Raw genomic sequence first — 57,671 nt, 5'->3', positions numbered from 1 at the left:
CCTGGAGCTGGAAGGCGTCGGGCTCCAGGTCGAGCGCCAGCACCACGAGGTCGGCACCGCCGGCCAGGCCGAGATCAACTACAAGTTCAACACGCTGCTCGCCGCGGCCGACGACCTGATGCTCTTCAAGTACATCGTGAAGAACGTCGCCTGGCGCAACAACAAGACCGCGACCTTCATGCCCAAGCCGATCTTCGGTGACAACGGCTCCGGCATGCACGTCCACCAGTCCCTGTGGGCCGGCGGCGACCCGCTCTTCTACGACGAGCAGGGTTACGCGGGTCTGTCGGACACCGCCCGCTACTACATCGGCGGCATCCTCAGGCACGCGCCGTCGCTGCTGGCGTTCACGAACCCGACGGTGAACTCGTACCACCGCCTGGTCCCCGGCTTCGAGGCCCCGGTCAACCTGGTCTACTCGCAGCGCAACCGCTCGGCCGCGATGCGCATCCCGATCACGGGCTCCAACCCGAAGGCCAAGCGCGTCGAGTTCCGCGCCCCGGACCCGTCGTCCAACCCGTACCTGGCCTTCTCTGCGCTGCTCCTCGCGGGCCTCGACGGCATCAAGAACAAGATCGAGCCTGCGGAGCCGATCGACAAGGACCTCTACGAACTCGCCCCGGAGGAGCACGCGGGCGTGGCCCAGGTCCCGACCTCGCTCCCGGCGGTGCTGGAGGCCCTGGAGGCCGACAACGAGTACCTCCAGGCGGGCGGCGTGTTCACGTCGGACCTGATCGAGACGTGGATCGACTACAAGCGCACGAACGAGATCGCCCCGATCCAACTGCGCCCGCACCCGCACGAGTTCGAGCTCTACTTCGACATCTAGACCGCGAGGTCCGGCCACTTGGGCGCAGAGCCCACGCACCCGCCGGACCGATTCGCTGACGTGACGTCAGAAGTGCTGCGAGGGCCGCCACCCCGATGGTCGGGGTGGCGGTCCTCGTCGTTGCGCCCCGCCCCCGACCGGGCACTCGTCGGGGGCTGGTCGTCTCAGGCCGGGCAGGGGTGGTCGGCGGCGGTGAGCATGTCGATCAGGTGGACGCGGGCGCGGGAGACCCGGGAGCGGATCGTGCCCACCGGGCAGCCGATCGTGCGGGCCGCTTCCTCGTAGGGGAGGCCGAGCAGTTGGGTGAGTACGAAGGCGTCGTGCCGTTCCGCCGGGATGGAGGCCAGCAACTCCGCGAGCGCGATGCCCTCCTCGAATCCGGGGACGCCCCGCGGTCCGGCGTTCTCGGCCGCGACGCACCAGTCCACCTCGTCGGAGACGACCGGCCGGACGGCCGCGTGACGGAGGCTGTCGATGAATGAGCGTCGGGCGATCGACCGCAGCCACGTGCGGGCGGAGGAACGGCCCTCGAACCGGGGGAGACTGCCGAGCGCCCTCAGGAACGTCTCCTGGGTGAGGTCGTCGGCGGATTGCGGGTCGCCGCTCAGGTACGCCAAGTACCGCCAGATGTCGCGGTGCAGGGCGCCGACGAACCGTTCCACGGCGTCCGTGTCGCCTTCGCCCGCGGCGAGGGCCCAGAGTGTGATGGTCTCCTCGTCCGTGTGCGGGAGGCTCGGTGTTCGTATGCGGCTGGTTCTCTGCGCGGGTCGCGTCAGGGCATGCGTCATCGCCTGGTGTCCTTCGTGGAATCCGGGTCGGTCCGGACGCCGCTGCGAGGCGGCTCCGGCCCACTGGTACGGCCCCGTTCTGGCAGGGCCGGGCACCGTGGCCGCGCCGGTACGAACCGTCGTGGTCACGGGAGTCGGGCTGTCAGACGACAGCCGTTCCCGTGGGCGGGCCCCGTGAGGTGACGGCGTCGGCGTGCGGCGGTCGCCGCGGTCCGCCGATGGTGTGCGGGGAAGCGGCCCGTACGCGCGGCAAAGCGGCGGGTACCGGCCGGGCGCGCGGCCGACGCAGGGGTGCGACCACCCAGCCGGCGCAGGCCCGCAGGCACTGGAAGGCGGCCCGCTCCCCGTATGCCAGCCAGAGGCCGCACAGCAGCGCGGCCAGCAGATGCGCGGAGAGCATGCCGGACGATGTCATGCCGCTCTGTCCGGCGCCCAGGGCCATGGTGTCGGGCACGGCCGGCATCCCGGCCGTCATGTGATGGGTGTGGTCGGCCGACGTCCTGGCGGGTACCTGGCAGAGCATGTGCCGGATCCACTGTTCCGTGATCGGCGCGTCACTCGTATCGGCGGGGCGCGTTGCCACTTGGGCCAGGGCGAACCAGGAGTGCAGCAGAGCCTGGACGGCGACCACCACGGACAGGACCACGGGGAATCCGCGCTCCTCGCCGGTCAGTGACCATCCCACCGCGCCGGTGACCCCGCCCGCGACGAGCACCGTCCACCAGGGAACGGCCGTCCCCGACATGAGGACGTGGCCCAAGGCAGCGAGGATCACGCTGACGACCGCGAACAGCGCGGCCCTCGTTCCTCGGAAGCACGGACCCAGGGGCATGGCGGACTCATCGTCGCACCGCGATCACGCCTGGAAAAGGCGGTTCCGCAATGTCCGGCCATGGAGAAACGGATATCTGTCGCGGGAGGGAAGTCTTGGAAAAGCGGGGAACCGAATGGCTCCGCCCACCGACTGATAAAGGGGCACCCGCTGAACACAATTGCGCCGCGGCCGTTGTCGGGCGACCGGCTTTCGGAGTTCCCGCGCCTCGGCGGGAGAATCCTCACATGTGAACGAGCCGTGCGACCGGGCCCTGTGAGCCCGCCCCGTGTCAGCATGGATCTTCGGGCAGCAAGGACCACGGCCGCGAATTCCCTTCGGCCGTCCGGCAGTCGGCGGAGAATCTCTTTCCTGGAGCGGTGATGGCGGAGCGGCGTGGGCTTTTCCTCCGGCGGGTGGTGGCACTGCTGAAGCGATGTGTGCCGCCGCCGGCGCCGACCTCGTTCCTGGTTCTGCTGGTGGTGGTCTTCGGGGTGTCGTACGCGGTCGGCTCGGCGGTCGGCCCGGTCGCTCCCGGCATGCGCTCCACGGACACCGGGCCCCAGGACCCGCCCGGCGGTCCACCCGGTGACGACACGGGTGACAGCGGCGGCATGGGCGACATGGGCGGTATGCACTCGGGCGGCGGGGAGTGAGCACGGAGACCAGGAGTTCCGCGCCGGTCACCACGGACATCCTGGTCGGCGGGATGACCTGCGCGGCGTGCGTGGGCCGGGTCGAGAAGCGGCTGGCGAGGCTCGGAGGAGTCATCGCCTCGGTCAATCTGGCCACCGGCAACGCGCGCGTCAGCCATCCCGCGGACATCACTCCCGAGGTCCTTGTGGCCACCGTCGAACGGGCCGGCTACACCGCCCGACTGCCGTTGCCGCCCGGACCCCTGGAGGGTGCGGAGCCGGCCGGGGAGCCCGATGCGGGGGAGGCGGCCGAGGCGCGCCGGAGGCTGGTGGTGACGGCGCTGCTCTCCGTACCGGTCCTGGTGCTGTCCATGGTTCCGGACCTGCAGTTCCGTAACTGGCAGTGGCTCTGTTTCGCGCTCGCCGCCCCGGTCGCGACGTGGGGCTCCTGGCCCTTCCACCGTCGCGCGCTCGCGGGAGTGCGGCACTCGTCGGCCACGATGGACACGCTGGTGTCGCTGGGCGTGGTGGCCTCCTTCGCCTGGTCCTCCTACGCCCTCTTCCTCGGCGGCGCGGGCGATCCGGACATGCGTATGCCGTTCACGTTCCTGCCGTCGGCGGGCGACGGGGTGCCTCATATCTATCTCGAAGCGGCGGTCGGTGTACCGCTGTTCGTCCTGACCGGACGTTTCCTGGAGGCGAGGGCACGGCGCGCCACCGGGCAGGCGATGCGCGCGCTCGCCGGACTGGGTGTCAGAGACGTGACGGTGCTGGTCGACGGCGAAGAACGCAACGTCCCCGTCGAACAGCTGCGCGTGGGGCAGGAGTTCGTCGTCCGGCCGGGCGAACGGGTCGCCACCGACGGCGTCGTGGTCTCCGGCAGCTCCGCGCTCGACCTGTCCCTGGTCACCGGGGAGAGCGACCCTGTCGAAGTCGCCCCCGGCGACGCGGTGGTCGGGGCGGCGGTCAATGCCGGAGGGCTGCTCACCGTTCGTACCACGGCGGTCGGGACGGACACCCGACTGGCCCGCATCACCCGCCTCGTCACCGAGGCCCAGGCCGGAAAGGCCCGCGCCCAGCGACTCGCCGATTCGGTGGCGGGCGGCTTCGTCCCGGTCGTCCTGACCCTGGCGGTCACCGTGCTCGGTTTCTGGCTCGGTGCCGGGGCCGACCCGCAGTCCGCCGTCACCGCGTGCGTGGCGATCCTGGTCGTCGCCTGCCCCTGCGCCCTGGGCCTGGCGACCCCCACCGCGCTGCTGGCGGCCACGGGCCGCGGCGCTCAACTCGGCGTACTGGTCAGCGGTCCCCGGGCGCTGGAGACCCTGCGGCACATCGACACGGTGATCCTCGACAAGACGGGGACCCTGACCACGGGGCACCTGAGCGTCACCGAGGTCACGGTGGTCGCCGACGGCCTCGGTGAGCGGACCGTGGTCCGGCTGGCCGGTGCGGTGGAACGAGGTTCGGAGCACCCTCTCGGCCGGGCGCTCACCGCGTACGCCCGACGTGCCCGCCCCGACGACCCGTTGCCCGAGGTGACGGAGTTCGCCGCGACCGCCGGAATCGGTGTCACCGGTCTCGTCGACGGCCACCGGGTCGAGGTCTGTTCCCCCGGGGACGACATGCCGCAGTCCCTGACGCGAGCGCTGGCGGACGCGGAGGCCAAGGCGCGCACAGCGGTACGCGTGCGCGTCGACGGGGTGGACGAGGCGCTCGTCGCCCTGGGCGATGTTCTGCGCCCCGGGAGTTACCGCGCGGTCGACCGGCTCAGGCGACTGGGCGTGGAACCCGTACTGGCGACGGGCGACCGCGAGGCCGCCGCCGAAGCGGTCGCCGCCGAACTCGGCATCGGCGAGGTGCACGCCCGGTGCACCCCCGAGGGCAAGGCCGGCCTCGTCCGCCGTCTGCGCGCCGAGGACCGTCGTGTCGCGGTGATCGGGGACGGGGTGAACGACGCCGCCGCCCTCGCGGGCGCCGACCTGGGCATCGCGATGGGAAGCGGCACGGACGTCGCCATCACGGCGGCGGACGTGACGCTGGTGAGCGGCGGCATCGAGTCGGTCGCCGACGCGATCGGTCTCGCCCGGCGGACCCTCGGCACCATCCGTACCAACCTGATCTGGGCCTTCGGCTACAACGCCGTCACCGTGCCGCTCGCGGCCGTGGGGTGGCTCAACCCGATGGTCGCCGCCGCGGCGATGTCCGTGAGCTCCCTGCTCGTGGTGGGCAACAGCCTCCGGCTGCGCGCCTGGCGGCCCTCGCGCGCCCCTGGGAGCGGAGCGCGCCAGAAGCAAGGAGTACTTCGGCGATGACCGACCGCCCCTCCCCCGGGAGTTCGACGGGATGGCACCTCACACGCGAGCGGCTGCGCGACGGTCTTTACGCCGGGCTCATCCCGTGGACCGCCTGTGTGCTGACACTTGCGGGTCTGACGCAGTGGGTCGGGGCGGGGCAGGCGGGCAGGCCGCCGGCCCTTGAGGTCGGCGATCCGCACATCTTCCTTCCGTACAGCGACAACACGGAGACGGCCGCGTTCTTCACCGTGACGAACACGGGCGGTGCCGACGACGAGCTCGTGTCCGTGACGTCGCCCGCCATTTCGAAGGCCATGCTCAGCCGCCACCGGAGCAACGGAGGAGGCGGCGACTCCATGGGAATGGCGGACTCGGCGGCGGTTCCCGCAGGGGCGGCGCTGACCATGTCTCCGTTCGGCCTGGACGTGATGGTCACGCTCAGGAAAGGGACTCGCTGGAGTGAAGGCGACGCCGTTCCGTTCGTCCTTCACTTCCGTCACAGTGACAGCGTCCGAGCGGTGGCGACCGTGGTGCGCCCGGGCAGCTGACCGGGCGCGTCCAAGGTGTCGGTGGGTGTCCGCGTCCGGTGCCCGGACCGGACCGAGTTCCCGGACCCGGACCGAGTTCCCGACCGGACCGATTTCCGGGAGTGACCGGCGAACTCCCGTCGTTCAACTCCCCCGATAAGTTCCCGGAGATGGTGATGTTTTTTTCGAATAGCCGGGAAATGCGGAGGCCGGATCACTCTCTTCCATGGTGGGGAAATCGTCGTTACGCTCCACCGCAGAGAAGTGGTACAGACCAACGTTGCCCCGGGTTGTTCACCATCGGTGTCCCGCGGCGCGTCATAAGGGAAACCGGAGTTGAGTGATGGCGAAGTCCTCGGGATCGATGACGCCTGCTCCGCGTGAGGGGAGAGTGCGCACTCGCTTCGACTGGGCGGCGCTGCGGGCCGATCTGCGAGGCGCGGTGCCGGACGCCTCACTGGCCCTGGTGGTCACCCTGTTGATCTACTGGCTGCTCTACGTCCGTGCGGAGAACGGGACTTCGGCGACCGTCAAGCTCATGCCGGACATGGCGGACGCGGGCGAGTTCTGGATGTACTGGATGTGCCAGGCGTTCGGCTGGTCGGCGATGCTGTGGGCCTACGTGACCGTGATATTCGGTCTGCTGCGTTCGGGGCCGAGACCCCGCTGGCGCCTGCTGCCCGGGACGCGGCTGGAGAAGTGGCACCGCACGACGAGCCTGACCACCATCGGTCTGATGTTCATGCACGCGTTCTTCTTCTTCACCGACCAGATCCGGACCAACCAGGATCAGTGGTCGCTCGGACGCAGTGTCTGGACCGCGTTCGTCGACGTCTTCGTACCCGGCGGCTACGCCACGGGCACCGGCCGTGTCGCCATCCTGATCGGCCTGCTCGCGATGTACCTGGCCCTCCCGCTGGGTCTCGCGTTCTATCTGCGGCACCGCACCGGATCGCGCATGTGGCTGGCACTGCACCGGTTCGTCATCGTCGTCTACGTCCTCAGCGCCTGGCACACCCTGCTGTACAGCAGCCAGGCGTGGTTCGACGGCCCCTTCCGCACCATGGTGTGGGCCCTGCAGATCCCGATCGCCGTGCTGCTCCTGGTCCGTCTGATGGCACCGGCCCGCCCGGGCGAGCGCCTGCGACTGCGCGGCGACCGGCGTCGCGACGCCGCGTTGCCGATCAGTGCGCGGCTGTTCGGCAGGATCGTGGTGGGAGCCACCGTCGTGGGGCTGGTGGCGGTCGTCGTCACCGGTGTGGACGGCGGGCGCTCGCCCGATGCCGGCTCTCTCGTGCCGTGGCCGCACAAATGGGTGATCTGGGCGGGCCTGGCGCTGTTCACGCTGGCCGTGGTCGCCGTCGTCGTCAGACTCCGGCCCCGGGCGACCGGCACGGCGAAGCCCCCGGCCCGCGCGGCTGCGGGGACGGACACGGCTGAGGCGAACGATGCGACCGACCCGGCTGCGGGGACGGGCGCGGCTGAGGTGACCGACGCGACCGACCGGGTCTGACGCCGCGTCGGCCGCGCGCCGCCGGGCACCCGGCGGATTCGGGGAAATCAGGGAGGCGGCAATGCGTGGACGCGAACGCGCCCGGCCCGGGGCCGGCCGGCGATGACCACGTCGACACCGCCCTCCGCGAGCACCCGCCGGGCGCGCTTCCCGGCCCTCCGGGCGTGGCGCGTCCTGTCCGGCGCCCAACTCGCGCTGCTGGTAGGCGGGTTGCTCGTCAACATCGGTACGTTCGCCGTATACCCGTACCTCGCCGTTCTGCTGCGTGAGCGACTGGGCATCGGGATCGCGCAGGTCGGCGTCATTCTCGGCGCGGCCACGCTCGTACAGTTCGCGAGCGCGCCGTTCACCGCCGCGCTCGCCGAGCGGATCGGGCTGAAGCGCTCCCTGCTGGTCGCCACCTGTCTGTACACCCTGGGCGCGCTGACCTACCTGGGCGGGATGGGCGAACCCGCGCTGATGGTGGTGGCCCTCTTCCTCAGCTGCGGCGCGGGGGCGCTCTACTCCCCCGCGTACCGCGCGTACCTGGTGCAGTCGGCGACGGCCGAACAGCGCCCGCAGGTGGTGTCCGCGGGCAACGCCGCCGGCAACCTCGGCATCGCGCTGGGGCCGGTGGCCGGGGCGCTGTTCCTCCACGAGCCCGCCCTGCTGTTCACGCTCAGTACGGTCCTCTACTCGGTGCTCATGGCCGGCCACGCCCTCCTGCGCCCCGAGCGTCCGGCCGAGGGCGGGCAGCCGGCCGTGGAGCCCTTCCGGCGGGTGCTGCGCGGTCTGGCCCGCGTGCCCTTCGCGGTGACGGCACTCACCCACTACCTGTACATGCAGTTCTACCAATACCTGTCCGTGTACGCGGACGGGCGGCTGGCCACGGCCCTCTACGGCGCGATCATGATGGGCTACTCGCTCGGCCTGGCGGTGGTCCAGCCGCTGGCGGCCCGGTGGGTGGGCCGCACGCGCCACTCGGTCGCGATGGCGTTCGGCTTCTCCTTCATGGCGCTCGGCATGGCCGCGTTCGCCACCGGCCGTCCCGCCGGTGTGGCGGCCGGCGCGGCGGCGATGAGCGTCGGCACCGGGGTGCTGTTCCTCAAGAACGAACTGGAGGCGCTGGAGTTGTCGGAACGTTCGGCGGCGGTGACGTTCGGCCAGCAGCGACTGGCGGTCGGTGTGGGCGCGTTGCTGAGCGGTGTGATCGGCGGCGCCGTGTACGGGCTGTTCGAGCGGGCGGGGCTGCTTCCGGGGTTCTGGCTGGTCGTCGCCGCGCAGTGCGTCCTGCTGCCGCCGCTGGTCTTCCTCGTGGCCACGCGCCGGCCGAGCGGGAAGAGGTCGGGGGTGGGCGCACCGGTGTGAGACCGGGGCACCGCGGAACTCCGCGAAGCCCCTGTCCCCCCGGACGGTCAGGAAGCCGGCGTCGCGGGCTTCTCGTAGACGGTCACGTAGTTGCCCTCGCCGGTGAACGGCTCACCGCGCCAGCCGCCCCACCGGCCGACGGATTCCAGGCCCGCCAGACGGGCCATCAGGTCGAGTTCGCTGGGCCACGCGTAGCGCATGAACGCGGGCGCCAGCCGGATTCCGTCGTTCGTGATCAGTACGTGCTGGCCCAGGAAGCGCTGCCCGACGGGGTCGTGACGGACCGTGGTGAGACGTACGTGGTCAACACCCACCTGGTGCGCCTCCACGCGCTGGTCGCGGTCGTAACGCGCCACGTCCGGCGTCGGGCACTCCAGGACGAACCGGCCGCCGGGCAGCAGCCGGCGCGCCGCGTTGGCGAAGCAGCGCACCTGCTCCTCCTGGGTCATCAGGAAGAAGAACGTGGAGAACACGACGAACACCATCGCGAACCGGTCGTCGGTACCCGGGTCGACGTCCGCCATGTCGCCGATGGTCACCGGGATCCGGTCACCGCCCGGCTTGGCACGCATGCGTGCCACCATCGCCTCCGAGGCGTCGACCCCGCGCAGGTCGATCCCCTCCGCCGCCAGCGGGATCGTCACCCGGCCGGTGCCCACAGCCAGTTCGAGGACCGGTCCCGCGGGCCCCTCCCCGACCAGCTGGGCGAGGAACGCGACCGCGTCCGTGGGGTCGATGTCGTGCCACTCGTCGTACACGTCGGCGTTCAGTTCGCCGTATGTCTCCGGCCCGTGCTTCTCCATGAACGGTCCTCCTGGAAGGTCGAGTCGCCGTCGGGCACGGCGGGGAGCCCGTGCCGTACGACGGGAGCCCGTGCCGTACGACGGGGGTCCACCCAACACGTCGGGCGGGCGGCCCGGAGAGTTCCCCCGGCCCGGCCGATTCGGGAACGTCGTGTTTCCGGGCGCCGCGGGAACTCGGCCCCGGTTCCGAACGACTTGCACCGTGACAGTTGGTTCCGCACCGAGCGGAGTGACAGAACAGGGTGCACCGTGCCGGACAGTGCCACGGGTGTCGGGGACACGACCGAGAATGCGGAGGACACGACCGGGCGAGACGTCGTGCCCCCGCCACCGCGACCGCCGCGACCGCCGGGCAGGTCGGGACGGCGCCGACGCGCCGGATACGTGGGAGGACTGTTCCTTCTGCTTGTCCTCCTGCTTCTCGGCGCCGTCGTCGTCCTGATCGCGCAGGGCTCGGTCGCCATACCGATCGGGGAGGTGATAGGGATCCTCACCGGCCGGGGGGCCGGGTCCGAGATCAACCGCACCATCGTCATGGACGCCCGGCTGCCGAAGGTCGTCGCCGGACTGCTCGCCGGCTCCGCACTCGCGGTCGGCGGGGTCCAGATGCAGACCCTGTTCCGCAATCCGCTGGCCGACCCGTTCGTCCTCGGGGTCAGCTCCGGCGCCATCCTGGGGGCCTCCGTCGTCATCCTGGGCACCGGCGGCGTGGGATGGCTGGCCGGGCTGGGCGTGCTCAGCCAACTCGGCGTCACCGGCGCCGCCGTCGCCGGTGCGGCCGGGGTGCTCGTCGTCGCCCTGGGTGTCGCCCGGCGCGTCGGTGACCCGGTCGTCGTCCTCGTCGTCGGCGTCATGCTCGGCTATCTGGCCGGGGCCGCCGTCGACATGCTGATCTACTACACCGATCCGGACCGGTTGCAGGCGCTGACCACCTTCACTCGCGGCTCGGTGCGCAACGTCACCTGGGACGAGTTGGGGATGATCGCCGCGGTGTGTGGCGCCGTCCTCGGGCTCTCGGTCTTCCTCGCCCAGCCCCTGAACGCCCTGCTGCTGGGCGAGCGGTACGCGGGCAGTCTCGGCATCAGCGTCCGGCGGGTCCACCTCCTCTCCCTCGGCAGCGTCGCCGTGCTCTCCGGAGTCACCACCGCCTACTGCGGCGCCATCGGATTCGTCGGGCTCGCCGCGCCGCATCTGGCCCGCGGCCTTCTGCGCACCGCCGACCACCGCCTGGTGCTGCCGGCCAGCGCCCTCATCGGGGCCGTGATCGTCCTCGTCGCCGAATACATCGCCGGCGGCAACGGCCTCACCACCACGACCCTGCCGCTCAACTCGGTCACCGCGTTCGTCGGAGCGCCGGTGATCCTCTGGGTCCTGCTCTCCGGACGGGCCCGAAGGGAAGGACGATGACCGGTACAGCCCGTCCCGCACTGGAAGCCGTCGCGGTCGGCGCCGGCTACCGCGGCCGCCGTCGCGCCCCCGCCGTCACCGTGCTCCGCGACGTGAACCTCGTTGCCCGGCCCGGCGAACTGATCACCCTGATCGGCCCCAACGGCGCGGGCAAGTCGACCCTGCTGCGCACCCTCGTGGGCGCCCAGCCCCCGCTGGCGGGCCGCGTACTGCTCGACGGCTCGGACCTCGCGGCGCTCTCCCCCCGGCAGCGCGCGCGGCGGCTCGCGGTCACGCTCACCGAACCGGTCGACGTGGGACTGATGAACGTCGAGGCCGTGGTGGCGCTGGGCCGGCTGCCGTACCGCTCATGGCTCGGCCGCGAGACCCGGGAGGACCGCACAGCCGTCGACCGGGCCCTGAGCGACGCCGGGGTCGAGGCACTGCGCCACCGGCCGCTGAGCGATCTGTCCGACGGGGAGCGGCAGCGTGTGATGGTGGCCCGGGCTCTCGCGCAGGAGCCGGCGGTGCTGGTGCTCGACGAGCCGACGGCGTTCCTCGACGTCGCGCGCCGCATCGAACTGGCGGCGATGCTGACCGGGCTCACCGCGACCACCGGCGCGGCGATCGTCCTGTCCACCCACGACCTGGGCTTCGCTCTGCGCCGCGCCGACCAGGTGTGGCTCGTGGGCCCCGGCTCGACGGTGACGGCGAGCGCACCGGAGGACCTCGCCTACGGCGGCCTCATCGGCCGGACCTTCGCCGGAGACAACATGTCCTTCGACGACGCCGCCGCCACGATCGTCGTCGCCGACCACGGTGTGCCGGGCGCCCGCGTCCACGTCGCCGCCGAAGGGCGTCTGCGGCAGTGGGCCGAGCACGCCGTGAGACGGGCGGGCTGGGCGGCCACCTACGACACCTCCGGCCCCGTCGTACGGGTCGATCCCGGCACGCCGTGCCGCTGGAAGTTCGAGGATCCGCGCCCACCGGCCACGGCGCACGCGGAGGGGAGCGGCTTCGGCTCCCTCGTCGTACACCTGCGTCAAAAGGCCACGCCCCACCGGCCGACGCCCGATTCCTGACCGCACCACACCCCGCCCGGCGCACCGACCGCCCCGTACCTGGACCCACAGGAGTGCACCACTGTGAAGAAGATGATCCGTATCGCCGCCGTACTGCTTGGCCTGTCGATCGCCCTCACCGGCTGCGGAGGCTCCGGGCCCGGCGAATCGAAGGCCCAGGACGGTCCGGAGGGCTGTGTCACCGACTACGCCGAAGGCCGGGACTACTTCCCGGACAAGAGCACGGTCGACGAGTCCGAGCTGTGGGACATCAGCTACCACGACTCCTACAAGACCATCACCCTGGCGGACACCGAGAAAGCGGGCGGCGATCCACTCAGATACGTGCTCCACCAGTGCGGCACCCCGAAACCGAAGGCCACGGGAGACCTGTCCAACGCGCTGTTCGTCCAGGTCCCGGTGACGAAGGTGTCGGTCACCTCGTTCAACGCGCTCGCCATGGTGGACCGCCTCGGCAAGAACGACACCGTCACCGGCCTCAGCGGACAACTTCTCGGCAGCGCCGAGACCGACGCGTGGTACGCGGGGGTGGTCGAGGACGCGGGCAACCCGATGTCGATCGGCGAATACACCGATCTCGACCGGGAGGCGGTCCTCGGCCTCCGGACGCAGGCCATCCTGATGTCCGGATTCGGCGAGGGATTCGACGACGTCAGCAACGCCCGCTCCACCGGCCTGCCGGGCATCAGCGTGTCGAACCGGATGGAGGAGCACGCCCTGGCCTCCGCCGAGTGGATCAAGATGGTCGCGGCCTTCTACAACGCCGAAGGCGCCGCGAACGCCGAGTTCGAGGCCATCAAGTCCAGGTTCGACAAGGTCGTCTCCACGGTCTCCGGCAAGGTCGACGGCCGTGAGGCCGGCTATCTCTGCGTCTCGGCGGAGCGTGGCTGCGAGTTCGTCCACGGACACGGCGAGGAGACCCTCACGGGCCGTCTGCTCACGAAACTCGGCGCGGGCAATGTCTTCGCCCGCGACAACGACGGCCCCAACGGAAGGGCGTACGACTACGAGGAGGCCATCGGCAGCGGCGCGGACGCGGACTTCTTCGTCGTCTACGACCCGATGAGGATGACGCTGGCGGCGCTGGACTCCGATCCCCGGATGAAGCGGTTCCAGCCGTTCGACAAGGGGGACTTCATCGCGGGCGTCGACAAGAACTTCGAGGAGTGCCGCGCCAAGACGTATCTGGACGTCGACGTACTCATCCGCGACTTCGCCATCGGTCTGGCGCCTCATCTTTTCCCGGGCGAGAAGGGCACGTGCTTCGTCCGCTCTTCCTCCGCGTGAGTGACCCTTCGGACCCCCCTGGTCAGGGCCCCTCGGCCCCTCCTGTCGTCCGCTCAGCGGCGGCAGACTTGGCGGTGGAGGGATCGTTCCGGTTCGAGGAGGGACCATGCGTCGCGGGCCGTGTGTCGTCGCCGATGTGATGACGGATCCTGTGGTCGCGGTCGGTCCGGATGTCGGGTTCAAGGACGTCGTCAGGACCTTGAGGCAGTGGAAGGTGAGCGCCGTTCCGGTTCTGGAGGGGGACGGGCGGGTCACCGGGGTGGTGTCCGAGGGGGATCTGCTCGGCAAGGAGGAGTTCCGGAACGCGGATCCCAGTCGGCTTGAGCAGATGCGGCGTCTGGACGATCTGCGGAAGGCGGGGGCGGTGACGGCGGGTGAGGTCATGAGTGGGCCCGCCGTCACCGTGCGGGAGGACGCGACACTGGCTCAGGCCGCGCGGACCATGGTGCGGGGGAGGCTGGAGCGGCTGCCGGTGGTCGATGGCTCCGGGATGCTGCGGGGGATCGTCAGCCGCTCCGATCTGCTCGATGTGTTCCTGCGCTCCGACGCCGATCTCGCGGAGGAGGTGGAGGAAGTGGTCGAGGGGCTCTTCCTGGTGTCCGGCGAGCGTGTGCGGGTGACGGTCGCCGACGGGGTCGTCATGCTCGGCGGCACCGTCCGGGACACCGCGCTCGTGCCGCTGGCGGCCCGGCTGGTGCGGGCGGTCGAGGGTGTGGTGGATGTCGAGTGCGACCTGGTGGGACCGCGGGCCGCGTCGTTGGCGTTTGCCCCGGGCGTGCGGCCGCCGCACGCTTGAAGCATGACGTTCACCGCCTCCGCGCGCACGACGCACGGCTGGGCCGTCGAGAGGCCCGGCCCCATCGGCACGCGGCCCCTGGCGCGGGTACGGCGTCGCTCACCCGGGCTCGGGCCCGGTGATCTGCTGCTGCGGGTGGAGGCGTGCGGCGTGTGCCGTACGGATCTGCATCTGGCCGAGGGGGATCTCGCGCCCCGGCGGCCCGCGACCGTCCCCGGCCACGAGATCGTCGGCCGCGTCGTCGCCGCCGGCGAGGCGGTGACGTCGTTCCGGGCCGGCGACCGGGCCGGCGGTGCCTGGCTGCGCGGCACGTGCGGGCAGTGCCGTTACTGCCTGGCCGGGCGGGAGAACCTCTGCCCCCGGTCCGTCTACACGGGGTGGGACGAGGACGGCGGTTTCGCCGATCTGGCGCTGGTCCCGGCGGACTTCGCCTATCCGCTCCCGGAGTCCCACGACGCCGCCTCGCTCGCGCCCCTCCTGTGCGCGGGGATCATCGGCTACCGCGCGCTGCGCCGCGCCGCACTGCCCGAGGGCGGGCGTCTCGGGATCTACGGTTTCGGCGCCTCGGCCCATCTGGCGGCCCAGGTCGCGCTGGCCGAGGGGGCCACCGTCCATGTGCTGACCAGGTCGGCGCGGGCACGTGAACTGGCGCTGAGTCTGGGTGCCGCGTCGGCCGGCGGCGCGTACGGGCGCCCGCCCGAACCACTGGACGCGGCGATCCTGTTCGCCCCCGTGGGCGACCTGGTGCCGGTGGCCCTGGAGGCGCTGGACCGGTCCGGCACGCTCGCCGTCGCGGGCATCCACCTCACCGACATCCCCTCGCTGAACTATCAGCGCCATCTCTTCCAGGAGCGCGACCTGCGCAGCGTCACCTCCAACACCCGTCGGGACGGCCGCGACTTCCTGGCCCTCGCCGAACGCATCGGTATCCGGGTCACGGTCAGTCCGTATCCGATGAGCCGGGCGGACCGGGCGCTCGCCGATCTCGCGGGCGACCGGGTGGACGGCGCCGCCGTACTCGTGCCCGACTGACCCCGTCCCCGGGCAGATCGAGCCAGCGGGCGGTGCCGGGCGGGACGGTCGACTCGCTGTCGCCGATCACGACGCGTACGGGATCCTCCGCGGATTCCGGCACGGCGACCCTTATCCGCTGCGCCCGGATCCGCAGGTCCACGTCCCAGTGGTGCCGGTAGCGGATGCCGACCCGGAACTTCGACAGCTGGGGCAGTGGCGCGGGGTCGAGCCGCAGCCCGTCACCGCGGGCCTCCAGCCCGGTCAGACAGCGCTGTACGAAATCCAGGGTGCCGGCCATGGCGCCCAGATGGATGCCCTCCGCCGTGGTGCCGCCCTGGATGTCCGCCACGTCCCCGACGAGGGCCTCCTCGGCGTAGGCCCATGCCTCGTCCCTGCGCGCCCTGGCCAGCACCCACGCGCTGACCAGGGCGCTGAGCGTCGATCCGTGGCTGGTGCGCGGCAGGTAGTAGTCGATGGTGGCGCGCCACGACTCGTCGTCGAGCCGGTGGCCGAGCTGCCGGAAGAGACCCGCGAGCTCCCGCGGTGGGAAGAGATGGCCGAGCATCAGTACGTCCGCCTGCTTCGACGCCTTGTACCGGTTGACCGAGTCCCCCTCGGCCTCCAGGATCCGGTCCAGCCGGCGGATGTCGCCGTACTGCTTCCGGTACCGGTCCCAGTCGAGTTCGCCGAGGTCCGCGTATCCGTCGAACTGGCTGATCACGCCGTCGTGGTACGGCACATGGAGCCGGTGCGCGATGTCGTCCCAGCGGTCGGGCTCGGCCGGATCCAGCCCCAGCCGCTCGAAGAGTTCCCGCCGGCGCGCGGGCGGCAGGGCGCGGCCGAGTTCCCGGGCCCGGGTCAGCACCCACGCGGCGGTGACGTTCGTGTACGTGTTGTCGTCGAGTCCCGGCACCGAGGAGTCCGGGTAGCCGTCGTGGTACTCGTCGGGACCGACGACACCCCGGACGCGATACCGCTCCAGCGAGGGGTCCCAGACCGCCGAGTCCGCCCAGAAGCGGGCGATCTGGATGAGCGTCTCCGCGCCCTCGCCGTACAGGTACTCCGTGTCACCGCTCGCCTCCGCGTACTGCCACACGTTGTAGGCGACCGCCGATCCGACGTGGTGCTGGAGACGGGAGTGGTCGGGCAGCCAGCGGCCCGAGCGCGGATTGAGATGGAGTTCCTGCGACTCCTCGCGTCCGTCGCTCCCGCTCTGCCAGGGGTACATCGCCCCCGCGCGTCCGGCGTCCCGCGCGGCGCGGCAGGCCGCGGGCAGCCGCCGGTAGCGGTAGCGGAGCAGCGCCCGGGACACCTCCGGGAAGTGCAGGTTCAGATAGGGCAGGACGAACAGTTCGTCCCAGAAGACATGTCCGCGGTAGGCCTCGCCGTGCAGTCCCCTCGCGGGTACCCCGGCGTCCAGGCCGGCGGTGTGCGGGGAGAGCGTCTGGAGTACGTGGAACAGGTGCAGACGCAGAATCGTGCCCGACTCCCCGGGCACGTCGAGGGCCGCCCGCCGCCAGATCCGTTCCCAGGCGCGTTGGTGCGAGGCGAGCAGCCGGGGGAAGTCCGGCGCCCGCCGTACGGCCTCGGTCGCGGCCGTGAGGGGACCGCTGATCGCCGGGTCGTGCGAGGTGTACAGCGCGACCGTCTTGTCGACGCTCACCGTCCCGCCGCTCGCCACGGGGATCGTCAGGGTCTGGACGGCCTGCCGGTCGGTGAGGCGGGTACGGGAGGCGGCGCCGTGACGGGACGCGGTTCCGTGGAGTCCGGCCACCCGGGTCCGCGCGGCCAGCGCGATGCGGATGTGGGAGCTGAGCGTGCGGCAGCTGAGCCACACCGTGTCGCTCCGCGCGGCGGCGCTGCCAGTGGAGGCTCCGCCGCCGGCGGCGGCACCCGCGCCCGTGCGCCAGCGTGTCAGATGCAGGTTCGCGAGGTCCGCGTAGCGCTCGACTCCCGTGTTCCGTACGTCGCCGTCGATGGCCGCCTCGACCTCCACCTCGCCCGCCCAGCCCTCGGCGGTGAACGAGGTGCGCTGCGCGGCCAGATGCGGCTCGCCCATGTGAACCAGCCGGCGCTGTTCCACGCGCAGCCGGCGGCCGCCGCCCTCCCCCACCGCGTACAGCGACCGCCGCGTCAGTGTGCCGTGCCGAAGGTCCAGCGTCTGCCCGTGCTCGACGAGTTCGGGGCCGCCGGGCGACAGCCACGGCCCGGGGCGCTGCCCCTCGGGGCGCACGCGGTAGCGCAGCGGCAGCCAGTTGGGCAGGTTGACCATGTCCTCGTTCTCGACCCGGCGCCCCGCGACACTCGACGTCAGCCGGTTGTAGCAGCCGGCCGCGTAGGTGCCCGGAGAGTGCGAGGGGCCCTCGGACGTCTCGGACGCCGCTCCGCGGGTGGCGAAGTAGCCGTTGCCCAGGGTGCACAGCGCTTCACGGAGGCGTTCGCGCTCCGGGTCGAATCCGTCGTACGTCCAGGTCCAGGCGTGCGCGGTCCGGCCCTCGTCCGTCCGCGCGGGGCTCAACGCGTGGGCCCGTCGCCGCCGTGCGTGACGGGGTGCCACGTCCAGTCGGCCACCTCGGGGAGGTCGGTCCCGTGCTCCCGGATCCAGGTGTGGTGGCGCAGGCGGGCGTCCTCCATGGCCTGTCGCGCCCGCGTGGCCCGGACCGCGAGCCCGGGGACACGGTCGATGACGTCCATGACGAGCTGGTACCGGTCCATCTTGTTGAGCACCACCATGTCGAACGGGGTCGTGGTGGTGCCGGTCTCCTGGTACCCGCGCACATGCAGATTCGGGTGGCCGGTACGGCGGTAGGCGAGTCGGTGGATCAGCCACGGATAGCCGTGGTACGCGAAGATCACCGGCCTGTCGCGGGTGAACAGGGCATCGTACTGGCTGTCGGACAGTCCGTGTGGATGCTCCGTCTCGGGAAGCAGCCTGGCCAGGTCGACCACGTTCACGACGCGCAGCGCGAGTCGGGGCAGATGACGGCGGATCAGCTGGGAGGCGGCGAGCACCTCCTGGGTCGGTACGTCCCCGGCGCAGGCGAGCACCACATCCGGTTCGTCCCCCTCCCGCTCGGTGCCGGCCCACTCCCAGACGCCCGCCCCGCGTGCGCAGTGCGCGCGTGCCTCGTCCAGGGTGAGCCAGTCGAAGGTGGGCTGTTTGCCCGCGACGACGACGTTGACGTAGTCACGGCTGCGCAGCACGTGCTCGGCGACGGAGAGCAGGGTGTTGGTGTCCGGCGGCAGATAGACCCGTACGACCTCGGGGCTCTTGTTGAGTACGTGGTCGACAAAGCCGGGGTCCTGGTGGGAGAAGCCGTTGTGGTCCTGGCGCCAGACGTGCGAGGTGAGCAGGTAGTTGAGGGAGGCGATCGGCCGTCGCCACGGCAGGGCGCGGGACACCTTCAGCCACTTGATGTGCTGGTTGACCATCGAGTCGACGATGTGCACGAACGCCTCGTAGCAGGAGAAGAACCCGTGCCGCCCGGTGAGGAGATAGCCCTCCAGCCAGCCCTGGCAGGTGTGTTCGGAGAGGATCTCCATGACGCGCCCGTGCCGGTCGAGGTGTTCGTCCACGCCGAGGGCCGTGGCCTGCCACGCCTTTCCGGTGGCTCCGTACAGCGCCTGGAGCCGGTTGGACGCGGTCTCGTCGGGACCGACGACGCGGAAGTCGCGGCGCTCGCTCGTGGCTTCCATGACCGATTCCAGCAAGTCGCCCAGGACTTGCGTCGGTTGGTTGAGGCTCGCGCCGGGACGGTCGACCCGCACGGCGTACGGCTCCAGGGCCGGTACGGGCAGATCCCGCAGCAGCAGGCCGCCGTTGGCGTGCGGTGTCGAGCCGAGCCGGAGCGGGCCCTCGGGCACGCAGTCCAGCACCTGCGGGAGCGGACGGCCGTCACGGCCGAACAACTCCTGCGGCCGGTAGGAACGCAGCCATGCCTCCAACTGCCTCAGGTGGTCGGGGTTTTCGCGTACGCCGGGCAGCGGCACCTGATGGGACCGCCAGGTCCCCTCGACCGGCAGTCCGTCGACGGCGGCCGGTCCAGTCCAGCCCTTGGGGGTACGCAGGACGATCACCGGCCAGCGCGGGCGTTCGGTGACACCCTCCTCGCGGGCGGTGCGCTGGATGAGGGCGATCGTGTCGAGCGCGGTGTCCATGGCCTCGGCCATGGCCCGGTGGACGGCGTACGGCTCGTCTCCCGTGACGTGCAGCACCTCGTGACCGTAACCGCGCAGCAGTTCGTCCAGCTCCTGCTCGGGGATCCGGGCGAGCACCGTCGGATTGGCGATCTTGTAGCCGTTGAGATGGAGGATCGGGAGGACCGCGCCGTCGCGGACCGGGTCGAGGAACTTGTTGGAGTGCCACGACGCCGCCAGGGGGCCGGTCTCGGCCTCACCGTCGCCGATGACACAGCCGACGAGGAGGTCCGGGTTGTCGAACGCGGCGCCGTAGGCGTGGGCGAGGGAGTAGCCGAGTTCGCCGCCCTCGTGGATCGACCCGGGGGTCTCGGGTGCCACATGGCTGGGCACCCCGCCCGGGAAGGAGAACTGGCGAAAGAGGCGGGCCATGCCGTCCGCGTCGCGCCCGATGTCCGGATACGTCTCGGAGTAGCTTCCCTCCAGCCAGGCGTTGGCCAGCACCGCCGGGCCGCCGTGGCCCGGCCCCCAGACGCACAGGGCGTCCCGGTTCCGGGCCTTGATGACGCGGTTGAGGTGGGTGTGGACGAGGTTGAGCCCCGGTGAGGTGCCCCAGTGGCCGAGGAGCCTGGGCTTGATGTGCTCCGGGCGCAGCGGTTCTTCAAGGAGCGGATTGCCCATGAGGTAGATCTGGCCGACCGCCAGGTAGTTGGCGGCACGCCAGTGCGCGTCCAGGTTGGCCAGTTCCGTGTCGGTGACGGAGCCGGTGCGCGGGGCCGGGCCCGCGCCGTTGCCTGCGGCCTTGCCCGCGCCGTTGCCTGCGTCGGCGGCAGGGCCGGTCGCCGGGTCGTGCACCGGCGTACTCACGTCTCGCATCGGTTCCTCCGGAGCTTCGTAGAGCCGGGCGCCGTATTCCAGCCTCCCCCCGGCGGGCGCTTCCGGCCAACGCACCACCGGCCCCGCCCACGCGTGGGAGGTCCGACCAGGCGCCTGCCCCGTGAGGAGAGCCGGAGTCCTCCGGCGGGCGCATGGGCCCGTTCGGCCCTGGCCCGGTTCCGGAAGGTGGGCCACGATGGAACGGGGATCAGGTCCACGACCGGCGGAAGGGCCGAAATGAGCGAGGTGCGGGAGTTCTCGCCTTCGAACCCGATCCGGGTTTTCCTGCTCGACGACCACGAGGTCGTACGGCGCGGCGTACAGGACCTCCTCGACGCCGAACCCGACATCGAGGTGGTCGGCGACACGGGCACGGCCGCCCACACGCTCGCGCGTGGCCCGGCCCTGCGCCCGGATGTGGCCGTGCTCGACGTACGCATCCCGGACGGTGACGGAATCACCGTCTGCCGCGAGCTGCGCTCCCTCATGCCCCGCCTCGCCTGCCTGATGCTCACGTCGTTCGACGACGACGACGCCCTCCTCGACGCGATCATGGCCGGGGCCGCCGGATACGTACTGAAGGAGATCAAGGGATCGGACCTGGTCGCGGCCGTACGGACCGTCGCCTCCGGCCAGTCCATGCTCGACCCGGCGACCACGACCCGGCTGATGAAGAGCCTTCGCGGGGAGGAGGACGGGGCGGCGTCGGAGCAGGACGCCCTGTCGCAGCTCTCCCCCCGTGAGCGGGAGATCCTCGTACTGATCGGGGAAGGACTCACCAACCGTGAGATCGGCGGACGTCTCTATCTCTCCGAGAAGACGGTCAAGAACCACATCTCGCGGCTGCTGGCCAAGCTCGGTGTCGAACGGCGCATCCAGGCCGCCGTTCTCGCCACGCAGGCGGCCTCGCGGGCGGACGGCCACGTGGTCCGGCCGGACGGCCACGAGGGCGAAAGCCGCTGATCAGCGGCTTACTGTCCGGGCGCACCAGAACGCGGAAGCACTCGGCCCCGTCACTCGACGGCCAAGGTGCTGTCGCTGCCGTGGGGGGCGTACACGCCCAGCAGACGGACCCGTGTCGCCTGCAGACGGTCCGCCACGACCTCCAGCACCCGGCGGGTCAGTTCCAGTCCGAGTACGGGGTCCTCGTCGCACAGAGCGCGTACGGCGCGGGCGTCGAACTCGTCCGCCCGGACCATGCTGAAGGCCTCGGCGCCCAGACGCCACGTGTACGGCGGTACCAGCCAGGACCATCCCAGCAGGTCGCCGTGGCCCAGCATCTCCAGCGTGCCCGCGTTCTGCCCGGGCCCGTGCAGATCGAGATTGACCGCGCCCGTGCGGATGACCCAGAACCGGTCCGCCGGACCGCGGTCCTCGAAGATCCGGGTGCCGGCCGCGAAGGACACCGGACGGGAGCAGTTCATCAGACGCTCCCGCCCCTGACCGGGCAGAGCGTTCAGCAGGGTCATGGTCATGGCCGTACCTCCCGGGTCCGCTCCGGCGACGGTCCCACCATCGCGCCGGACGGGTCTTGGTATCCAAGACTGCCTGCCGTGGCCGGGCACGGGCAGGGGCCGTCCGGCATCGGGGGTGGCCCGAACGGCCCGTTCGGCGTTCTCCCGACCGCGTACCGCGAGGGGGATCAGCCCGGGACGACCGGCACCGTCCATACGAGCCGCGTACCCCCGTCGCCCGGCGCTTCGAGCGTCATGGTGCCGCCGAGTCCCTGCGCCCGCTTGGCGAGGTTCGTCAGCCCGCTCCTGCGGCCCTCCGACCCGATGCCCACCCCGTCGTCCGCGACCGACAGCGTCAGGACGCCGCCGCGCACCACCAGCGACACCGACGCGGAGCCGGCCCGCGCGTGCCGCGCGACGTTGCTGAGCGCCTCCGCCAGTACGGCGACGACATGCTCGGCGGCCTCGGCAGGGACATCCGTGTCGAGCAGGCCTTCCATCCGCAGGGACGGGGTGAAGCCGAGGGAGCGCACCGCCTGCTGGACCGTGTCGGTGACGCGCCCCCGCAGCCCCCGGTGGGAGCGTCCCGCTTCACGGACACGCAGCCCGAAGATCGTCGAGCGAATGATCTTGATGGTCTCGTCCAGGTCGTCCACGGCCCGCAGCAGTCGCTCCTGCGCACCGGGGTGGTCGACGAACCGGACGACGCTCTGGAGGGTCATCCCCGTGGCGAAGAGCCGCTGGATCGCCAGATCGTGCAGATCCCTGGCGATCCGGTCGCGGTCCTCCAGCACGGTCATCTGCTCGGAGGCGCGCCGGCGCTCGGCGAGCTCCATGGCCAGCGCCGCCTGTGCGGCGAACGTCTGGAGGGGCGCCGTCTCGGTCCCGGTGAACCGCGCGCCCGAGCGGAGCCTGGCGAGCAGCAGGACGCCCCGCGCCTCCTCGCTGGCGATCATCGGCACGGCGACGGCCGGTCCCAGCCCGCCCCACCGGGGCGGTCCCGCCGTGATCCTGGGGTCGTGTTCCACATCGGCGCTGATGAGCGGCTTTCCGGCTTGCAGAGCGGCGCCGACGAACGAACCCTCCCGGGGCAGCAGCAGACCGCGGTGCGCGTCCGCGTCGACCCCGGCGGCGAGGGCGACCCGCAGCGACGCGCCGTCCCTGTCGGGGAGGGCCAGCACCCCGAGGTCGGCGGAGAGGATGTGGCGCGCCTGGTCGACGATCAGCCGCAGCACCTGTGCCTCGTTCGCCCCGGACAGCAGGTCGGCGACGACCTCCGCGTTGGCCCGCAGCCAGCTCTGCCGGTCCCTCGCGGTCTCGTAGAGCCGTGCGTTCTCGATCGCGACCCCGGCGGCCACGGCGAGCGTGGACAGGACGGTCTCGTCGTCGTCGTCGAACTCCCCGCCGCCGCGCTTCTCGGTCAGGTAGAGGTTGCCGAAGACGGTGTCGCGGACCCTGATCGGCACGCCGAGGAAGGAGTGCATGGGGGGATGGTTCGGCGGAAACCCGTAGGACGCCGGATGGCTCGTCAGGTCGGACAGGCGCAACGGCCTCGGGTGGCGGATGAGTTCACCCAGGATGCCGTGCCCTCGGGGAAGGTGTCCGATGGCGGCCGCCCGGTCCGCGTCGACGCCGACGGTGAGGAACTGGGAGAGCCTCGTGTCCTCCTCCACGACGCCCAGGGCTCCGTACTCGGCGTCCACCAGCACCACCGCGGCTTCGACGATGCGGCGCAGCACCTGGGGGAGGTCCAGTTCCCGTCCGACGGAGAGTACGGCCTGGAGCAGGGTCTGCACCGATTCGGGATTGCCGTGCTGTACGGCGCCGAGCTGTGCCCGCAGCTCCGCGGGCAGGACGTCCTGCCGTCCTCGTACGTCGTCGTCGCCGTTCCTGCCCGTGTCGTCGCCCACGAGTCCTCCGTCGGGGCAGTCCTGCCGTCGGGGCCTCCACGAGGCCCGCATTTCCACGGTAGCGACTGGCTCCGTCACCGCATCCCGGGACGCGGCCCCGGCCGACCGGCCTCCGCGGGGCCGGGCCGTGCCGGCCGCCTTCGCCCGGCGCCCTACGCGGGCCGCCCGCTCCGCCGCTGCCGGATCCGGCGCCCGGTGATCTCGGTCGGCGTGACACCGATCCACAGTCCGCGGTCGCCGCCGGCCCAGGGCAGGGTGTGGGCGCGCTCTTCCAGGCGCAGTATCCGCCCGGGATCGGTGACCGTGTGGGCGTCGCCGATGACCAGAACGCTCCAGCCCTGGCTGAACGCCTCGTCGATGTGGTCCACCTCGAACGCGACCGACTGGTCACGGGCGTCCGCCGGCGCCGCTTCCGGTGAGGTCCTGAAGGCCACCAGGTCGTCGTCGACGGTGTAGTTCACGGGATACACCGCGGGCGCGCCGCGCCGGCTCACGGCCACTCTTCCCACCCCGTGGGTGGACAGCAGCCCCCGGCACTCCTCCGCGTTCAGCGTGGTCAGCTCGGGATCGAAGCCCGCCGCCCCGAGGCCGGGCGGCAGATCGGCCGACCCGCCGACCAGCTCCGTGACCGTGGTCTCCAGCGCGTCGGCCAGGCGCAGCAGGAACCCCGTGCCGGGCGCCGCCACGCACTCCTCCAGGTACTGGATGTAGCCGGGGGCCGAGCCCGCGCGCACCGCCACGTCCTCACGGGTCAGCCCCAGCTCCTGGCGCCGGACCGCCACCCGGCGGCCGAGGTCGGAGCGGTGCGGTACGGGGGCGTCGGGCCGGAAACCATGGTCCGGCTCCGTGTCGGTCATCGTGGTCGCCTCCTCCTGCCCCCGCCGTCGCCTTTCCGTCTGCCGGGTACGGGCATGCGCCCCTCCCCGTGTGTCCTGCCGGTCCCGCGCACCGTCGTGTCAGCTGTGCGGGACGATCGCCACCGGGCACGGTGCGTGGTGCACGGCCGCGCCCAGGACGTTGCCGACGCGTGCCGCGGCCCTCGGCCGCTTCTCCCGGCGGCCGACGACGAGGAGGCCGGCGCCCGCCGCTCCCCGTACGACAGCCTTCGCCGGGCTCTCCGCCCGCACGGTGTCGACCACCCGCACGTCCGGGAACTTCTCGCGCCAGGGGCGGAGCGTGTCGGCCAGCTCCCGCTGGGCGCCCCTGATGACCACGCCGGGGAGGTACGGGTCGGCGACGATGCCGCCCCGTGTGTAGGCGGAGGCCGGCAGGTTCCTGCCGTGCACGGCGCGCAGCGTGACTCCGCGCCGGGCCGCGGCGGCGAACGCGAACTCCAGCAGTTCGTCGCACGGGCCGTGCAGGCCGAGGGCCAGCGCCACGTCGCCCTCGTCGGTGGCCGGTACGGAGTCGTCACGCGCCCGCACGAATACGGTCGGGGCGCGTGCCCGCACCATGACGTGCAGTCCGATGTCGCCGAGGAAGTAGCTCGCCATGGGTGCCATGTCCCGCGAACCGAGCACCAGCAGGTCCGACTCCTCGGCCGCCGCCAGCAGCGCGTCCACCGGATCCTCCGCCACCAGGTCCTCGACCACGGGCAGGCCGGGGTGGAGCGGCTCGACGCTTCTCCGCGCCTGCTCGACGATCCACTTCGGCCAGTAGTTCGGGTCGTCCTCCTTGGCGGGCGGCCGGTCCCACTCCTCGGAGAGCAGCACCCACGCGTGCATCATCCGCAGGGTCGCCCCGCGCAGCTCCGCCTCCCGCGCGGCCCAGCGGGCCGCGGTGAGTGATTCGGGCGTGCCGTCGAGGCCGACGGTCACGGCACGGTTCATGACGGCCCCCTTCCGGGTGATGCGCCGCCGGGTCCGGGCTGTGATCCGCCCAGGACCGGGGTCACACCATCCAGCGTGACGCCGGCGGGCGGGGCGCAGCAGGTGCCACTCGGCCCTGTCGGGCGGCGACAGGCCCCGGGACCGTCTGCCACAGGGGGTCGACCTGGCTCCGGGAAGGGGACGGTCGGCCCCTGCCCCGGACCCCGTCGCGCCGCCACGCTGGAAGCACGACGAAGCCCGGGAGGCGCCGTGTCCGCACAGACGATCGACGAGCTGACGGTGACGGGGCTGGTGTCGGATGCCACGGCCGCACCGTCGATGCACAACGCACAGCCGTGGCTCTTCCGGTACACCCCGGGCACCGGCACGATCACGATGTCCGCGGATCTGTCGCGTGCCATGCCGCACGAGGACCGGGACGGCCGGGGTCTGCACGTGGGATGCGGGGCCGCGCTCCTCAATCTGCGGGTGGCGCTCGCCCGTCTCGGCCGGCGCTGCGAGACGACGCTGCTCCCCGACGCGTCGGCGCCACAGCTGCTGGCGACCGTACGGATCGGCCCCCCCACGTCCGGGGACGCGCTGGCGGAGCTGTATCCGGCGATCCGCGAACGGCACACGAGCCGGTTCCCGTTCGCCGAGCGTGAGATTCCGCAGGCGCTGCGGGACACGCTCGGCGGCGCTGCCCGTCTCGAAGGCGCCGGGCTGACGTTTCTCTCCGGCCCGCACCTGCGGTCCGTGCTGGACCTGATCGAGGCTTCCGAGGGCTACGACCTCATGGACCCCGACCGGAACGCGGAGAGGGCGGGGTGGACCAGGAACTCCCGGGCCGACGCCGGCAGGGACGGGGTGCCGGACTACGCGTTCGGACCGCGCAAACGCGGCGGAACCGCGCCCGCCCGCGACTTCGCCGGGCTCGACGTGGTGAAGGGCCGGCCCATGGCCGACTTCGAGGACCGCCCCCAGCTGGCGCTGCTCAGCACGGCGGCGGACGGGCCGGCCGACTGGCTGCGGGCGGGGCAGGCACTGGAACGTGTACTCCTCGTCGCCACGTCGCACGGGCTGACGAGTTCCTTCGCCACCCAGGCGCTCGAACGGTCCGACCTGCGGTGGCTGCTGCGCGATCCGGTCTCGGGGACGGGGCACGTCCAGATGGTCCTGCGGCTGGGCTACGGCCCGCGAGGGCCCCGCACACCACGCCGCTCCGTCCACGAGGTGCTGACGATCGAGGACTGATCGACAGATCGACAGATCGACAGGGAGTGGCACAGGAACCCGAACCCGGGAGGAGAGGCCGTGGGAGTGATGGAGCTTCCGGTGGTCGCGGGCGTCGACGGATCGGAGGGCGGTTTCCGGGCGCTGGACTGGGCGGCAGGTGAAGCGGCGCGCCGGGGTCTGCCGCTGCGGATCGTCCACGCGTCCGTCTGGGAGCACTACGAGGGAGTACGGTCCGGGCCTGCCGAGGACCGTCCGTCGGAGCAGGTGCTCGCCGAGAGTCTCGTCGCGATGGCGAAGGACCGTGCCCGGGGTCCGGCCGCCGGGGTGGAGGTGACCACCGACATCCGGCCCGACGAGCCCGTGACGGCGCTCATGGAGGAGTCGGCCGACGCCGCCCTGCTGGTGCTGGGTTCCCGCGAACACGGCCCGCTCACCGGCCGGTTCCCGGGGTCCGTGAGCCTGTCCGTCGCCGCGCGGGCCCGCTGCCCGGTCGTCGTGGTACGCGGCCGGGAACCGGAGACCGGGGCCCGCCCCGGTCGGGTCGTTCTCGGGGTCGGAGACACCGCGGCGAGCGGCGTGACGGCGCGCTTCGCGTTCCGTGAGGCCCGGTCGAGGGGGTGCGAACTCGTGGCCGTACGCGCCTGGCGCGGCCCGCGCCACCTCGCCGTGCCACGTCCGCCGTCCGGCGGTGACCGGCTGAGGACGTACCAGCGGCAGGCGGACGAGTACGTGGACACCGCCCTGTCCGCGGCGGGCGAGGACGCCGGCGAGGTGACCGTCCGGCGCGTGGTCGTGCGGGGCACGGCACACCGGACGCTGCTGGAAGCGGCGGCCCCTGCGGATCTTCTCGTCGTCGGAGCCCGCCGGGCGCACGGGGACTTCGGCCCGCAGCTCGGGCAGGTCGATCACGCGATGCTGCGTGACGCGCCCTGTCCCGTCGCGATCGTCCCGGAGCGGGAGTGAGGCAGGCGCTGTATGACACGTCCGGTGACCGTCGGTATGAACAACACGGCCGGGAGCGTCCTGGCCGCCCGCTGGGGCGCGCACGAGGCGTCGCTCAGGGACGCGCCGCTGCGGCTTGTCAGCGCATGGGAGTGGCAGCCCTACGCGCGGGCGTCGCTGGCCTCGAACGAGATGGCCGAGCAGTGGTCCCGCCGGGTGCCGGTGGAGACGGCGGCCGAGCTGCGCCGCCAGTACCCCGGCCTCGACATCACGACGGAGCGGTTGACGGGGCCTCCCCCGGAGATGCTGTGCCGCGCCGCCGCGGAGAGCGGGCTGCTGGTTATCGGCGTCGGAGGGCTCGGCACACGCGCCGGATTTCTCGGGGGGTCGGTGGCGTCCGCCACCGTGTCGGTCACCGAGCGGCCCGTCGTCCTCGTCGGTTCCGGCCGTGGGGCGGCGGAGCACGGTGAGTACGAGGGCGGGGAGCGCGGGGACGACGTGTCCGGCACGAAGGATCCCGGTCCGGTGGTCGTCGGCGTCGATCCCGGCCGGCCGAACGAGGAGGCGCTCGGGTTCGCCTTCGAGGCGGCGTCACTGCGCTCGGTACGGCTCGACGTGATCCACGGCCGGCACCGTCCGGCGCGGTCGGCGCACGGCCCGGAGGCCGATCAGGTCCGGCGGGCGGCGGAGCCCGGGCGGGACGAGGAGCTGCTTCGGGGCACGCTGGCTCCGTGGTCGGAGCGCTATCCGGCCGTCGCCGTCCGGGAACACCCCCCGGGCGGAAAGCCCGCCCGTGAACTGGCGGACGCCGGTGCCGGGGCGTCACTGGTGGTGCTCGGCCTCGAAGCCCGTCGCCGCCGGCGGGGCGTCGCCCGTGTCGGGCACATGAACCACGCCGTCCTGCACCGCTGTTCCGCTCCGGTTGCGGTCGTCCCCGAGCGGTAGAACGCGGGTCACTCGGTCCGGCTCCGGCGCACCATCTCGTTGATCCAGGTGGGCGCGAACGGGGACGTGCAGCCCGGGGACGTGGGGTAGTCCCTGAGCACTCCCAGGCGCTCACCGATGTCGATCGCGCGGGTGCGGTGTCCGGCGTGCTCGATCCCGATCCGGGCCAGGCAGTTGTTCATCGACCACTGGAGGCGCTCGGGGGCGTCCTTCATCCGCGCCTCGATGACGTCGAGCAGTCCTGTGAGGTCGAGACCGTCGGGCTTCTTCGCCACGCGCTCCGTGGTGAGGGCCCAGCCCGCGCTCGCGACCACCGGATCCGGGTCGGCGGACCAGGCCGTCCGCAGCGCTTCGGCGTGCGGGCTCTTCTTCACCACGTAGTTCACCAGCCAGTCGTGCACCTTCGGCGCGCGCGTCCGGCGCACCATGGCGTCCAGGTCGTCCCGCTCGAACGCCTTGGGGCGGCAGATCAGGATCGCCAGCAGCCGGGCCGCGGTGTCGTCCGTCTCCCAGAGCCGGCACGCGAGTTCGTGCCGTGTCTTCAGCCGCTTCGCGAGCGCGCGCAGCTTGCCGAGGTTCACACCGTGGTCGTCACCGTGTCTCTCGTTCACCGCGCGAACTCCCGCGTCCTCCAGCTCGGCCAGCTCGGCCATCACCTCGGCCACCGTCGCGTCGCTCATCGTCGTCCCGCCCACCCCGGCCTCCTGTCCCGCTCGTAGGGGATTCAGCGTACGACGGGGGTCGGACACCGGGCCCCCGACCTGTGGGCGGGCGTCCGGTGGTGCCGTGCGCCGGGGCGCCGCGGTGCCGCGCCACCTCGACGACGTCCGCCGCCGTGGCCGACCTGCCGCGCATAGGATCGGCGGATGCCGAAGCAGCCGTCAGCACCCGTGCGTCACGTCCTGCGCCGGGTGCGCCTCGTGGTCGCCGTGATCGTCAGTGGGTGTGCGCTGCTCGGAGCGGTGCGGCTGGTGGCGCCCGCCACCGGGGGCACGGCCGGTGAACCCGGCGGAGTACGTGCTCAACTCACCTTCATACGCGCGGCCTTGGACGACGGCGCCGGAGCCGGGGCACAACAGCAGTTCCCGGAGGGGTACTTCTTCCTGCACGCGCTGTACGGCCTGAGCTGGGTCGAGTTGGGGATGCGCGAGCCGGCCGGTGGGGCCCGTGCCGAGGCGGTACGGGAGTCGCGGTGGGCGCTGGGGCGGCTGGACTCGGCCGAGGGGAGGGCCGCATTCAGCGCCGAACTGGTGCCGTCGTACGGGGTCTTCTACCGCGGCTGGACCAACTGGCTGCGCGGCGGCGTGCTGTCGTTGCTGCCGGAGGGCGAGCGCGAGAGCGCGGAGATACGGCGGTTCGCGGCGGACTCCGCGGCCCTCGGCGCGGCCTTCGACGACTCCGAGTCGCCCTATCTGGCGGCCTATCCGGGGCAGGCGTGGCCGGTCGACTCGACCGTGGCGATGGCCTCGCTGCGGCTGCACGACACCCTGCTCCCCGCCCGGTTCACGGGCACCGTGGAGCGGTGGATCGACGAGGTGCGGCAGCGTCTCGACCCCCGTACGGGACTGCTGCCGCACCGCGTCGCCCCCGGCACCGGCGACCCCCTGGAAGTCGCCAGGGGCACCTCGCAGAGCATCATCCACCGGTTCCTCCCCGACATCGAACCGGATTTCGCCCGCGAGCAGTACGTGCGTTTCCGTGACCGGTACGTCGTCACCCCGCTCGGTCTCGGGCCGACGACGAGGGAGTATCCGAAGGGCATGGACGGCCCCGCCGACGTCGACTCCGGGCCGCTCCCCCTCGGGGTGAGTCTGTCGGCGACGGTCGTCACGCTCGGCGCCGCCCAGGTCCAGGGCGACACCTCGCTCGCCGAAGGGATCGCCAACTACGGGGAGTTGCTCGGCCTGCCGGTCAGCACCCCGTGGACGAAGCGCTACGCCTTCGGGCTGATCCCGATCGGTGACGCGTTCGTCGCGTGGTCGAAGACGGCCCGGCCATGGGTCGCGGAGACCCCGGCCCCGCCGCCGGCGCACCTCTCGTCCTGGTGGCGCCTGCCGCTGCTGTCACTCCTGCTCGCCGCCGGCGCCGCCCCGTGGCTCCCCGTGCTGCTGCGCGCGCTCCGGCGCCACCGGCTCCGGGGCCGCCCCCCGGCGGTCCCGGGTCCGCCGGACGCGGCGTCAGCGCCTGGCGAAGACCGGTTCCCAGCGGCCCGGTGAGTAGTCCTTGGGTGTACGGGCTCCGCTCAGCGAGACCACCTTGTCGCTGCCGATGGTGATCAGCACGAGCCGGTTCTCGAACTCGTTGCCGCCGGGCGCGATGTCCCAGGCGATCAGCCGCTTGTCGTCGGCCCACGCGAGGAGTTCCTGGCCCTTCAGCTTGGCCGCGCGTTCGCCGGTGCCGGGGTCGAGAACCTCGGTGGCCGTCGTACGCGCTCCGCCGGCGAAGCCGCCCGCGACGAGTTCACCGTCCGGGGAGAGTCCGGCCGGGGCCATCATGAGGTCGACATGCCTCTCCTTCGGCGGGGCCGCCACCTCCTCGCCGCGCAGATCGCGGAAGATCCGGCCGGGGGCCATGTTGATGAACTCGTACACCCGCGTGCCGTCGGCGTTGAACCGCAGCTTCTCGCCCGAACCGAGCCCCTCGATGTCCCCCGGCATCCTGTAGGGGGGCACCTCGTGCCAGTCGGACTCGCCGGACTCGACGTCGACGATCGCGAAGCCCGTCCGGGAGTAGACGCGCTGCGGCTCCATCGTGTCGTTGACCTGGACCTTCTTCGACCAGTAGTAGTGGTCCGGGTTCTTGTCGTACGTCGTGGCGATCAGCCGCTTCCCGTCCGGGGAGAACTCGACCGCGCCGACGCCCCCCTCGACCGGAATCCAGCGCGTGACCTTCTTGGTGAGCAGATCCAGAATTCCCACGCGCGTCGCGGGCAGCCGGCGTTCCAGCACCGCTGCCGTGCGCATGCCGGGCGCGACCGCCAGATAGGCCCAGCGGGCGTCCACCTCGTACCTGCCGGTCTTCTGGTCGAGCACCGAGTAGGTGCGGGTCATGATCTCGTCGCGGTTGGGCCGCTTGTCCATACGGACCGTGTAGTACGCGGCGAGCGCCTGGTCGCCGGCCGCAATCAGGTCGCGCGGCGGCGACTGGTCGACGTGGGTGAGGGTCTTGCCGCGGGAGATCTCGCTCGCCAGTCGAGTGGCTTCGCCGTCCCGGTCGAGCGCGGCGGGCACTGCCACGGCGGCGGCGATCACCAGGGCGGTCGTGGCGGCGGCCCCGGCGAGGGCGCGTGTCCGGCGCCGGCGCCGGCCCGCGAGGACCCGGTCCGCCAGGCCGGCGGGGGCGGTCATGGTGTCGGCGGCCTGCTCGCGCAGCGACTCCCGCAGGAGTTCCTCGACGTTCACGGTCGTACCTCCACGGGGGCGAAGTCACGGGACGGAGGCTGCTGTCGACCGCCGTCGGACGGGTCGAGCAGGGAGAGTTCGGGCGCGAGGACGCGCAGGCGGGCGAGTGAGCGGTGGGTGGTGGAGCGGACCGTGCCGACCGAGACACCGAGCAGGCGGGCGACGTCGGCCTCGGGCAGATCCTCGAAGTAGCGCAGGACGAGTACGGCGCGCTGCCGCGCGGTGAGCCGGGACAGCGCGTCGCGCATGACGAGGCGCAGTTCCGCAGCGGCGGTGGCGTCGGTGGCGTGCGCGGTCCGGGCGTCGGCGCCGGGGTCGGGCGGTTCGGCGACGGTGAGTTCCTTGCGCCTGCCCTTCAGCCGCCAGCGGCTGACCTGCTGCCGGTAGAGGATCTGCCGTACGTACGCCTCCGGTTCGTCGATCCGGTGCCAGCGGCCGGCGGCCTTGACGAGCGCGTTCTGCAGCAGGTCCTCGGCCGCGTGGCGGTCGCCGCCGCTGAGCAGCACCGCGGTTCTCAGCAGGGCCGTCGATCTGTTCGTCACGAATTCCAGGAAGCTTTCCCGGCTTGCGGCATCCATCGTCACCTTCTTCTCCCGGCGGGCCGGCCGGCCCTGCCTACCCGTACTGACGCGCGGGAGATGCCCTCACTATGCCGGGTGCCCCCGCCACCTCATGGGTGTGGCCCCGCACGGCGTCCCTCCGCGCGGGGCCACGGTCAGGGCCGGCGGCCGAAGTGGGGTGTCATGGGGTGATGCGCAGCGCGTCCACCATCCCCACCGACGTGCTGCGGTTGACGATCCTGATCGTGTGGGAGCCGCGTGCGAGCCCCTGTTTCTGCCACACGACCTGCTGGACCTGTCTCGCGCCGTCGGCCCTGAGGTTCACCGTCGCCTGGAAGACGTTGTCCAGGTAGACGTCGACGGTCCCCATGTCGCCGTTGCGTTCGGACAGATACTGGATTCCGGTGCCGGTGAACGTGTACGACGCCACCGCGTCCACGGTGGTGCTGTGGTGCGTGTCGTCGTTGAAGTCGCCGTAGCCGCGGCTGTTGGTGAGGTGCCAGTTGCTGTCGTACGTGAGCGCCGTGTTGTTCACCATCGGGTCGGAGGTCGCGTTCGAGCCCAGCGTGGAGCTGGTGCCGGCCAGCGACTTCATGCCCTGGTTCGCGGTGCCGGTGAGCTGCGTCGAGGTGTAGGAACCGAGCGGCTTGGCGGTCCGCTCGACCACGTACACCTGGTTCGCCGCGGTGTTGAAGGTGATCTCGGCGCTGCTGGATGTCGTCACGACGGCGTTGTCGGAGGTCCTGCGGACCCTGACCTCCTGTGTCCCCCACGGGTTGACGACGCGGGCGGCGTTGCCGAACTGGCTCTTGATTCCGACGTACTTGACCTCACCGGCCTCCCTCTCCGAGCTGACCATGAATCCGCCCTTGGCGAGCAGACTGAATTTGCCGACGAAGGTGGAGTCGGTGGGGACGGCGGGGAAGACCCGGATCTTGTCGTTGTACGACTGGAGCAGCGATTCGTTCGTCGCGGCCAGGTGCACACCGAGGTATTCGAGGACGCCGTTGGTGTTGCTGGTCATGCCGTTCGGATAGTTCTGGTACTTCTGGAGCATCGTCTTCATGCCCTGGAGCGTCTGGTTCCCGAGTCCGAGTCTGGCGGCCTGGATCGCGTCGTTGGCCCATACGTTTCCGTACGGGAAGGGCCTGGCGTTCCAGGTGTTGATCGCTTTCTGCTGGTCGGGATATCCGATGCCGGTGAGGTCGTAGGGCCAGATGATCTCGGCCGCGACATTCTCGTTGTTGCGCGTCTGGGCGATCGGGGGTGTGTGCGGCAGATAGGTGTTGGCGTTGGTGTCGGACGGGTAGGCGATCAGGTTGTCCAGGATGTTCTGCCACTGCGGACGCAGCGAGGCGTCCAGGCCGAGCTGGTTGCTCGCCTTGATGGCGAGCGGGAACAGGGTGCGTACGGCGGCCAGGTCCGTGATCGCGTTGGGGACGTTCCAGTACGTCTCGTGCGAGTGGGAGCTGGCCACGTAGTACTTGCCGGTGGAGCTGTTGAACGACAGTTTCGCCTGGTAGAACCTGGCGACCTCGCGCATGAACGGATAGGCCGTGTTCCGCAGGTAGTTGGTGTCGTTCGTGTACGTGTACTGGAGGTACATGTTGTACGCGGCCTCGGTGCCGGTCGACCAGATGTTGTTCGTGTAGTCGCTGTTGACGGTGCCGCGCGCGTTGCCGTCCCAGCCCATCGTCTCCGGCACCCAGATGCCGTCCACGTTGTACCGGGTGCGGGTGTATGCCTTCAGCGCGTCGAAATTGCGGCTGTAGAGCTTGTTGAACCCGGCGATGAGGTCGGTGTGGTTGGAGGCGAGGAACGAGTTGTAGATGTCCCGTTGATTCCAGTACCAGTACGCGTTGCTCCATTTCGTGGCGTCCCCGGTGGCCCGGAAGACGCCGTTGATGAAGTGGGCGGGATAGTTTCCGTATCCGGCCGCCGCGATCATGTAGGTGGAGAGGTAGTAGACGTTCTCCATGTAGTCCGCTTCACGGGACCCGTTGGAGTACTGGACGAACGACTTCTGCCAGAACGCGTGCCACCAGTTGAGGTAGGCGGTGTTGGTGCTCGTGTATCCGGTGGCCTTGACCGCGGCCAGCGCGCGCTTGGCCTCGGCGACCGAGTTGTGACTCGGCGCGTTGAGCCGGGTGCTCGCGGTGAACCAGATGGTGTAGCTGGAGTCCGGTGTGATCGACAGCCGCACCCTGCGGCCGTCCACGACCCGCGCGGTGTACGAGGCGCCCTCGACGGTCGCGCCGAGGGTGTAGCCGAAGTTCTGCGGATCCGACTGGCCGCGGCTGAGCCCGGCGCCGGTGGAGTCCGCGTACGTGGACACGGTCCGCCAGGTGTCGATGTTCGGCACGTCACCGCTGTTGCCGAGGTTGGAGACGTCCCACAGGCTCAGGTCGAGCGTGATCGCGGAGACCCCGGAGCGGCTGTCCTCCACATGGATGCCCATGACCTCGGAGTTGGGCTGCCCCATCACCGTGACGGTGCGGTTGTTGTCGTACTTGGTGGTGAGGGTGCCGTCGTAGAGGGAGAGGCGCTGCTGGAAGGTGGAGTAGCCGCTGTCCATGGCCGGGGTGGTGGACAGGTTGATCATCCCGGCGCCGAAGGCGGTCTGCTGGGAGGTGTCCACGCCGGAGACCTGCATGTTGAGGCCGTTGTTCTGCCAGGCCATCGCGCCGGTACGGCCGTTGCCCACGGTGAGGCCGTGCTGGGGTTCGGTGGTCGGCCGGTTGTAGACGATGTCGTGCTTGGACATGTACTTGGCGTAGTCCACGTTCAGGGCGCCGGTCGAGGAGTTGAAGGCGGCGTCGGTGGGCGAGGCCGCGGCCGGTGACACCCCCGAGAGGCCGGTCACCGTGCAGACGAGGACGAGGAGCGCGCCGAGGAGGCGGGCGCCGCGTGTCCGTCCCGCTCTCCCCCTCGGGGGCGGGCTCGTTCTCAGGGATCTCGCGGTGGTCACTGTGCATCACTCCCACGGCCGTTCAGGGTGGCGGGACGGCTGATGCCGGGCCCGGTGAAGGTGTAGCTGTCGAGGTCGAGAATGGCTCCGGAGCCGCCGGTGAAGACCACGAAGAGATCACGCGGCTGCTCAACCGCGTTCGTGACGGGCACGTTGACGTCGGTGTACGCCTCCCAGCCACCGGTGTTGGGCACGGTCACCCGCCCGACCACGGGGCCGGTGACGGAGTCGTACCGGAAGGTCGCCACGTTCCCCGCCTTGTCGGAGGAGACCCGGGCCCTGATGCCGGTGACGCCCTTGAGGCTCACCGGGTGGTACTTGACCCATTCGTTGTTCTGCACGTCGCCGAGGCGTTTGCCGCCCTCGGCCCCGGCCGCGTTGATGATCTGCGGTCCGGAGAGCTGCGCGTAGTGCTCCGCCTGCCACTTCTTGGGCCACAGGCTGAGTTCCTTCTCACCGGTCAGGGGTACGGTGCCGGCGGCTCCCTTGTCGGTGTAGCTGGCCCGCACCACGTAGAACTGCGTGGCGTCGAGGCCGGAGTGGATCGGCCCGGTGTTGAACGTGGTGGAGCATCCGGTGCCTTCGGCGACCTCGTGCGCGTGTTCCTGGTGGCCGAGGGCGATCCGTACGATCACCTTCGAGCAGTCGATCGGTCCGTCCTGCGGGTCGGTCGCCGACGCCGTGACGGTGACGTTCTCGTTCCACTCGAACACGCCGCCCGCCGGTGGCTGCGAGATCGTCAGCGTGGGGCGGTTGTTGCCGACGACGACCGGGAGGGTCGTCGTGCCGGATCTCCCGGTGCCGTCGCTGACGGTGAGTCTGGCCCGGAAGTCGCCGTTCGAGGGATAGGTGAAGGACGGGTTGGCGGCGGTGGAGTCGGTGCTGCCGTTGTCCGTGAAGTCCCACGCGTAGCTGAGCGGATTGCCGTCCGGGTCGCTGCTGCCGGCACTGGAGAACGTGACGGCCAGCGGCGCGAGTCCGTTGTCCCTGTTCACGGACGCCTTGGCCAGCGGTGACCGGCCGCCCTGCACATAGTTGATCTTGTAGAGACCGGCGTCCTCGGCGCCCGAGAAGTAGCCGCTGCCGTACTCCAGGAGGTACAGCGAGCCGTCCGGGCCGAACTCCATGTCGATCGGGTGGACGAGCTTCATGCCGTCCAGGACCGGTTCGATGGCCGTGGGCGTACCGGTGCTCGCGTCACCGTTGCTGAACTGGACCTCCTTGATCCAGTTGCGGCAGTACTCGGAGATCAGCAGCTTGTTGTCGTAGTACTGGGGCCACTTGACGTCGGAGTTGAGATTCGCGTCGTAGTGGTAGACCTCGGTGTGGTTGGGCGAACCGCAACCGCCCGGGTTGTCGAGCTGCGGCCACTCCTTGCTGCCGCCGTGCTGCTCCCACACCAGTGAGGTCTTGGTGGGCGGCAGTTGCTGGATACCGGTGTTGCGCGGGGAGTTGTTGACCGGGCCGGTGCCGCCGCCGCAGGGGAACCAGCCGCGCGGCTGGTTGGCCGCGAAGTCCCAGTCGTTGTAGGCCACGTTGGGGCCGCCGCAGTAGGGCCAGCCGTAGTTCCCGGGGCCGGTGGCGCGGTTGAACTCGTCGTACGCCGCAGGGCCGCGCGCGGGGATGGTGGCGCCCGCGTCGGGTCCGACCTCGCCCCAGTACAGGGTGTTGTTCGCCTGTCTGTCGACCCAGACGCGGTACGGGTTCCGTACGCCCATCACATAGACCTCCGGGCGGGTGCCCGCGGTGCCCTTGGCGAAGAGGTTGCCGTTCGGGACGGTGTAGGTGCCGTTGTCCTCCGGGTGGATACGGTTGATCTTGCCCCGCAGGTCGTTCGCGTTGCCGGAGGTGCGCTGGGCGTCGAACTGCGCGTGCCGGGACGGGCGTTCGTCGATCGGGGCCATGCCCTGCGCGTCACCGCCGGAGTTGGTGTTGTCGCCGACCGCGAAGTAGAGGTTGCCCGCCGTGTCCCAGGACATGGAGCCGGCCGAGTGGCAGCACATCTCACGCTCGGTCGGCCACTCGATGATCATGTCTTCGCTGGACGGGGCGATCGTGTTGGTGCTCTGGCTGAAGGTGAAGCGGGATATCCGGTTCACCAGTGGAGTGCTCTTGGGCGAGTAGAAGAGCATCACCCAGCCGGTGGTGGCGAACTTCGGGTGCAGGGTGATGCCGATCAGCCCGTCCTCGAAGCGGGCGTCCAGCGGAAGGGTCAGGGCGACCGTCGTGGTCTTGGTGGCCGGGTTGTAGAGGCGGACCTGGCCGCCGGCGGCGCTGGTGCCGCGGTTGATGTAGAGGACCTTGCCGTCGGGCAGTACGGAGAGTTCGATCGGCTCCCCCATGCCCAGCCCGCCGTCGAGTTTGACCTTCTCGAAGCCGCTGGTGGGCGGGGGCGCGGCGGCCTTCCGGCCGGTGTCCCGGGCCGTCTGACGGTCCGCGGGTCTCTGGCCCGCCTCCGGGTCGGCCGCCATGGCGCCGGGCGCCAGCAGCAGTGCGGACAGGGTTAACAGTGCGGTCAGGTAGGCGACGGCGCGCGACAACACGGAACCTCCAGGGGGCGATCGCGGGTGTGGGGGCGCCACGACGGCCCGGCGCGCGACGGCTGTCGCGCGCCAGGTCGTCCGGGCGGTGGAACGAGGGGTGGCTCGTCGCTGGTTACTGCGTGGTGCCGAACACGTTGAGATCCCAGAGGGAGTAGCCGTACTGCGTGGCACGCGTGGTGCCCTGGACCCGTACGTACCGTCCGGTGCCGCTCACGGCGATCTCGTCGAGGCCCCCGTTGCCCGCCGTGACCGTGCCGACGGTGCGCCAGGTGGCGTTGTCCGCGGACGCCTGGACGGTGTACGCGGAGGCGTACGCGGTCTCCCAGTTGAGCCGGACCTGCTGGAGGGTGCGGACGCCGCCGAGGTCGACGGTGATCGACTGCGGATCGGCGTACGCGCTGCCCCAGCGGGTCGTGGAGTCGCCGTCCACGGCGTTGGCACCCACGTGCGTGCTGCCGGGCTCGACGCTGGTGACCGTGACCGGCCGGCCCCGCGCCAGATCGGTGGTCTGCGCCCCGTCCTGCTTGATGCGGACGTTGCGGTAGCTGATGTCCAGACCGGCGCCGTCGTTCTGGAGGCCGATGTGGCCGAGCGCGATGTCACGGGTGCTGGTGTAGTCGTTGATCTTCACACCGTTGAGGAAGACCTCGACGTGGCGGCCGTGCACCGTGATCTCGTAACTGTTCCAGGTGCCGGGCGGGTTGAGCGCGGCGGCGCGGGCCGCCGTGTCGGGGGCCTTGAAGCTGTAGACACTCCCGGTGGTACGGGTCGGGTCGCCGTCGGAGGCGTCGATCTGGATCTCGTGGCCGAGGTCGACCGGCTTCCACGGGTCGCCCTGCGGGTCGGGGAAACCGATGAAGACGCCGCCGTTGTCGTCGCCCGGCATCATCCAGTCGGCCTTGAGCGAGTAGTCGGCGAACGGTGTCACCGGATACCAGAGCAGGCCCATGCCACCGACCGAGGAGAGCGTGCCGTCGGCGAGGCTGAAGCTGCCCGCCCCCGCCTGCCGCCACTTGTCGAGACTGGCCCGGCTGCCGTCGAACAGCGGGGTGTAGCCGGTCTCCGGACGGCAGTCGGCGGCCTTGGCGCGCGCCGCCGTCTGGATGCCGCCGAGCAGCATGGTGGTGAACGCCGGGTCCGCGTACGACTCCTCGGTGTGGCCGAGGCCGGTGTACCAGGAGCGTCCGCCCCGGTAGTCCTGGCACCAGGCGATCGGATGATCGCCCATGGTGCCGCCCGAGTACGTCGTCTCGTCGAGGCTCGCGAGCACCTTGACCGCCGCGCGCGGATTGGCGCGGTAGTTGTACCACTCGTCGGTGCGGGTCCAGCGCTGCGGCAGATGCGAGGTGGAGACGGACGCGCGGTCCTCGACCTTGACGGTGGCCTGCTGGGTGGCGGGGTGGGAGGCGAAGTACGCGCCGACGAGACCGCCGTACCAGGGCCAGTCGTACTCGGTGTCGGACGCGGCGTGCACGCCGACGTAGCCGCCGCCGGAGGCGACGTACGACTCGAAGGCGGTCTGCTGCGCGGCGTTGAGCACGTCGCCGGTGGTGGAGAGCCAGATCACCGCCTGGTACTGGGCGAGGTTGGCGGCGGTGAACGCGCCGGCGTTCTCCGTGGCGGTGACGGTGAACCCGTTGGCGGCGCCGAGCCGTTGCACGGCCGCGATGCCCGCCGGGATCGACGAGTGCCGGAATCCGGCGGTCTTGGAGAAGACCAGGACCTTGGTCAGTGGCGCGGCGGCGGCCCGGGGAGCCGCGCGGACGGGCGTGTTCACGGGGGTGGCCGCAGGGGTGGCCGCGGCCTCGGCCGGCGGAGCCTGCGGTACGGCGACGAGCGACATGGCCGCCAGGACGAGCGCGATCAGGGCGCGGGAGACGAAGCGCACTATCCGGTCCTCTCTCGGGGCGCCCGGGGGCGCTGGCTGAGCGAAGCGGTGACGGGTGATCTACGGCTGATCCAGAGCTGATCTTCGACGAGGCGGCGGCGTCGTCAGGCGTAGTGAACATCGGAGGTATAGGAGGGTCAAGGGTCGGCGTCGAACTATCCGAAGATTAGTTTTCCTCCATGACAAAATGTCGCCCTTGCGCTCCCTCCTGGTACGGACAGCGCTCAACAGGGCGACGGGGGAAGGGAATCGGCCACCGAGATTGATCGGATCTTCAAGCGGAACCGAGGGTGCGTAGCGCTCAGCCGAGGTCGAGGACGGGGCGGAGACCGCACTCGTCGCCCATGTCCTCGCCCTCGGGACCGTTGAGGAATTCGGCCATGCCGGGGTTGCGGTTGGCGGTCGCCAGGGGCAGCCACGCGACGAAGTCGCCGTAACCACCGCAGACCGCCTCGCCGCCGTCCCCGCCGTAGACGGATCCCGGATCGGACGTCAGCTCCGACTCGTAGACGTCACGGGCGATGCGCAGCCCGAAGGCGTTCGGCCGGCGCCGGTGGCCGCCCGGGTCGTCGTGCTCCCCGTACGGCGCCCGGTCCAGCGGGCAGGCGGAACCCCAGCGGAACAGCGTCTTGGCGCCCGCCCCGCAGGCGTGCTCCCACTCGTCCGGAGCGGGCAGCCGCAGCCCCCGCTCCGTGAGGAAGTCCTGGACGGATTCGGCCTCTTCGGGCAGCTCCCGCGGCTCCACCGCCATCAGCACGGTGGGCACCGTGGCCGTACGCCTCGGTGTCAGACACCGCGCGAGATGGGCCACGAGGTCGTCGTCGAAGCCGAATCCACCGGCAAGGCTCTGTGTCCGGTAGGAGTCGAGCTGCTCCGGCAGGGGCCGCCAGCGCTCCAGGTCGAATCCGACCGCCACCTCACCGCCGGGTATCAGGGCGAACAGCTCTCCCCCACGCTCGATCACCGCACGGTGCACGACACCGCCCGGCCGGGGCGTGCCACCGAACTCCACCAGCCGCCCACCCACCGACCGCGCGGCTTCGCACGCGAGGCGGTGCGCGGCGTCCCGGTCCAGGGCGCGCCAGCGGTCGAAGGTGAGGTCGGCGAGAGACATGACGGGAATCCTGGCACCCGCCACTGACAATCCGTTGTCAGCCCGGCGGGCCGGACGACGGGGCCGGGCCGCGACCGGTTGTCAGTGGTCGATGTCACCATGAGTCACATGGAGAACTTGGGGTGGGTGCCGGCACACAGGGCCGGACGATGAGCCGCGTCGAGGCGGAGGTCATCCGGACGGAGCGGCTGGTGCTGGTGCCGCAGCGGGTGGAGCACGCGCGGGAGATGGCGGATGTGCTGTCGGACCCGGCGCTGCACACCTTCATCGGGGGTGCGCCCGCGACCGCCGGCGAGCTGCGCTCGCGCTACGCGCGCATGGCCGCCGGACCCGCCGATCCGGCCGAGTCCTGGTGCAACTGGGTCGTCCGGCTCCGGGAAGGCGAGGAGGGGCAGGGGCCGTTGACGGGCACGGTGCAGGCGACGATCAGCCCGTCCGGGGCGGGGCTCGTCGCGGAGATCGCCTGGGTGGTGGGGGCCGGCTTCCAGGGGCGGGGCATCGCGAGCGAGGCGGCGCGCGGGCTGGTCGGCTGGCTCGCACGGCGCTCGGTGCGCGACGTCGCCGCCCATGTCCACCCCGACCACGCGGCGTCGGCGGCCGTCGCCCGCGCCGCGGGTCTGGAGCCCACCGACGAGTGGCACGACGGCGAGGTGCGGTGGGTCAGACGAGGAGCCAGGTGATCACTGTCAGGGACAGCATCGAGCAGAGCGTGGACAGGATGACGGTGTCCCTGGCGAGGTCGGTGTTCAGCCGGTACTCGGAAGCGAAGATGAAGGCGTTCTGCGCGGTCGGCAGCCCCGCGCAGACCACGACGGCGAAGAGGGTGTGACCGCTCAGTCCGAACAGCCAGTGGCCGACGGCGTAGGCGAGCAGCGGCTGGGCGACGATCTTGAGGGCGACCAGCAGGGCCCGTTCCGCGCGTGCGGAGGAGTCCGCCCGCACCCGGGTGTTGAGGGACATGCCGAGCGCGAAGAGGGCGGCCGGGACGGCGGCGTCGCCGAGCAGTTCGAGCGGTGCGGTCGCCTCGGCGGGCAGCGGCCGGCCGAACGCCGACACGGCCACTCCGGCGAGGGAGGCCGCGATGATCGGGTTGCGGAAGGGCAGTTGGAGCATCCGGGCGGCGCGTCCGCCGGTCTCGCGCCGTACGTCCAGATCGAGGAGGACGAGCACCACCGGCGCGACGAAGAGCATCTGGAAGAGGGCCACGGTGATGACGAAGGAGGTGTCGCCCAGGACGTGCACGGCCACCGGGATACCGAGATTGGCGGAGTTGACGTAACCGGCCGCCATCGCGCCGATGCCCTGTTCGGCCCGGCTGCGCCGGAACATCCAGCGGCTGACCAGAAGTCCTGCGGCGAAGACGGCGATCAGGCTGATGGCGAAGACGAGGACGCCGACGTTCAGCAGGGCGGTCATGTCGGCTCCGGCCATCGCCAGGAACAGCAGGGCCGGCATGGCGAAGGTGAAGGCGAAGCGCCCGAGGACGTGCTGGGCCTGGCTGCCGAGGACGTCATGACGCGCGGCCACCCAGCCGAGGCCGGTGATCACCCAGATGGGCAGGAAGCCGAAGAGGACGGCGTTCATCGCGCCCGCGCGGGGCTCGGCGGTCGCGGCGGCTCCGTCGTTGACGGCCGGCGCGTCCGCACGTGTATGTGTATGTGCCCGGCTTCGGAAGAGGTCACCGGCCTCAGCATGCCGGACGCCCCGGACGGCCGGGCACCCGCCCCCGCCGGTCACCGGCGGTACGCGCGAGCCCCGGTACGGAACCGGTGTCTCCACCGGTCCCGCACCGGGGCTTCGCTCCTCCCGGCCTTCACCGCCCTTCGGCGCGGCCGGTTCCCTCAGCGCCCGTAGCGGATCAGGGCACGCACCATGCGGCACGTCGTGTCCGACGGGGGATGGACGCCCATCAGCGACGCCGTCGCACGGATCTTCCGGTTGTTCGCGTTCGCCGGGTGGTACACACCCGAGTCGAGCAGGGCGATGGCGAGGCGCATGGCCTTCAGGCGGCGGTTGTGGGTCTCGTACCACTCACGGGGCTGTCCCGCGGGCAGTGGCTTGCGCTGCACGGTCCTGGCTGCTGGCTGTGTGATGTCGAAGAGCTTCGTCGTGATTGTGGCAACGGCCATCGGCGACCTCCCGGCACGGTGGTGGAACCCTCACGAACACTTACAATTCTACCGCCCACCACTGACAATCGCCCCTGGCCAGACGGTGTTTGAGGGGCAATCGACAGCAGTCGCGGCCGTACGGCGCCTCCTCCTCGGCGTGCACGAGGCGGTCGCCGGACGACCGGGATCCGAACCGGCTCCGGTGTCAGGGAAGTCGCTGCCGGGACGCTTGAGCGGAAGGGACTCCCCACGCGTACGTAACGGCACACGGAACCCAGCCGGCCGCCCTTCGCGGCCGGGAACAGGAGCCCCACGTGTCGCGCAAGAAATCCTTCAGCCGGAAGAAGAAGATCGCCCTGCTCGTCGGCGCGGTCGCGTTGGTGGGCGGGACGGCGGTGGCGATGACCGGCACCAGCCAGGCCTCGGTGGAGTGCGACGGGCTGAACACGGCCCTCGCCAACAACCAGCGCTTCATCGACGGCCAGCGGGCCGCTCCGGACGCCCTGTCCGAGGCGCGGATCAAGAACCGCCAGGACGTGATCGAGGAGATCAGGCGGAAGCAGGCGGCGTCCGGGTGCGAGGTGGGGCCGAGCGACACGGGCGCGGCGCCCCCGGCCGAAGCACCCCCGGCCGAGGCGGCACCGCCCGCCGGCGAGGAGGGCGCGGGAGAAGGCACGGGCACGGGCACGGGCTCAGGTACCGGCACCGGCACCGGCACCGGCGCGGGCTCGGACCCCGGGCAGGCGGGCGACGTCGTCTGTGCCGGATCGACCGTCACGCTCTCCGGCGAGGCGGGCGCCCCGGCGGCGTCCAGCAACGAGTTCCCCGTCGGCACGACGCTCAAGGTGACCAACCTCGACAACGACAAGTCCGTCACGGTCCGGGTCACCGCGCCGTCGGGCAGCTGCGCGCTGCTCAACGACGCGGCGTTCGAACAGGTCCGTGAGCCGGGCAAGTTCCTGATCCGCAACGCCCGGATCGAACGCGTGGGCTGAGATCGGCCGCGGACGTCGGACCGCTGACATCAGCCGGTCGTCCCGCGGCCGATCAGCTCCTCCGCCTCCGCGAGGATCTCCGTCAGGCGCAGGCCGAACCGCACGTCGCAGGCGTGCGGCCGGCCCGTGCGCGCCGCCGTGAGCAGGGCGTCGATCGCCGTACCGAAGATGTCCGCCGGGTCGCCCCAGCCCTCGGGGAGTACCGCCGTCCCGTGCTCGCCCCGCAGTTCGAGCCCGGCGCCCGCGCCGTTGCGCGGGGCGCTCAGGCTCAGCACCGCCGAACTCGTCACGCCCGACGTGTGCGTGAGCACCAGATGCGTGAGGTCGGGCTCGGCCCGTACGGCGGTCACGCCCGTCACGTCGCCCAGGATCGGCAGCAGCGCGGAGAGTGCGTGCGGGCCCACGTCCCACAGGCCGCCCTTCTCACGACGCCACGGCGAGTCGGCGTACGGGCTCTTGTCGCCCGCCCCGTACAGCGCGCCGAGCCAGTGGGCGCGTGCCGTGAACCAGCCGTCCACCGCGGCCTGTTCCTCGACCCACTCCGCGGTCCCTGGGGCGAACCGGAGCGTGCAGAAGACGAGGGAGGCGACGCCCGCGCGTTCGGCGGCGTCCGCGACGGCGCGTGCGCCGGGCACGGTCGTCGCGACCGGCTTGTCCATCAGGAGGTGACAGCCGGCCGCCGCCGCTCGTGCGGCGAGCGGGGCCTGGACGTCGGGCGGCAGGGCGAAGGCGACGGCGTCGCTCACGGCGAGGAGCGCGTCGAGCCCTTCCAGCCCGCCCGTACCACCCGTACCGCCGCCGCCGTCACCCTCACCGTCACCGGCGTACGCCGTGGTGTCGTGGGCGGCGGCGAGCGCGGCGGCGGCTTCGGGGCGCCGCCCCCAGACGCCGCTGAACACGACGTCCGGATGCGCCGCGATGGCGGGGGCGTGCGTGCGCTCGGCCCACGGGCCGGTGCCGAGGAGTGCGATGCGTAGCTGGCTCATACGGATCAGTGTGCCGTCCGCGCCCGCCCCGGCCCAGGGCGGACCGGAATTGGGTGGCGCGGTACCGCACCCCCGGTGCTACGTTTCGACGGCCGGCCGCGGGCCTCCGGTGCGACTTCCGGGACTTGCCTCTGAAGCAACTATTTCGCTGATCGCGCCCCCATGCCCCGGCCGGCTTCGGCATGCGCGGAGCCGGGACGCGCGAACGTACGGGGAGACGAGGACATCATGACGGAGGAGACCCGCGCCGGCCTGGTCGCGGCCGAGGACGTGCTGCTCTTCGTCAACGCCGCCGTCACGTCCACCGGTCAGCGCGAGTTCCGCTCCGACGCGCACCGGCAGCGGCTCTCGCTCGGCTTCCTCCACGAGTACGTACGCGTCAACTACCGCACCGTGTACGCCGCTTCGCTCGCGCTCGACATCAACGACCACAACGCGGCGCGCATCGTGGAGCAGTTGCTGCGCACGGCGGGCGAGGCCGCGGAGTACGGCCCGGACCAGAAGCGGACCGAGGGCCGGCTGATCGCCGCCCGGCTGGCGCTGCTGCCGCCGCAGCGCGTCTACCGGCTGATGCGCGCGCTGCGCGCCGCGAAGGTCTCCAACCGCCGTACCCGCGCGATCCTGCGCGACTGGCTGGCGGCCCGCCCGGACCTGGGGCACGACGCGGTGAAGTACCGCGCCGGGCTGAAGACCGCGGCGCGGCACTTCCATCTGCCGCTGACGACGGCCACGGGCGCGGGTCCGGCCGCCGGTGAGCTGGGCGACTTCCTCTTCGCGCCGGGCGTACGCCCGCGGTACGAGCACGGGCTTCTCGACGCGTACCGCCGCGCGCACTACGAGCAGGGCGCGCTCTACGAGCTGCCGTTCACGGTCGCCGAGGGCTTCGCGGCCAAGCACGGTGTGCGGCGCTCGGCGTTCGTGGAGCGGATCGCGCCCCGGATGACCCGGCTGGAACGGCTGCGCACACAGCGCGAGTCGGGCGCGGGCGAGAAGGACGCCGCCGTGCGGACGGACCTCTCCGTCATGCCGCTGACCAGGCTCGCGCTCTACGTCCTGGCGCTGCCGGCCGACGAGCGGATCCGGCGGCGCGCGGAGCTGACGGGCGCGCTGCGCGGGGCCGCGCGCCGGGCAGCGGGGGCGTACGCCGGGACGTGGGGGCGCGTCGCCGCCGTACTGGACGACAGTTACTCCTCGTCCGGTTCGGGCGAGAAGCGCCGCCGTCCGCTCGGTGTCGCGCTCGGCGGGCACTTCCTGCTGGAGGCGCTGGCGGCGCCGGGATCGTACGGCGCGTGGTGGACCTCGGGCCGCACGGACCCGCTGCTGGTGCGCCCCCACGGCCCGACGCCGCTCGGGACGCGGGTGATCGACGCGCTGGAGTACGCCCCCGACCGGCTGGTCATCGTCTCCGACGGCTGGGACAACGCCCCTCCGGGGCTGGCGGGTGAGGTCCTGCGGGTGTGGCGCAGCCGCCTGGACCGGGAGCGGCGTACGACGGTCGTCCATCTGAACCCGGTGTACGACGCGGACGGCTTCGACGTGCGGCGGCTGGCGGCGAGCGTGCCGACGGCGGGGATCCGGGACGCCGAGGACCTGCCGGCGCTGGCGGAGATCGCGCAGTTCGCCGAGGGCCGCACCGCACTGGCCGAACTCCAGGCGTATCTGGACCGGCGGATCGAGGACTTTCTGCTCGTGCACGAGGGAGGCGGGGGACGGTGACCGGGCTGGACTTCACGGGGCTGACCACGTGCCCGGCGCAGGTGTGGGGCGGTGTGCGCCTCGTGCCGCTGGTGCGCGAGGAGCCGCTGCCGGGGCTGCGTCTGCACCGGGAGGTGTACGACCGGTTCGGCGAGGTGCTGGTGTCGCCGGGCATCAGTTACGTGTCGTACATCCCGCACGGGCTCGTCGCGGACTGGTCCGGCGAGCAGTCGGCTTCCTACGGAACGCAGATGAACACCGCGCGGCCCACGGGCATGGCGGTCGGCCCGCATCACCGCATGGTCAAGCGGCGCCCTTCCGGGAAGAAGGAGCGGCCGGGCGGTGCCGTCACGCGCTGCCGGTTCCTGCCGCTGCACCTGGCCATGGAGGGCTATCTGACGCTGCACTTCGGCGGCCCGGCGATCGCCTGGGACCAGTGGTCGCGGGAGGCGCTGCGGCAGGGCCTGTCGCCCCGTGCCGAGGCGGCCTACCTCGGGCACGACGTGCCCGGACTCGCCGACGCGCTGCGGGTCTTCGAGATCCATCCGGGCCAGTGCGGGGTGCTGGTGTACGTCGCGGACGCGCTCGCCGCCGCCTTCGTGGTGCCGCACCCCGACGACTACCGCGCCCTGCACCCGACGCTGCTCCAGGACATGTACGGGGAGCTGATCCACCAGTACGGCCACTTCGGCGGTCCCGTACCGGACTTCGAGGCGCGGCTCGGCGACGGCGGGCACATCGGGACGCTCACCGATCTGCGGGCCGCCGCGCGTGCGCAGGAGCGCGCGTGGCGCGCGTCGCACGACACGGCCATGGCGCGTGAACTGCTCGGCGAGTCGTACGCGTTCCGGCGGGTCTACCGCATGGCGTCGTTCGACATGTACCGCTTCCTGCCGCCGTTCCGTCCCGGCTCCGAGGGACAGCACATCGGTGAGCTGATCACCGACCACAAGGGGCGCACCGCGTACCTGAAGACGTTCCGGCTGGCCCCGGCGCAGGTCAGGCGCGGGCATCTGCTGAACGCTCTGGCCGGCAACGACTGGCATCTGCGGCGGACGGCGGACCACCTGGGCACCACGCCGGAGGAGATCGTGCGCCGGATCCGCGCGGCGGGATTCGGCACGCTGCTGAAGTGACCTGCCGAGGCCGGGCGCCGGTGGCCGCAGGGCTGTTGTCAGTGGCCTGTGCCAGAGTGATTCCCATGCTGGACATCAGGGTGAAAACGGCGAACTGGCAGGAATACGAGCGGATTTCGGCGGACGGGCTCGGGGGGCTGGTCGCGCGGATCGGGGGTGTCGACGATCAGTTCCTGACCGTGGACCGGATTCCCGACCGGCCGTGCGTGTTCATCCAGGTCGCGCGGGAGGGCTCCGGGAAGTACACGCTGGAGCACCGGGACGGCTCCCCCGACGCCATGTTCGGCACGGAGCTCGCCGACGCGGAGTCGGTGGCCCGGATCATGGTCGCGTGGGCCCGCCAGGAGCCCGGCTGGGACGCGGGCGTGGTCTGGGAGCCGGTGGAGCTGGCGAGCGGTGAGCCGGTGCCCGAGCTCGACGACACGACGCGGCGGGAGGTCGAGGAGTATGTGCGCGGGCTGATCGCGCGCGGGTACGACGGACGGGAGGAGCTCACCGAGGACGCCGAGGAGTGGCTGGTCGACGGGGACGAGCGGCCGGTGTCCGCCGCGCAGGCGGGGCAGATCGTGGACCGGCTGTGGCTGGAGCGGCTCGATGAGCAGGCGGGGTGGGTGGGCGAGACCGACCCCGAGCGGATCACGGCAGTCTTCGAGGGGCTGGACGCGCGGGGCATCGTGGCCCGTGAGAACTTCGCGTGCTGTCGCGGCTGCGGACTGGCGGAGATCGGCGCCGAGCGCGAGGACCCCGACCCCGCGACGGTGCGCGGTTTCGTCTTCTTCCATACGCAGTGCACCGAGCGGGTGGCCGGCGGGGGCGGGCTGTCGCTCTACTACGGCGGGTTCGACGGCTCCGAGGAGACGACGGCGGCTGTGGGCAGGGAGGTCACGGCGGCCCTGACGGGCGCGGGTCTGTCGGTGGAGTGGGACGGTTCGCCGGGGTCGGCGATCGACGTGCACGGCCTGGACTGGCGCAAGCGGCTCGGCTGACGGACGTCTTCCGGCCGCCGGGCCCCACGGCGTCGACGCGGGCGCTCCCCGTGAACGGGCCGTCAACCCCGTGAACGGCCCATGAAAGGGCCGGGGGATCTCTCCGTGCGTACCGACCCGTGAGAGGGCCCTCCTGCCGCGCCCGCGTTTCTGCTTCAATGAGGTCCATGGCCAGCCTTCAGCACGACGCGTCGGGTCGCATCGACCTTGAGCCGTTCTGGCCGTCCCGGCAGCATCACGACTTCGACCGGGTGTGTTGCCGCGCGAGGAACGCGCCGGCCCTCTAAAGCCTCTTCCCGGGCCTTCGGCCGTCGCGAATGACGTACGTCCCGTCCTGTCGACTCGACGACATCCTTCGCGCGAAAGAGCTGACCCCTCATGGCGAACTCCCGTCCTTTCTCCACCGTCACCACCGCCACCGCGTCCACCGCCCCCTCCGGCCGTCACCGACTGCGAGCCGTCGACCGTGACGAGGTCGTGCCGCCCGTTACGGCCGGTGCGCCGGGTGCGGCCGACCGGCTCGCGGACTTCCTGCCGCCCGGCTCCACCTGGCTGCCGGCCCCGGCGCACACCCTGCCGACGCTGCCGGGCCGGCCGCCGATGATCGGCTATCTCGTGCTCGTACCGGCCGACCAGCACCCGGTGGCCGCAGCCGCCTCGCACGCACCGGGGCCCGCCCCGGCTCCCGGCGGAGGCGAAGGGCCGGTGCGGATCGACCCCGACGAGCGGACCGTCGAGGTGGACGGCCGGCCGCTGGATCTGACGTACCTCGAATTCGAGCTGCTCGCCCATCTCGTGGCGCACCCCCACCGGGTGCACACCCGCGACCAGTTGGTGACCACCGTCTGGGGTTACGGGCACGTGGGCGACGGCCGGACCGTGGACGTGCACGTGGCGCGGCTGCGCCGGAAGCTCGGCATCGAGCACCGCCACACGATCCGTACGATCCGCCGGGTCGGCTACAAGTACGCACCCTAGGGGGTCGGGCCCCCCGGCCCGGCATGTGTGGGCCCCCGCAGGGCGAACCGGCGGGGGCCCACTCGTGTGCGCTGTTGGGGCTAGCTACCCGCTGCCGTGCCCGCGCGCGCGGCCCGCGCCCGCGCCACCGCGCCGAGGACCACGTCGAGGACCAGGAACGCCACCAGCGTGATGCCGAGCAGCGGTACGAACCAGCCGACCAGTGCCGCCGCCGCGATCAGCGGCAGCAGCACGGACAGCGGGACCTTCCGCCACGCCCCGCGTGCCATCGGCTTGCCCACGCCCAGCTTCCGGTCCTGGGTGGGCCTGCGCTGCCACCACATGCGGTAGCCCCAGACGATGATCAGGATCAGCGAGAGGGCGAGGGCGGCGAGCAGCAGCTGGTTGAAGACGCCGAACGTGAGGCCCATGTGGGCGTCGATGCCGATCCGGGTGAGCTGGGCGAGCAACGGGTAGTCGGCGAAGCGCAGTTCGTCGAGGATGAGACCGGTGCCGGGGTCGACCGAGACCGAGTCCAGCCGGACCGGGAACTGGTTGTCGCGCTGGGCGACGACGTATGCCGTGCCCTCGGCGGGCGGTTTCACGGTCACCGGGCCGTCGAGTCCGGCCTGGCGCGCGGCGGTCAGGGCGTTGTCGAAGCCGATGTCCATGCCCTCGTGGTCACCGCCGGACCCACTGCCGCCACCGTGGCCCTCGTGCTCCCCGGCACCCGCCGCCGCGCCCTCGCCGCCCTTCAGCTCGGCGGAGACGACGGGGGTGGCGCCGCCGAGCTGGTCCTGGACGGCGCCGATGTTCTCGCCGGCGTACGTCGACCAGGTCAGGCCCGTCGCGGAGAGCGCCAGGAATCCCGCCGCGGCCCACATTCCGAGCGAGCCGTGCCGGCCGAGGGTCCTGCGGCGTCCGGTGGCGCCGCGCTCGGGGCGCAGCAGCGCCCGCTTCGAGCTCCTGCGGCGGCCGATCCAGAGCAGCAGCCCGCCGAGCGCGACGACCCACAGCCAGCTCGCGGCCAGTTCGCTGTAGATACGGCCGGGTTCGCCGAGGTGCAGATGGCGGTGGAGTTCGGAGAGCCAGGCACGCAGCGGGAGGGCCCCGGAACTGCCGTAGCTGTCCAGCTCACCGCGTATCTGGGCGGTGTGGGGATCGACGAAGACGGCCAGCGACTTGCTCTCCTCGCTGTCGGGCATCGTCATCAGGACCCGGGTGGACTCCTCGTCGTCGGAGGAGGGCCAGACGGCGGTGACCTTGCCGTCGGGGTGCTCGGCGCGTGCCGCCTCCACCTGCTGGGAGAGCATGGCCGTGCGGTCGCTGTCCGGAGAGCGCAGCTCCTGCCGGTAGACGACCTTCTCCGCCTGGTACGAGAGCGAGTAGAGCAGTCCGGTGGTGGCGGCGATCAGCAGGAGCGGGGCGATGAGCAGGCCGGCGTAGAAGTGCAGCCGCAGGACGAGCGGGCGCACGGCGCCCCAGGTGGTCGGGGGAGCGGCGGCCTTCCCGTCGTTCCCCTTCTTGTCGTTCGCCTTCTTGGCGTTGGTCTTCTTGTCGTCCGCCTTCGTGTCGCTCGATCTGCGGGTGGTGGTGCGTGGGGAGTCGGCGCCCTGTACGGGGTCGTCAATGGCCATGACTGTCCTAGGAGTTGGCGTGGCACGGGGACATGGACCCCCGGGCCCCGCCCAGGTCAGACCGTGGCGGTGGCGGCCCCGGAGGCCGTCGTTCGGATCGGGAGCGCCCGGTGGCCGGGCGGGCCGCGCCGGGACATCGCGTGGGCCAGGACGGTGCCGCGCGGCCGGTGCGGTGCGCGGGTGCGGTGCCGGGGCCGTACGGGCGGCGGTACGGGCAGCGGCCGGGGCGCGGCGAGCAGCAGCCCCAGCGGGGTGAAGGCGAACGCGGCGACGGTCCGGGCCAGCCGGAAGAACGCGGCTTCGCCGCGGGCCAGCCAGAGCGCGCAGCCCGCGCCGGCGAGCAGATGGGCGGCGAGCATGGCCGGCGAGGTGCCGCCCGTGGCGGCGAGGACCGCTGCCATGCCACCCTGGCCCGCGCCGTCCCCCATGTCCGCGCCGGCGCCCATGCCCGCCGTCGTATGACCGTGGCCCCCGTACCTCGTCGCGCCGTGGGCCCCCACGGCGGAGAACGTCATGTGCAGGGCGCCCTGCGCGGTGAGCACGGCGGGTGCGATGAATCCGATGCCCCGGCGCCGGCCGCCCGCGAGCCATGACAGGGCGGCGAGCACGGCGAACGCCGCCGTGAGCACACCGAGCGGAATCCGGTGGGCCGACTGGGCGGATACGGAGGAATGCCCCACCGCCGCCAATGTCACGCACACCGCCGCGAGGATCGCGGCCCGCAAGGCGCGCATCGGCGACCGGGCATCTGTCATGGTGGCGCTCATGCTGCCATCCCCGTGACGCGTGCGGCAGATGGTGCTAACGCCGTTGACCTGCTATGCCCGCAGCAGAAGCGATCCGGTAATCGGACAGCCGCGTGGCAGGGTTCGTCCATGAGACTTCTGATACTCGGCGGTACCGAATTCGTCGGCCGCGCCGTGGCCGAGGCCGCGCTCGCGCGCGACTGGCAGGTGACCGTCTTCCATCGCGGGCGCCATGAGCCACCGGCGGGCGTCGATGTGCTGCACGGGGACCGCACGGCCCCGGACGGCCTCGCGGCGCTCACCGGCACGGCGGCCGGCGCGGCTCCCGGGTGGGACGTGGTCGTCGACACCTGGTCGGGCGCCCCGTCGGCGGTGCTGGACGCGGCCCGGCTGCTCGCCGGCCGGGCGGGGCACTACGCGTATGTGTCGAGCCGTTCCGTGTACGCGTACCCGACCCCCGCCGGGCTCCCGGAGAACGGCCCACTGGTGGAGGGCGCCGCCGACGCCGGGCAGCGTGACTACGCGCGGGACAAGCGCGGCGGCGAGCTGGCCGCCGAGGCGGCGTTCGGTGAGCGCGCGCTCCTGGTGCGCGCGGGTCTGATCCTCGGCCCCTGGGAGAACGTGGGGCGACTGCCGTGGTGGCTGGGGCGGATCGCGCGCGGCGGACCGGTGCTGGCACCGGGACCGCGTGACAACCCGCTGCAGTACATCGACGTACGCGACCTCGCCGAGTGGACACTCGACGCCGCGCAGCGCGGCCTTGGGGGCGCGTACAACCTGGTGAGCCCGCCCGGTCACACCACGATGGGCGAGCTGCTGGAGGCGTGCGCCGAGGTCACCGGCTCGGACGCCGAGCTGCGCTGGACGGACCCGGACGCGATCCTCGCCGCCGGGGTCGAACCGTGGACGGACCTACCGGTCTGGCTGCCGCAGGGTGAACTGCACGACATGATGCACCGCGGCGACGTCTCCAAGGCGCTGGCGGCGGGGCTGCGGTGCCGTCCGGTACGGGAGACCGTCCTCGACACGTGGGCCTGGCTCCGGTCGATCGGCGGCACCGCGCCGCAGCGTCCGGACCGCCCGGCGCTCGGGCTCGCGCCGGAGGTGGAGGCGGCTCTGCTGGGTCGGTGAGTGGTGGGGCTGGCTACACCACCGATCGGGGGCACAGCCTGCTCCCGTGGGGCGTCCCCCGCCCGGCAGACTGATGGTCGTGCCCGCAGGCCGGGCCGAGGGCCGGGGGCCGATGGGGCACGGGCGACGAGGAGAGGACCGACGATGAACAGGACGAAGAAGGCAGTCGCGGAGGCGGCGACGACCGCGGGCCGGGGGCTGGTGCTCGGGGTCACCGCCGTCGCGGGCTCGGTCGTCCTGTTCGTCCTGTCGGTGCTCTCGATCACTTTCGTCATTCTGGGCATCGGCGTCTTCACCACCCCGCACGTCCTGCGCGCCGTGCGGGCGCACGCCAACCGGCGCCGGCTGCTGGCGGCGACCTGGTCGGACGTCAGAATCCCGGTTCCGTACCGCCCGATGCCCGCCGATCTGCGCACCGGCGTCACCGGCCAGGTCGAGCGGACGACGCTGATGCTGAAGGACCCGGCGACCTGGCGGGATCTGGCGTGGCTGCTGGTGGACATGACGGCGGGCGCGGTCGTCGCCTTCGTCTCCCTGGGGCTGTTCGTCTACCCGGTGGAGGGTCTCGTACTGGCGGCGGGCCTGTGGCGGGTCTTCGAGGAGGGCGGCTCGTACTGGTACGGCTTCGTTCCCGTCCACAGCCAGCTCACGGGTCTGCTGGCCGCCCTGCTCGGTGCGGCGATCGCGGCGGTGGGCGTGCGGTACGCCAAGGACGTGCAGCGTGGCCACTTCCTGCTGGCCAAGTCCCTCCTCGCGCCCAGCCAGGACCAGGAGCTGGCGCGGCGCGTCGCGCACCTCACCGAGACCCGGCACGACGCCGTGGACACCTCCGCCGCCGAACTGCGCCGGATCGAGCGTGATCTGCACGACGGCGCGCAGGCCCGGCTGGTCGCCATGGGAATGGACCTGGGCACGATCGAGGCGCTCATCGAGAAGAACCCGGCCAAGGCCAAGGAGCTGATCGCCCACGCCCGCAAGTCCTCCGCCGAGGCGCTGACCGAACTGCGCGACCTGGTCAGGGGGATCCACCCGCCGGTGCTCGCCGAGCGCGGACTGGGCGACGCGGTGAAGGCGCTGGCCCTGCGGCTGCCGGTGGAGACCGACGTGACTGTGGATCTGCCGGGCCGTGCCGAGGCCCCGGTGGAATCGGCCGCGTACTTCGCGGTGAGCGAGATCCTCACCAACGCGATCAAGCACGCGAACGCGGACCGCGTCTGGGTCGACATCACCTACGCGGAGTCGATGCTGCGGGTCAGCGTCGGTGACAACGGCGTCGGCGGCGCGACGATCGGTTCCGGTACGGGGCTGAGCGGACTGGAGCGCCGACTCGGTACATTCGACGGCATCCTGGCCGTCAGCAGCCCCGCGGGCGGCCCCACCATGGTCACCGTGGAGATCCCTTGCGAGTTGTCCTAGCCGAAGATCTCTTCCTGCTCCGTGACGGCCTGGTCCGGATGCTGGAGGCGTACGACTTCGAGGTCCTGGCCGCCGTGGAGACGGGGCCCGAACTGACGAAGGCGTTCGCGGAACTGGAGCCGGACGTCGCCGTCGTCGACGTCCGGCTCCCGCCGTCGCACACCGACGAGGGACTCCAGTGCGCCCTCGCCGCGCGCCGGGACCGGCCGGGGCTGCCCGTCCTGGTCCTGTCGCAGCACGTGGAGCAGTTGTACGCACGCGAGTTGCTGGCCGACGGCAACGGCGGCATCGGCTATCTGCTCAAGGACCGGGTGTTCGACGCCGACCAGTTCATCGACGCGGTGCGCCGGGTCGCGGGCGGCGGTACGGCGATGGACCCCCAGGTCATCCAGCAACTGCTGTCCCGCCGTGCCCAGGACAAGCCGATCGGCCGGCTGACGCCGCGTGAGCGCGAGGTGATGGAGCTGATGGCGCAGGGGCGGTCGAACGCGGCGATCGCGGCCCAACTCGTCGTCACGGAGCGGGCGGTGTCGAAGCACACGTCGAACATCTTCGGGAAGCTGGGACTGCCGGTGTCGGACGACGACAACCGGCGGGTGCTCGCGGTGATCGCCTATCTGGACCGGGGACAGCGGTAGGGACGGGCCGGGCGCTTCGGTGCCGGTGTTGCCCAAGGGGCCGCCGGGCGGGGTGTGTTGAGGGCATCCGCCCGGTTTGTTGATGGAGATTTCTATGAATTCCCGGTGCGGCTGAACAGGCCGCGAATGACGTCCGTATGGAACGGAGCGCTTCCTCCCCCCGCCGGAGATCCCCCTGAACCGGCACCGAAGCTTGAGGAGTTCCATGGGACGCACGTCAAGAAAACGCTCGACAGTGGCGAACCGGGCCATCGCGGCCGCGGCAGCCTTGATTCTGGGCGGGGGTGGGCTGGTAGCGGTAAATGTCTACGCATCCGCGGGAGAAGGCGGCTCCGGCCAGGATCAGCGGATCCAGAATGCCGGACGCCAGATGTCCACCATCGACTGTCCCGAGGTCGTCAATGAGCTCACCAAGGTGCCGAGGCGCGCCCGTGCTCAGGTCGACCGTGAACTGGCCAGGATGGATTCGCAGATCACCGCCGCCTACAAGAAGTTCGTCGACAACAAGACGAAGCTGGAGAGAGATCCGAAACTCACCGAGCGGAAGATCCTCAAACCGCTGAAGCAGAAGAGGCTCGCCAGCCTCAAGCGCATCCGTACCGCGCTCAAGCGGGCGGGGCACTGGCAGAAGAACCTGGACTCGCTGGCCCCCTGCACCATGCGCCCCGACGACAGCGTCAACGAGGGCGACCCGGGCGGCGGCCAGAACGGCGGCCAGGGTCAGAACGGCGGGCAGAACGCCGGGCAGGACGGTGGCCAGGGTCAGAACGCGGGCCAGGACGGCGGTCAGGGCGGCGACAACGGCGGCAACGGCGGGCAGCCCCCCGGCAACGGTCCCGAGGCCTCCGACTTCGTCGACATCGAGTCCATCGAGCCCAACATCCAGCAGCCCCAGGAGCAGGAGCAGGCTTCGACCGGCACCTTCACCACCGAGTGCGGGCGCAACGAGAACGGCCTCTTCAACTCGGACAACGTCATCGCCGCGCCCGGTGTGAGCAACGGCGCCCACCACAAGCACGACTACGTGGGCAACCAGGCCAACAACGCCTTCGCGAGCGACGACGACCTCGCCAACGGTGAGACGACCTGCAACGAGCAGGGCGACAAGTCCACGTACTACTGGCCGGTGATCCGCCTCCAGAACGGTCAGAACGAGGACGACGCGAACGAGGACGGCGGCGGCAAGGACGGCAACGTCGGGGAGATCCAGACACCGTCCGAGGTCACGCTGCAGTTCGTCGGCAGCGCCACATCGAAGGTCACGGCCATGCCGCGTTTCCTGCGCATCATCACCGGTGACGCGAAGGCGTTCGTCAACGGCGACGCCAACGCGAATGCCTCCTGGAGCTGCACCGGATTCGAGGACCGCCAGCTGAAGGACAAATACCCGATCTGCCCTGCGGGCAGCCAGGTGGTGCGTTCCTTCGCTTTCCAGAGCTGCTGGGACGGGCAGAACACCGACAGCGCGAATCACCGCACACATGTGGCGTTCGCCGACGAGAACGGTCAGTGCCAGGAGGGATTCCAGGCCATTCCGCAGCTGAAGCAGCGGATCGTGTACGACATCCCGCCGGGCCCCGGATTCGCGGTGGACTCGTTCCCCGAGCAGTTGCACAAGCCGATCACCGACCACGGTGACTTCATCAATGTCTTCGACGACGACGTGATGACCAAGATGGTCGACTGCATCAACACCGGCAAGGAATGCAACTAGCGTTGTGAGGTGACGCGCAAGGCGCCGGACGGGCTTCCCGCTCGTCCGGCGCCTTCGCGTGTCAGCCCATGTCGTCGTGGCCCGCGTGCCCTTCCCCGCCCTCGCTCTCACCGCTGCCGCCGCCGGTGTCGCCGCCCTCGCCGCCGCCCGAGTGGTGCTCGGGGGCCGTCTCGACGGTGCCGCCAAGACGGCCGCGCAGCGTCTCGACCACCTTCGCGTCGCCGCTGACGACCCACTTCCGGCCGACGAGGTACGAACCGCCGTAGTCGTTGGCCTCGTTGATCCACTCGCGCAGACCGCGGTCGGTCGCGAAGGTGGTGAGGATGTATCGGCCGTCACCCGTCCTGCAGTTCGCCTGACGCAACTCCTCCGCGTCGGTCTGCACGTTCGGATCGCATGCGGCCTGCTCGGCCAGTTGTTCGAGGCTCCCGGTCGCCGTCTTCGGCGTCTTCGGGGCCTCGTCGTCGTTCGCGCCGCAGCCGCTCAACAGGGCCAGGGCCAGCACCGCCAGTGCCAGTCGGGGTCGTTCGGTACGCATTCGGCCATCGTGCCCTCTCGACAAGCCCTCGCGCGGGTGAACGGCGCATCACATCGTTGCCCACCCCCCTCCCCGTCATTAACGTGCGCTC

Annotated in this window: 48 protein-coding genes (1 of these 48 running past the window's edge); 26 read left to right on the top strand and 22 right to left on the bottom strand. The window is 71.5% G+C overall.

The window, feature by feature from the left end:
• On the top strand, nt 1-829 hold the 3' portion of the coding sequence (gene glnA, locus GXP76_RS08375) for a type I glutamate--ammonia ligase (RefSeq protein WP_242570796.1). 581 nt of this gene lie to the left of the window's left edge; 829 of the gene's 1,410 nt are visible here — the last part of the coding sequence; its start codon lies off the left edge, out of view; it ends in the stop codon at nt 827-829.
• 164 nt (nt 830-993) lie between these two features.
• Here glnA and GXP76_RS08370 read toward each other — a convergent pair whose 3' ends face one another.
• Together GXP76_RS08370 and GXP76_RS08365 are read right to left on the bottom strand one after the other, a co-directional pair.
• Nucleotides 994-1,617: a sigma-70 family RNA polymerase sigma factor gene (locus tag GXP76_RS08370; RefSeq protein WP_242570795.1), complete on the bottom strand. Its 624-nt coding sequence runs from the start codon at nt 1,615-1,617 to the stop codon at nt 994-996.
• A 142-nt stretch (nt 1,618-1,759) separates the two neighbouring features.
• Entirely contained in the window at nt 1,760-2,449 is a 690-nt protein-coding gene (locus GXP76_RS08365) for a hypothetical protein (protein WP_242570794.1), read from the bottom strand.
• 362 nt (nt 2,450-2,811) lie between these two features.
• On the opposite strand from GXP76_RS08365, the gene GXP76_RS08360 reads away from it, so the two are divergent.
• The 5 genes from GXP76_RS08360 to GXP76_RS08340 all read left to right on the top strand — a co-directional run bounded on the left by GXP76_RS08360 (nt 2,812) and on the right by GXP76_RS08340 (nt 8,744).
• Nucleotides 2,812-3,084 (top strand): hypothetical protein, encoded by a 273-nt coding sequence (locus tag GXP76_RS08360; protein WP_242570793.1) that lies wholly within the window; start codon nt 2,812-2,814, stop codon nt 3,082-3,084.
• A gap of 53 nt (nt 3,085-3,137) precedes the next feature.
• Nucleotides 3,138-5,375 carry a cation-translocating P-type ATPase gene (locus GXP76_RS08355; protein WP_242570804.1) on the top strand — a complete coding sequence of 746 codons (2,238 nt, stop codon included), beginning with the start codon at nt 3,138-3,140 and terminating at the stop codon, nt 5,373-5,375.
• The gene (locus GXP76_RS08350; protein WP_242570792.1) at nt 5,372-5,905 is read left to right on the top strand and encodes a copper chaperone PCu(A)C; all 534 of its coding nucleotides are present in this window, start codon (nt 5,372-5,374) and stop codon (nt 5,903-5,905) included. Before GXP76_RS08355 ends, GXP76_RS08350 begins: the two co-directional genes overlap by 4 nt.
• A 370-nt stretch (nt 5,906-6,275) precedes the next feature.
• Entirely contained in the window at nt 6,276-7,397 is a 1,122-nt protein-coding gene (locus GXP76_RS08345) for a ferric reductase-like transmembrane domain-containing protein (protein WP_242570791.1), read from the top strand.
• 102 nt (nt 7,398-7,499) lie between these two features.
• Entirely contained in the window at nt 7,500-8,744 is a 1,245-nt protein-coding gene (locus GXP76_RS08340) for an MFS transporter (protein ID WP_242570790.1), read from the top strand.
• 47 nt (nt 8,745-8,791) lie between these two features.
• Here GXP76_RS08340 and GXP76_RS08335 read toward each other — a convergent pair whose 3' ends face one another.
• Entirely contained in the window at nt 8,792-9,547 is a 756-nt protein-coding gene (locus GXP76_RS08335) for a class I SAM-dependent methyltransferase (protein ID WP_242570789.1), read from the bottom strand.
• Between the two features lie 384 nt (nt 9,548-9,931).
• Here GXP76_RS08335 and GXP76_RS08330 point away from each other — a divergent pair, with 384 nt between their 5' ends.
• The 5 genes from GXP76_RS08330 to GXP76_RS08310 all read left to right on the top strand — a co-directional run bounded on the left by GXP76_RS08330 (nt 9,932) and on the right by GXP76_RS08310 (nt 15,130).
• Complete coding sequence (locus tag GXP76_RS08330) at nt 9,932-10,954, top strand: iron ABC transporter permease (RefSeq protein ID WP_242570788.1); 1,023 nt, start codon at nt 9,932-9,934, stop codon at nt 10,952-10,954.
• The gene (locus tag GXP76_RS08325; RefSeq protein WP_242570787.1) at nt 10,951-12,015 is read left to right on the top strand and encodes an ABC transporter ATP-binding protein; all 1,065 of its coding nucleotides are present in this window, start codon (nt 10,951-10,953) and stop codon (nt 12,013-12,015) included. The genes GXP76_RS08330 and GXP76_RS08325 overlap by 4 nt, the downstream gene beginning before the upstream one ends.
• Nucleotides 12,016-12,087: 72 nt before the next feature.
• Entirely contained in the window at nt 12,088-13,302 is a 1,215-nt protein-coding gene (locus GXP76_RS08320) for an ABC transporter substrate-binding protein (protein ID WP_242570803.1), read from the top strand.
• Nucleotides 13,303-13,408: 106 nt separating this feature from the next.
• Nucleotides 13,409-14,098: a CBS domain-containing protein gene (locus tag GXP76_RS08315; RefSeq protein ID WP_242570786.1), complete on the top strand. Its 690-nt coding sequence runs from the start codon at nt 13,409-13,411 to the stop codon at nt 14,096-14,098.
• A gap of 3 nt (nt 14,099-14,101) precedes the next feature.
• Complete coding sequence (locus GXP76_RS08310) at nt 14,102-15,130, top strand: zinc-binding alcohol dehydrogenase family protein (RefSeq protein ID WP_242570785.1); 1,029 nt, start codon at nt 14,102-14,104, stop codon at nt 15,128-15,130.
• Here the strand turns inward: GXP76_RS08310 and GXP76_RS08305 are convergent.
• Both GXP76_RS08305 and GXP76_RS08300 read right to left on the bottom strand, forming a co-directional pair.
• Nucleotides 15,039-17,630, bottom strand: coding sequence for a glycoside hydrolase family 65 protein (locus GXP76_RS08305; RefSeq protein WP_242570802.1), 2,592 nt, complete (start codon nt 17,628-17,630; stop codon nt 15,039-15,041). The genes GXP76_RS08310 and GXP76_RS08305 overlap by 92 nt on opposite strands.
• Nucleotides 17,627-19,993, bottom strand: a complete 2,367-nt coding sequence (locus tag GXP76_RS08300) for a phosphoketolase family protein (RefSeq protein ID WP_242570801.1) — start codon at nt 19,991-19,993, stop codon at nt 17,627-17,629. The genes GXP76_RS08305 and GXP76_RS08300 overlap by 4 nt, the downstream gene beginning before the upstream one ends.
• 369 nt (nt 19,994-20,362) lie before the next feature.
• On the opposite strand from GXP76_RS08300, the gene GXP76_RS08295 reads away from it, so the two are divergent.
• Nucleotides 20,363-21,088 (top strand): response regulator transcription factor, encoded by a 726-nt coding sequence (locus tag GXP76_RS08295; protein ID WP_242570784.1) that lies wholly within the window; start codon nt 20,363-20,365, stop codon nt 21,086-21,088.
• Between the two features lie 50 nt (nt 21,089-21,138).
• On the opposite strand, the gene GXP76_RS08290 is transcribed toward GXP76_RS08295, so the two are convergent.
• The 4 genes from GXP76_RS08290 to GXP76_RS08275 form a co-directional block, all read right to left on the bottom strand.
• On the bottom strand, nt 21,139-21,600 hold the full coding sequence (locus GXP76_RS08290) for a cyclic nucleotide-binding domain-containing protein (RefSeq protein ID WP_242570783.1): 462 nt from the start codon (nt 21,598-21,600) through the stop codon (nt 21,139-21,141).
• Between the two features lie 167 nt (nt 21,601-21,767).
• A complete protein-coding gene (locus GXP76_RS08285; protein WP_374360195.1) occupies nt 21,768-23,489 on the bottom strand; it encodes a GAF domain-containing protein in 1,722 nt (573 codons plus the stop codon).
• Nucleotides 23,490-23,641: 152 nt separating this feature from the next.
• Nucleotides 23,642-24,346 (bottom strand): pyridoxamine 5'-phosphate oxidase family protein, encoded by a 705-nt coding sequence (locus GXP76_RS08280; protein ID WP_242570781.1) that lies wholly within the window; start codon nt 24,344-24,346, stop codon nt 23,642-23,644.
• A 99-nt stretch (nt 24,347-24,445) separates the two neighbouring features.
• Nucleotides 24,446-25,318, bottom strand: a complete 873-nt coding sequence (locus GXP76_RS08275; RefSeq protein WP_242570780.1) for a universal stress protein — start codon at nt 25,316-25,318, stop codon at nt 24,446-24,448.
• Nucleotides 25,319-25,567: 249 nt separating this feature from the next.
• Here GXP76_RS08275 and GXP76_RS08270 point away from each other — a divergent pair, with 249 nt between their 5' ends.
• The 3 genes from GXP76_RS08270 (at nt 25,568) to GXP76_RS08260 (ending at nt 28,420) form a co-directional block, all read left to right on the top strand.
• Nucleotides 25,568-26,551, top strand: coding sequence for a nitroreductase (locus GXP76_RS08270; protein ID WP_242570779.1), 984 nt, complete (start codon nt 25,568-25,570; stop codon nt 26,549-26,551).
• Nucleotides 26,552-26,620: 69 nt separating this feature from the next.
• Complete coding sequence (locus GXP76_RS08265; RefSeq protein ID WP_242570800.1) at nt 26,621-27,496, top strand: universal stress protein; 876 nt, start codon at nt 26,621-26,623, stop codon at nt 27,494-27,496.
• Between the two features lie 12 nt (nt 27,497-27,508).
• On the top strand, nt 27,509-28,420 hold the full coding sequence (locus GXP76_RS08260; RefSeq protein ID WP_242570778.1) for a universal stress protein: 912 nt from the start codon (nt 27,509-27,511) through the stop codon (nt 28,418-28,420).
• Between the two features lie 8 nt (nt 28,421-28,428).
• Here GXP76_RS08260 and GXP76_RS08255 read toward each other — a convergent pair whose 3' ends face one another.
• A complete protein-coding gene (locus GXP76_RS08255; RefSeq protein ID WP_242570799.1) occupies nt 28,429-29,100 on the bottom strand; it encodes a DNA alkylation repair protein in 672 nt (223 codons plus the stop codon).
• 186 nt (nt 29,101-29,286) lie between these two features.
• On the opposite strand from GXP76_RS08255, the gene GXP76_RS08250 reads away from it, so the two are divergent.
• Nucleotides 29,287-30,636, top strand: coding sequence for a hypothetical protein (locus GXP76_RS08250; RefSeq protein ID WP_242570777.1), 1,350 nt, complete (start codon nt 29,287-29,289; stop codon nt 30,634-30,636).
• Here the strand turns inward: GXP76_RS08250 and GXP76_RS08245 are convergent.
• The 6 genes from GXP76_RS08245 to GXP76_RS08220 form a co-directional block, all read right to left on the bottom strand.
• Complete coding sequence (locus GXP76_RS08245; RefSeq protein WP_242570776.1) at nt 30,598-31,821, bottom strand: hypothetical protein; 1,224 nt, start codon at nt 31,819-31,821, stop codon at nt 30,598-30,600. The genes GXP76_RS08250 and GXP76_RS08245 overlap by 39 nt on opposite strands.
• Complete coding sequence (locus GXP76_RS08240; RefSeq protein ID WP_242570775.1) at nt 31,818-32,399, bottom strand: SigE family RNA polymerase sigma factor; 582 nt, start codon at nt 32,397-32,399, stop codon at nt 31,818-31,820. The genes GXP76_RS08245 and GXP76_RS08240 overlap by 4 nt, the downstream gene beginning before the upstream one ends.
• Nucleotides 32,400-32,562: 163 nt before the next feature.
• On the bottom strand, nt 32,563-35,349 hold the full coding sequence (locus tag GXP76_RS08235; RefSeq protein WP_242570774.1) for a glycoside hydrolase family 95-like protein: 2,787 nt from the start codon (nt 35,347-35,349) through the stop codon (nt 32,563-32,565).
• On the bottom strand, nt 35,346-37,892 hold the full coding sequence (locus GXP76_RS08230) for a PQQ-dependent sugar dehydrogenase (RefSeq protein ID WP_242570773.1): 2,547 nt from the start codon (nt 37,890-37,892) through the stop codon (nt 35,346-35,348). Before GXP76_RS08230 ends, GXP76_RS08235 begins: the two co-directional genes overlap by 4 nt.
• A gap of 112 nt (nt 37,893-38,004) precedes the next feature.
• A complete protein-coding gene (locus tag GXP76_RS08225; protein WP_242570798.1) occupies nt 38,005-39,735 on the bottom strand; it encodes a ThuA domain-containing protein in 1,731 nt (576 codons plus the stop codon).
• Nucleotides 39,736-40,081: 346 nt separating this feature from the next.
• Entirely contained in the window at nt 40,082-40,894 is an 813-nt protein-coding gene (locus GXP76_RS08220; protein ID WP_242570772.1) for a hypothetical protein, read from the bottom strand.
• A gap of 149 nt (nt 40,895-41,043) precedes the next feature.
• Here GXP76_RS08220 and GXP76_RS08215 point away from each other — a divergent pair, with 149 nt between their 5' ends.
• Nucleotides 41,044-41,574, top strand: a complete 531-nt coding sequence (locus GXP76_RS08215) for a GNAT family N-acetyltransferase (protein ID WP_242570797.1) — start codon at nt 41,044-41,046, stop codon at nt 41,572-41,574.
• Here the strand turns inward: GXP76_RS08215 and GXP76_RS08210 are convergent.
• Both GXP76_RS08210 and GXP76_RS08205 read right to left on the bottom strand, forming a co-directional pair.
• Nucleotides 41,555-42,478 (bottom strand): AEC family transporter, encoded by a 924-nt coding sequence (locus GXP76_RS08210; protein WP_242570771.1) that lies wholly within the window; start codon nt 42,476-42,478, stop codon nt 41,555-41,557. The two genes, GXP76_RS08215 and GXP76_RS08210, sit on opposite strands and share 20 nt — an antisense overlap.
• 257 nt (nt 42,479-42,735) lie before the next feature.
• Nucleotides 42,736-43,023, bottom strand: a complete 288-nt coding sequence (locus GXP76_RS08205; RefSeq protein ID WP_242570770.1) for a hypothetical protein — start codon at nt 43,021-43,023, stop codon at nt 42,736-42,738.
• A 296-nt stretch (nt 43,024-43,319) separates the two neighbouring features.
• Between GXP76_RS08205 and GXP76_RS08200 the strand changes: the two genes are divergently transcribed.
• Nucleotides 43,320-44,000, top strand: a complete 681-nt coding sequence (locus GXP76_RS08200) for a septal ring lytic transglycosylase RlpA family protein (RefSeq protein WP_242570769.1) — start codon at nt 43,320-43,322, stop codon at nt 43,998-44,000.
• Nucleotides 44,001-44,029: 29 nt separating this feature from the next.
• Here the strand turns inward: GXP76_RS08200 and GXP76_RS08195 are convergent, their stop codons facing one another.
• A complete protein-coding gene (locus GXP76_RS08195) occupies nt 44,030-44,986 on the bottom strand; it encodes a Gfo/Idh/MocA family protein (RefSeq protein WP_242570768.1) in 957 nt (318 codons plus the stop codon).
• 228 nt (nt 44,987-45,214) lie between these two features.
• On the opposite strand from GXP76_RS08195, the gene GXP76_RS08190 reads away from it, so the two are divergent.
• From GXP76_RS08190 to GXP76_RS08175, 4 genes are all read left to right on the top strand, one after another.
• Nucleotides 45,215-46,702 (top strand): hypothetical protein, encoded by a 1,488-nt coding sequence (locus GXP76_RS08190; RefSeq protein ID WP_242570767.1) that lies wholly within the window; start codon nt 45,215-45,217, stop codon nt 46,700-46,702.
• On the top strand, nt 46,699-47,817 hold the full coding sequence (locus GXP76_RS08185) for a hypothetical protein (RefSeq protein WP_242570766.1): 1,119 nt from the start codon (nt 46,699-46,701) through the stop codon (nt 47,815-47,817). Before GXP76_RS08190 ends, GXP76_RS08185 begins: the two co-directional genes overlap by 4 nt.
• A gap of 65 nt (nt 47,818-47,882) precedes the next feature.
• The gene (locus GXP76_RS08180) at nt 47,883-48,803 is read left to right on the top strand and encodes a hypothetical protein (protein WP_242570765.1); all 921 of its coding nucleotides are present in this window, start codon (nt 47,883-47,885) and stop codon (nt 48,801-48,803) included.
• Between the two features lie 378 nt (nt 48,804-49,181).
• Entirely contained in the window at nt 49,182-49,781 is a 600-nt protein-coding gene (locus GXP76_RS08175; protein WP_242570764.1) for a winged helix-turn-helix domain-containing protein, read from the top strand.
• 80 nt (nt 49,782-49,861) lie between these two features.
• On the opposite strand, the gene GXP76_RS08170 is transcribed toward GXP76_RS08175, so the two are convergent.
• On the bottom strand, nt 49,862-51,397 hold the full coding sequence (locus GXP76_RS08170; protein WP_242570763.1) for a PepSY domain-containing protein: 1,536 nt from the start codon (nt 51,395-51,397) through the stop codon (nt 49,862-49,864).
• A gap of 56 nt (nt 51,398-51,453) precedes the next feature.
• Nucleotides 51,454-52,164, bottom strand: coding sequence for a hypothetical protein (locus GXP76_RS08165; RefSeq protein ID WP_242570762.1), 711 nt, complete (start codon nt 52,162-52,164; stop codon nt 51,454-51,456).
• Between the two features lie 108 nt (nt 52,165-52,272).
• Here GXP76_RS08165 and GXP76_RS08160 point away from each other — a divergent pair, with 108 nt between their 5' ends.
• The 4 genes from GXP76_RS08160 to GXP76_RS08145 all read left to right on the top strand — a co-directional run bounded on the left by GXP76_RS08160 (nt 52,273) and on the right by GXP76_RS08145 (nt 57,042).
• Nucleotides 52,273-53,274, top strand: coding sequence for an NAD-dependent epimerase/dehydratase family protein (locus GXP76_RS08160; protein WP_242570761.1), 1,002 nt, complete (start codon nt 52,273-52,275; stop codon nt 53,272-53,274).
• A gap of 144 nt (nt 53,275-53,418) precedes the next feature.
• Nucleotides 53,419-54,690, top strand: a complete 1,272-nt coding sequence (locus GXP76_RS08155) for a sensor histidine kinase (RefSeq protein ID WP_242570760.1) — start codon at nt 53,419-53,421, stop codon at nt 54,688-54,690.
• Nucleotides 54,675-55,328: a response regulator transcription factor gene (locus GXP76_RS08150; protein ID WP_242570759.1), complete on the top strand. Its 654-nt coding sequence runs from the start codon at nt 54,675-54,677 to the stop codon at nt 55,326-55,328. The genes GXP76_RS08155 and GXP76_RS08150 overlap by 16 nt, the downstream gene beginning before the upstream one ends.
• Nucleotides 55,329-55,533: 205 nt before the next feature.
• A complete protein-coding gene (locus tag GXP76_RS08145; protein WP_242570758.1) occupies nt 55,534-57,042 on the top strand; it encodes a DUF1996 domain-containing protein in 1,509 nt (502 codons plus the stop codon).
• Between the two features lie 61 nt (nt 57,043-57,103).
• Here the strand turns inward: GXP76_RS08145 and GXP76_RS08140 are convergent, their stop codons facing one another.
• The gene (locus GXP76_RS08140; RefSeq protein WP_242570757.1) at nt 57,104-57,580 is read right to left on the bottom strand and encodes a hypothetical protein; all 477 of its coding nucleotides are present in this window, start codon (nt 57,578-57,580) and stop codon (nt 57,104-57,106) included.
• Between the last annotated feature and the right edge of the window lie 91 nt (nt 57,581-57,671).

Source organism: Streptomyces sp. NP-1717, assembly GCF_022695985.1.
Classification (GTDB): domain Bacteria; phylum Actinomycetota; class Actinomycetes; order Streptomycetales; family Streptomycetaceae; genus Streptomyces.
This window is presented reverse-complemented; position numbering and strand designations above follow the sequence as displayed.

Coding starts and splice junctions, on each gene's coding strand:
- GXP76_RS08155 (WP_242570760.1), top strand. CDS start 53,419: ATGAACAGGACGAAGAAGGCAGTCGCGGAGGCGGCGACGACCGCGGGC.
- GXP76_RS08145 (WP_242570758.1), top strand. CDS start 55,534: ATGGGACGCACGTCAAGAAAACGCTCGACAGTGGCGAACCGGGCCATC.
- GXP76_RS08260 (WP_242570778.1), top strand. CDS start 27,509: ATGACACGTCCGGTGACCGTCGGTATGAACAACACGGCCGGGAGCGTC.
- GXP76_RS08325 (WP_242570787.1), top strand. CDS start 10,951: ATGACCGGTACAGCCCGTCCCGCACTGGAAGCCGTCGCGGTCGGCGCC.
- GXP76_RS08160 (WP_242570761.1), top strand. CDS start 52,273: ATGAGACTTCTGATACTCGGCGGTACCGAATTCGTCGGCCGCGCCGTG.
- GXP76_RS08365 (WP_242570794.1), bottom strand. CDS start 2,449: ATGCCCCTGGGTCCGTGCTTCCGAGGAACGAGGGCCGCGCTGTTCGCG.
- GXP76_RS08290 (WP_242570783.1), bottom strand. CDS start 21,600: ATGACCATGACCCTGCTGAACGCTCTGCCCGGTCAGGGGCGGGAGCGT.
- GXP76_RS08355 (WP_242570804.1), top strand. CDS start 3,138: ATGACCTGCGCGGCGTGCGTGGGCCGGGTCGAGAAGCGGCTGGCGAGG.
- GXP76_RS08265 (WP_242570800.1), top strand. CDS start 26,621: ATGGAGCTTCCGGTGGTCGCGGGCGTCGACGGATCGGAGGGCGGTTTC.
- GXP76_RS08350 (WP_242570792.1), top strand. CDS start 5,372: ATGACCGACCGCCCCTCCCCCGGGAGTTCGACGGGATGGCACCTCACA.
- GXP76_RS08370 (WP_242570795.1), bottom strand. CDS start 1,617: ATGACGCATGCCCTGACGCGACCCGCGCAGAGAACCAGCCGCATACGA.
- GXP76_RS08320 (WP_242570803.1), top strand. CDS start 12,088: ATGATCCGTATCGCCGCCGTACTGCTTGGCCTGTCGATCGCCCTCACC.
- GXP76_RS08140 (WP_242570757.1), bottom strand. CDS start 57,580: ATGCGTACCGAACGACCCCGACTGGCACTGGCGGTGCTGGCCCTGGCC.
- GXP76_RS08315 (WP_242570786.1), top strand. CDS start 13,409: ATGCGTCGCGGGCCGTGTGTCGTCGCCGATGTGATGACGGATCCTGTG.
- GXP76_RS08360 (WP_242570793.1), top strand. CDS start 2,812: ATGGCGGAGCGGCGTGGGCTTTTCCTCCGGCGGGTGGTGGCACTGCTG.
- GXP76_RS08210 (WP_242570771.1), bottom strand. CDS start 42,478: ATGAACGCCGTCCTCTTCGGCTTCCTGCCCATCTGGGTGATCACCGGC.
- GXP76_RS08340 (WP_242570790.1), top strand. CDS start 7,500: ATGACCACGTCGACACCGCCCTCCGCGAGCACCCGCCGGGCGCGCTTC.
- GXP76_RS08310 (WP_242570785.1), top strand. CDS start 14,102: ATGACGTTCACCGCCTCCGCGCGCACGACGCACGGCTGGGCCGTCGAG.
- GXP76_RS08240 (WP_242570775.1), bottom strand. CDS start 32,399: ATGGATGCCGCAAGCCGGGAAAGCTTCCTGGAATTCGTGACGAACAGA.
- GXP76_RS08220 (WP_242570772.1), bottom strand. CDS start 40,894: ATGTCTCTCGCCGACCTCACCTTCGACCGCTGGCGCGCCCTGGACCGG.
- GXP76_RS08250 (WP_242570777.1), top strand. CDS start 29,287: ATGCCGAAGCAGCCGTCAGCACCCGTGCGTCACGTCCTGCGCCGGGTG.
- GXP76_RS08295 (WP_242570784.1), top strand. CDS start 20,363: ATGAGCGAGGTGCGGGAGTTCTCGCCTTCGAACCCGATCCGGGTTTTC.
- GXP76_RS08275 (WP_242570780.1), bottom strand. CDS start 25,318: ATGAACCGTGCCGTGACCGTCGGCCTCGACGGCACGCCCGAATCACTC.
- GXP76_RS08280 (WP_242570781.1), bottom strand. CDS start 24,346: ATGACCGACACGGAGCCGGACCATGGTTTCCGGCCCGACGCCCCCGTA.
- GXP76_RS08165 (WP_242570762.1), bottom strand. CDS start 52,164: ATGAGCGCCACCATGACAGATGCCCGGTCGCCGATGCGCGCCTTGCGG.
- GXP76_RS08205 (WP_242570770.1), bottom strand. CDS start 43,023: ATGGCCGTTGCCACAATCACGACGAAGCTCTTCGACATCACACAGCCA.
- GXP76_RS08255 (WP_242570799.1), bottom strand. CDS start 29,100: ATGAGCGACGCGACGGTGGCCGAGGTGATGGCCGAGCTGGCCGAGCTG.
- GXP76_RS08195 (WP_242570768.1), bottom strand. CDS start 44,986: ATGAGCCAGCTACGCATCGCACTCCTCGGCACCGGCCCGTGGGCCGAG.
- GXP76_RS08335 (WP_242570789.1), bottom strand. CDS start 9,547: ATGGAGAAGCACGGGCCGGAGACATACGGCGAACTGAACGCCGACGTG.
- GXP76_RS08190 (WP_242570767.1), top strand. CDS start 45,215: ATGACGGAGGAGACCCGCGCCGGCCTGGTCGCGGCCGAGGACGTGCTG.
- GXP76_RS08170 (WP_242570763.1), bottom strand. CDS start 51,397: ATGGCCATTGACGACCCCGTACAGGGCGCCGACTCCCCACGCACCACC.
- GXP76_RS08215 (WP_242570797.1), top strand. CDS start 41,044: ATGAGCCGCGTCGAGGCGGAGGTCATCCGGACGGAGCGGCTGGTGCTG.
- GXP76_RS08180 (WP_242570765.1), top strand. CDS start 47,883: ATGCTGGACATCAGGGTGAAAACGGCGAACTGGCAGGAATACGAGCGG.
- GXP76_RS08175 (WP_242570764.1), top strand. CDS start 49,182: ATGGCGAACTCCCGTCCTTTCTCCACCGTCACCACCGCCACCGCGTCC.
- GXP76_RS08225 (WP_242570798.1), bottom strand. CDS start 39,735: ATGTCGCTCGTCGCCGTACCGCAGGCTCCGCCGGCCGAGGCCGCGGCC.